Genomic DNA, 55,231 nt, shown 5'->3' with positions numbered 1-55,231 from the left:
CTTGCGGCGGCTGCGCCGCCGTTGCAGCGCAAGACGCCAGACCTGCGCGCTTATCCCTATTTCTCCCAGCCGAGCGCCTTGCGGATGATGTTGTAGATCACGTTCTGCTCGATCACCCCGCGCGCACGCTCTGCTCCCGGGCCGGTGGCGAACAGGGCGACATCCTCGCCCGCGTGGGTCTCCGCGCCGGTCGGCACCACCGCCTGCTGGGTCGCGGCCACGCCGGTCTCGGGCACCGGGCGCTCGCCCTTCACTGCGCCGGGGCCGTTGGCATAGCCGAGCGTCGTGTAGGGCTTGCCGTCCGCCGCCAGCACCGGGCTCTTGCCGTCGCCGCCATCCTCGCCGCGGCCCGGAGGCGCGACCACCAGCCCGAGGATGTCGTTCCCGCGCTGCGGATAGCCGGCGATGGTGAAGACGTGGCTGTGATCGGCGGTGACGAGGATCAGCGTCTCTTCGGGATCGGTGTTCTCGACCGCCCACTGCACCGCGCGGGCGAACTCGACCGCCTCCTCGAGCGCAAAGCCTGCCTTGCCGGCGTGGTGCGCATGGTCGATCCGCCCGCCCTCGACCATCAGGTAGAAGCCGTCGGGATCGGCCTTGAGCCGCGCGATGGCGGCGGCGGTCATGTCGGTGAGGGTGGGCTCGGGCGAGTCTGCCTTCCGCTCGGCCATGAAGGTCATGTGATCGGCGTTGAACAGCCCGAGCACCGGCTTGCCGACGGGGGCCGCGGCGAGGGCGGCTGCATCCTTCACCACCACGCCGCCGTTCTTCGCGGCCCATGCGGCGGGGAGATCGGCCCCCGGATCGCTCCTGCGCCCGCCGCCGCTCTTGCCGTAGAAGCTGCGCGCTCCGCCGCCCAGCGCGACATCGAACTGCGCCTCGGCAAGCTGGAGCGCGATGTCCTTGCACCCGACCTGCTGGTCGGCCGGGATGCTGGTGTCGGCCTCCCAGTCGCGGTCGGCCGAGCGGGCATAGACGCTCGCCGGGGTCGCGTGGGTGATGCGGGTGGTGGTGACGATCCCGAGCGCCAGCCCGCGCTGCTTCACTTCCTCGCCCAGCAAGGGCAGCGGGTGAGCGAGCGCATCGCGGCACACGCCCTTTTCCGCCGCGGGCCCGATCCCGAGCACCCCGATGCGGGTCTTGAGCCCCGAATGCATCGCGGTCGCCGTCCCCGCGCTGTCGGGCACCTGCGCGTTGGTGTTGTAGGTCTTGACCAGCGCCACGTTCGGGAATTTCTCGAAGCTGAGCTGGTTCTCCTCGCCGGTTTGCCCACGCTTCTGCCCGTCATAGATGCGCGCGGCGGTGATGGTGGAGATGCCCATGCCGTCGCCGATGAACAGGATGACGTTCTTCGCGCGCGGCTCCTCCGGCGGCTTGGCGCGGCGCTCCTTGGCTAGCACCGGGGTCGCGGCGGCGGAGGCGAGGAGCAGGGCGGCAAGCAGGGTGCGGGTGATCATGGCGGGTCTCCGGTCAGGTGCCCCGCCCTATCGCGCCGCCGTTTGACGATAAAGTGAAAGCTAGAACTTTCGCTCGCGGACAACTAAGTCCGCCCCATGCTGACCGTCGCGACCTGGAACATCAACTCCGCACGCCTGCGCGTCGGCCTGATCGAGAAGCTGCTCACCGAGGCCGCGCCCGACATCCTGTGCCTGCAGGAGATCAAGTGCGAGAGCCACCTCTTCCCCGCCGAGGCATTGGCGGCGCTGGGCTACACCCACCAGGCGGTGAGCGGGCAGAAGGGCTATCACGGGGTCGCGACGGTCTCCCGCGTGCCGATCCGCGAGGTCACCCGCCACGACTGGCAGGACAATGGCGAGGCGCGGCATATCGGGGTCGAGGTACTGGGCAAGGATCTCCTCGTCGAGAACGTCTACATCCCGGCGGGCGGCGACATTCCCGACCGCGAATTGAACCCCAAGTTCGGCCAGAAGCTCGATTTTCTCGGGCGGATGACCAAGTGGGCCGACACGCTCGACAAGCCGACGCTGATCGTCGGCGATTTCAACATCGCCCCGCTCGAAAGCGACGTGTGGAGCCACAAGCAGCTCTTGAAGGTCGTCAGCCACACGCCGATCGAGGTGGAGACGCTGGGCCGGTTCCGGGACGCCCACGGCTGGGTCGATCTTGGCCGCCAGCACATCCCCGCCCCGCAGCGCTATTACTCGTGGTGGAGCTACCGCAATCCCGGCTGGCAGGAGAACGACAAGGGCCGCCGCCTCGATCACATGTGGGCCTCGCCCGAGGTCGCGCGGCAATCGCGGGCGCACCGGGTGCTGGAAGGCGCGCGGGCGTGGGAGCAGCCGTCGGATCACGTGCCGCTGATCACGGAGTTCGACCTCTGACGCTCGGGCCATCGCCTGAACGCCGCGCGGCGCAGGCCGTCGACGCGCTGCGCCACGGCTGGCCGCTGGCGTTCGAGGGCGGGCCGGTTCTGCTCCCGGTCGAAACCGCCACCGCGCCCGATGCCCGCGCGCCGCAAATGCTGATCTCCGCCGCGCGTGCTGCGACATTGAAGCTCGCCAACCAGAAAGAGGCCGCCGTGCCCCACGCGCCGGTGCTGATCGCGGGGGGCGAGGATTTCAGCTTGCGCGATGCGCTCCCCATCGCCGATCCGGCATTGGACCTCGGCAACCCCCTCAAGGGCCCGTTCAAGGCGGTGAGCCTCGACTGGGCCGAGACCGCCACGGCCGCGCTCGAACTGGCGCGGATCGCGGGCATTCTCCCTGCCTTCATGGTCGACGCCGAAGCCGCAGGCGAGGCGCTCCCCGTCAGCCTCGGCGATCTGGCCGCCTATGCCGACGCGGGCGCGCTCAAGATCGTCACCCGCGCGCGCCTGCCGGTCAGCGCCTGCGAGGATGCCGAGATCGTCGCCTTTCGCTCCAATGCCGACCTGCGCGAACACGTCGCCCTGATCATCGGCCGGCAGACCGGCGACCGCCAGCCGCTCGTCCGCCTCCACTCCGAGTGCCTGACAGGCGACATCCTCGGCAGCCTCAAATGCGACTGCGGCCCGCAGCTCGACGCCGCGCTCCACGCCATGGCGCACGAGGCGAGCGCGTCGGGCGGGTGGGGCGTGCTGCTCTACATGCGGCAGGAGGGGCGCGGGATCGGCCTCATCAACAAGCTGCGCGCCTATCGCCTGCAGGATCAGGGGTTCGACACGGTCGAGGCCAACCAGCGCCTTGGCCTCCCCGACGAAGCACGCGATTTCCCCGTGGCGGCGCGGATGCTCGAGCTGCTGGGGGCGACCACCATTCGCTTGCTCACCAACAACCCGGCAAAAGTCCGCGCGCTCGAGGCGGCGGGGATCACGGTGAGCGAGCGGGTGCCGCACCAGCTGCCCGAAAACCCCCACAACGCGCGCTATCTGGCGACCAAGCGGGACCGGTCAGGGCATCTGCTCACCTAACGCCTTGCGCCCGCGCGCCTTTTGGCCGACCATCGCGGCCCTGCAACCGGGGAGACCCCACGATGCGCGCGCTGATTCTCGCCCTGGCTTTCGTTTTCGGCACCGCCAACACCCTGCCGACCCTCGACGAGGAGGTCGAAGCGCTGGTCACTCAGGGCAAGGTCGCGGAGGCCTATGACCTCGCCCGCGCCGCCGCCAGGCGCGGCGATGCCGACGCGGAGGACTGGCTCGGCTGGTTCCACGAAACCGGCAAGGGCCGCAAGGTCGATCTCGGCAAGGCCGCCGAGCACTACCGCAAGGCCGCAGCCGGTGGCGACAACCATGCCGCGTGGCGCTTGGGCGTGCTGATCGACCGGGGCGCGGTGAAGGGCAGCCCCGAGGAAGCCGTCGCCCTGTTCCGCGATGCGGCGGGCCGCAATTTCCCCGCCGCGCTGGTCAGCCTCGCGGTGATGCAGGCGACCGGGCGCGGCACGCCGAAAGACCACACCGCGGCGATGGCCAACTATCTCGCCGCAGCCAAGCTCGGCCATGCCCACGGCGTGCGCGGGGTGGGGATCATGTTCTACCTCGGCGAGGGCGTCACGCAGAACGTGGAGGAGGCCTCAGCCTGGTTCCTCGCCTCTGCCGCGATGGGCAACGAGGAGGCGCAGCAGAGCCTCGAAGCGGTCGCCGACGAGGTGCCTCCCGGTCGCGGGCGCGCGATTGTCGAACGCGCGAAGGCGATTGCGGCGGAACTCGGCGTCGAGGTGGACATCACCTTCGAGGAAGACGCCCCCGCCAGCTGACGGCGCGCCCGGGCCGTACGCCTCAGCGCTGCTCGTACTGCTTGATACCGGCGGCGATCCTGTTGCCCTGCATCACCACGCGGCTGCCGGTCCAGTCGGCGAGGAACACCGAGTTGCGGCTCAGGCCGGGGACAAAGCGCGCCTCGTTGTTCTCGACCCTGAGGCCGCCCGAATCGTGGAGCAGGTCCTCCGCCCCCAGCGCGATGAAGGCGGAGTAGTTCTCCTTGTCGCGCCCCTGGACGAACCAGTTGTCGGCGATCCGCCCGACGCTGCCGGCGGGCAGATCGATCATGTAATTGGTCGCCGTGCCGTTCGCGTCGTCGAAGCTGTTGTTCTCGATCACCACCTCGGCGCTGCGGGCCTTGACGTAGTGCCCGCCCATGCCGCGCTCGAAGCGGCTTTCGCGCACGGTGAGCGAGCCGTAATTGCCGATGTAGATCGAGTGCGCGCAGCCGGCCGCGTTCTCGCAGGTGCCGAGCCCGGTGAAGGTCGAGCGGGTGATGTAGATCCGTCCAGAGGGATCGTCGGCGGTAAGGATGCCCTGCTGGCTGTTCTCGAAGCGGGCGTAGGCGACGTTCAATGCGCCCTTCTCGAGCCGGATGCCCGCCCCGTTGCCGTCGGCGACGCGCAGGTTGGAGAAGGTGATGCCCCTGATCTCCGCGCCGATGCCGCGCAGCACGAAGGCGGCCTTGCCCTCGCACGAGCGGGCGGTGAAGGTGACGCTGCCGGGCTCGGGCGCTTCGTAGACGATCACGCCCGCCTCCTGCACCGCGCACTGGCGGTAGGTGCCGGGTGCGATGCGGATCGTGCCGCGGCCCTGGCCGATCGCATTGACCGCTTCCTGAAGCGTCGCGAAACGCTGGCCGCTCTCGACCACGGTGAAGGCATCGGGCACGGGCTGCGCGCTGGCACCGGAGGACAGCAGGGCGGCGGCGCAGAGCAGCGCGAGGGCACCGAGGGGCGGGCGGATGGCTTCCTTGATCATGTGCGGGGGAATATCACGGCGGCCGGGCCTTCCCCACCGCTTGCGGGCGGGGTGTGCCCATTTGGCACTTGGCGGGCGGGGCAAGGCACGGCTAAACCGCTCCCGCAATCGCGGCCGGGTCCGGTGACCTGCGCCCGCGCGAGAGGAGAGAACCCGAGCCATGCGCAAGCTTTTGAGCCTTACCGCCCTGACCGCCGCCCTCAGCCTCGCCGGGTGCGGCAGCGCCGACGATGCCTCGACCGAGGCGAGCGCCGACACGGTCGAGATGCCCGCCGACAGCGCGCTCGAGCCGATCGCCGATGCGCCGGTCGCCGATCCGTCCGCCACGGCCACCGACGCGCCCGAGCCTGCCGTTCCCGAGCCGGGCGCGACTGCGGCGGGCGATGCCGCGGCTGCGGTCGCGGGCAAGGCGCTCGAGGCCGCTGGCGAAGGCGAAGACGCGCCCCGCTAGGGCCGGCCCGCGATGTCTCGCGCCCCGATACTCGCCGCCGCTCTGGCCCTCGTCCTCGCCGCCTGCGGGAGCGAGCAGGCGCGCGATCCCGGCGCGGTCAGCCCGGGCGAGGCCAAGGCGCTAGACGATGCCGCGAGCATGCTCGACGAGCGCCGCCTCCCGCCCGAGGCCCTGCCCACCGATGCGCCCACCGCTCCCCCTGCCGAAATGACAGGCGACGCCGCCGAGGCCCGCCGCTAGGCGGGCGAGGCGCCCCCTCACAAGGATGCCGACACCATGAACGCCCCCGCCACTCTCTCCGCCCCCGTCAATCCGGGCATGGACGAGGAGACCTTCGAGCAGTTCGCCGAGCAGCTCGCGCGCTATGTCCGCGAACGCCTGATCCCGGCCGAGCCGCAGGTGATCGCCGAGGATCGCATCCCCGAAGCGATCGTCAACGAGATGCGCGAGATGGGCCTGTTCGGCCTCTCGGTGCCCGAGGAATACGGCGGCGCGGGGCTCAACATGACGCAATATGCCCGCGTCGTGAACATCATGGCCTATGCCGCACCCGCGTACCGTTCGATCTTCTCGATCAATGTCGGAATGTTCGCGAGCGCGCTGAAGAACGGCGCCACGGAGGCGCAGAAGGCCGAGTGGTATCCGCAGATCGCGGAAGGCAAGATCGCCTGCTTCGGCCTGACCGAGCCCGGCTCGGGCAGCGACAGCGCGGCGATGGCGACCACCGCCACCCCCGACCCCGACGGCAACGGCTGGATCCTCAACGGCACCAAGCGCTACATCACCAACGCCCCCCACGCCGACGTCGCGCTGATCATGGCGCGCACCAGCAAGGAGGCTCTGCCCAAGAACGCGCATGTCAGCGCCTTTCTGGTGCCGATGAACGCGCCGGGGGTTTCGACCGGCTCGCCCGACAGGAAGATGGGCCAGTCGGGCTCGCACATTTCCGACATCATGCTCGACGATGTGCGCGTGCCCGGCGACGCGCTGCTCGGCGGGGAGACCGGCAAGGGCTTCGTCTTCGCGATGAAGAGCCTCGACAACGGGCGCATTTCCGTGGGCGCGGCGGCGACCGGCTATGCCCGCCGCGCGCTGGATTCGGCGCTGCGCTACGCCAACGAGCGCAAGGCCTTCGGCGAGCCGATCGCCAATTTCCAGCTGATCCAGCAGATGCTCGCCGACAGCGAGATCGAGATCTACGCCGCCGAAGCGATGATGAAGGACGTCACCGCGCGGGCCGACCGTGGCGAGAACATTCTGGTGAAGGCCGCCGCCTTCAAGGTCTTCGCCTCCGAGATGTGCGGCCGGGTGGTCGACCGCGTGGTGCAGATCTACGGCGGGGCGGGCTACCTCGCCGAATACGACGCCGAGCGCTTCTTCCGCGATGCGCGCATCTACCGCATCTACGAGGGCACGACGCAGATCCTCCAGCTCCAGATCGCCAAGCACATGCTGCGCGAGTGGAAAGAGAATGCGTGAACCCTTGTCATTCCCGCGAAAGCGGGAACCCAGAGCGGCAAGGTCCCGCGGGTGGCCCTGGGTCCCCGCTTTCGCGGGGATGACATGTGTATAATCTGCTGAACGACCTCTCGATCGTCGAAGTTTCAAGCTTCGTCGCCTCGCCGACCGCCGGGCTCTACTGCGCGCAGCTGGGCGCGGAGGTGATCCGGGTCGACCACAAGGCGGGGGGGCTCGATTACAACCGCTACATGCTCACGCGGGAGGGTCGGTCCCTGTCGTGGGAGAACCTCAACCGCGCCAAGAAGTCGGTCGCGCTCGATCTGCAATCGCCGCAAGGGCGCGAGCTGCTGGTGGAGCTGGCGGCGAAGGTCGGCCAGTGCATCACCAACCTGCCGGAGCAGTCCTTCCTCAGCCACGCCGCCATGCAGGCCAAGCGCGCGGACATGATCTCCTTGCGCATCATGGGCTGGCACGACGGGCGCCAGGCGATGGACTTCACGGTCAACGCCGCCTCGGGCTACCCGCTGATGTGCGGGCCGGAGGAGTGGGACCCGGCGACCGCGCCCCCTGTGAATCAGGTGCTCCCGGCGTGGGACTTCATCACCGGTGCCTATGGCGCCTTCGCCCTGCTCGCCGCGCTGCGCCACCGCGACCGCACCGGCGAGGGCAGCGAGGTGCGCCTGCCGCTGGGCGACGTCGCGATCGGCACCATGGCGAACGCCGGGCTGATGGCCGAGGTGCTCTACCGCGTTGGCGACCGCGAGCGGCTCGGCAATGCGATCTGGGGCGCGTTCGGGCGCGATTTCCGCAGCCGTGACGGCGTGCGCTTCATGGTCGCCGCGCTGACTCCCAAGCAGTGGAGCGGGCTGGTGCGCGCCTTCGGACTCGAGGCCGGGATCGCCGCGCTCGAGGCCGAGCATGGCGTCCGCTTCGCCGACGGGGACACCCCGCGCTTCCAGCACCGCCACGCCCTGTTCGACCTGTTCCAGCAGACCGCGGACGGGATGGATTACGCGACCCTCGCATCGCGAATGGCCGCCGAGGGCTGCACCTTCGAACGCTACCGCACCGCCCACGAGGCCGCCAACGACCCGGTGCTGGTGGCGGACAACCCGCTGTTCGGCCCCTCGCCCGCCAACCCGAGCGGCTTCGAATACCCCGCCACCCGCAGCTTCGCGAACCTTCCGGGCCGCGCAGCAGGCGACCCTGCGCCCGCGCCCTATCTCGGCCAGCATTCCGAGGAAGTGCTGGCCGAGAAGCTGGGCCTCTCCTCCGGCGCCATCGGCAAGCTGGTCGATGCGGGCACCGTGGCTCTTTCTGACAAGGACAAGCAATGACCAGACGCGCCGCCATCGTTTCGCCCCTGCGCACCCCGGTGGGCAAGTTCCTCGGCGGGCTTTCCAGCATGAACGCGGGCGAGCTCGGCGCGGTGATCCTCAAGGCGCTGATCGAGCGTTCCGGCATCGACCCGGAGCGCGTCGACGATGTCGTGTTCTCGCAGGGCTACGGCAATGGCGAGGCCCCCGCGATCGGCCACTGGAGCTGGCTTGCGGCGGGGCTCCCCATCGAGGTGCCCGGTTTCCAGCTTGACCGCCGCTGCGGCTCGGGCGTGCAGGCGGTGGCGACGGCGGCGATGATGGTCGAGACCGGGATGGCCGACGTGGTGGTCGCGGGCGGCGTGGAGAGCATGTCGAATGTCGAGCACTACACCCTCGCCGCGCGCGGGGGCGTCAGGATGGGCGACATGGTGCTGCATGATCGCCTCAGCCGGGGCCGGGTGATGAGCCAGCCGATCGAACGCTTCGGGGTGATCACCGGGATGATCGAGACGGCGGAGAACCTCGCCAAGGATTACGGCATCACCCGCGAGGAGGCCGACGCCTTCGCGGTCCGCTCCCACCAGAATGCCGCCCGCGCCTGGACCGAGGGCAAGTTCGCCGAGCAACTCGTCCCGGTGGCGATCCCGCAGCGCAAGGGCGACGCGGTCATCTTCGACCATGACGAGGGTTATCGCGCCGACGCGAGCATGGAGACCTTGGGCAAGCTCGCCCCGATCGACCTGCGCCGCGATCCCGAAGCCATCGTCACCGCGGGCAACGCCAGCCAGCAGAACGATGCGGCCGCCGCCTGTCTGGTGGTAGCGGAGGACAAGCTCGAGGAACTCGGCCTCACCCCGATGCTGTGGTTTGGCGGCTGGGCCGCGGCGGGCTGTGACCCCTCGCGCATGGGCATCGGCCCGGTGCCGGCGGTGGAGCGCCTGTTCGCGCGGCGCGGTTACTCATGGGACGACATCGGCCTTGTCGAACTCAACGAGGCCTTCGCCCCGCAGGTGCTCGCCGTGCTCAAGGGCTGGGGCTGGTCGGACGACGACTCCCGCCGCGAGATCCTCAACGTCAACGGATCGGGCATCAGCCTCGGCCACCCCATCGGCGCAACCGGGGGCCGCATCCTCGCCGACATGGCGCACGAGATGCACAGAAGGGGCGTGCGCTACGGGCTCGAGACCATGTGCATCGGCGGCGGGCAGGGGATCGCGGCGGTGTTCGAGCGGGCGGCGTGAGCTTCGACGCATGGATCGGGCGCGAGACCCGCGCCGCCGACCGTCTCGACGAGGGGCTGGCGGCGCGCTGGCTCGCCACCTTCGACCTGCCGCGCCCCGATCCGGCGATCATGCCGCAGGGCATCCACTTCGCCCTGTGCACCCCCGATGCGCCCACCGCGCTGCTGGGCGAGGACGGGCATCCGGCGCGCGATGACAGCGCCGCGAGCTTCCTCCCCCCCTTCCCCATGCCGCGCCGGATGTGGGCTTCGAGCAAGATCGCCTTCCACGCCCCCATCGCTATCGGCGCGGTGATCGAGCGGAGCAGCCGAGTTGCGGCAATAAGCGAGAAGGCGGGCGGCTCGGGCCGCCTCGCCTTCGTCGATGTCGAGCATGTCACTCAGGCGAACGGCACCGTGGCAGTCGTCGAAACGCAGACGCTCGTCTACCGCGAGGCCGCCGCGCCCGATGCGCCGCTCTCGCCCCCGCCACCGGGTGAGGCCGCGTTCGATCCCTCGGGATGGGAGGCGCACCGCAACCTCACCCCGGACCCGCGGCTGCTGTTCCGCTATTCGGCGCTGACCTTCAACACCCACCGTATCCACTATGACGCGCCCTATGCCGAACAGGTCGAGCGCTATCGGGGCCTCGTGGTCCACGGGCCGCTCAACGCCAGCCTGCTGCTGCAACTCGCGGCGCGCGAACTGGGCGAGAACCGCCTGCGAAGGTTCCAATTCCGCGGCCTCTCCCCCGCCATCGCGGGCGAGCCGCTGCATCTGGTGATGCGCAAGGACGAGACGGGATACGAGCTGGCGGCGTTTGCGCGCGACGGTCGGCAAGTGACGGCGGCGAGCGCGGGCGTCTAGCTCCCCTCCCAATCCGCGATCGGCTTCAGCACCTTGTATTTCTCCTTCGCGGGCTTCCGCCCCAGCTCGGGAAAGTCGATCGCCTCGGGCTCCGCGTGGGTATCGGGAATGCGCGAGAGCAGGTCGCGCACCAGTGTCAGCCGCCCGCGCCGCTGGTCGTTGAAATCGACGATGGTCCAAGGCGCATGCTCCGTGTGCGTCGCCTTGAGCATCGCCTCGCGCGCCTTGGTGTAATCATCGTATTTCTCGCGTGCGGCGAGGTCGATGGGTGAGAGCTTCCAGCGCTTCAGCGGATCCTCGAGCCGCTCGCGCAGGCGCTCTTCCTGCTTTTCCTGGTCGGCGGCGAGCCAGTATTTGAACAACAGGATGCCGTCGTCGACCAGCAGTTTTTCAAAGGCGGGCACCGCCTTGAGGAAGGCGTCCACTTGCTCTGGCGAGGCATAACCCATCACCTTCTCGACGCCCGCGCGGTTGTACCACGAGCGGTCGAACAGAACGATCTCGCCCGCGGTCGGCAGGTGGGCGACGTAGCGCTGGAAGTACCATTGCCCCAGCTCCGCCTCGGTCGGCTTGCCGAGCGCCACGGTGCGGCACTGGCGCGGGTTGAGGCTGTCGCGCACCGCGGTGATCGCGCCGCCCTTGCCCGCGGTGTCGCGCCCTTCGAACAGCACCACCACGCGGGCGCCGCTCGCCTTGACCCAGCGCGCCATGCTGACCAGTTCGAGCGTCAGCGGTTCGAGCGCCGCCTCGTAATCCTTGCGCTTCATGCCCATCGGCAACTCCCCGTGTTTGTCCTGCGCCCGCGAAAGTAGTATCGCCTGAAACCATGGCGACTCTCGCAGACCCCGAGCCCGATTTTGTCACCCTGCCGCAAATGGCGGCGGAAGTCTTCACCGCGCCGCTCGCGCGCCCGGCCCATGTCGGCGAGGACTGGCTCGAGCCCGCCCAGACCGCCTACACGGGCGAGGACCACCGCGTGTGGGACGATCTCTTCGCCCGCCAGATGGAGGTGCTGCCGGGCCGCGCGTGCAGCGCGTTCATGGCTGGCCTCGAAAAACTCGACCTGGGGCGCGGGGGCGTGCCGGAATTCCGCAAGCTGTCGGAGGAGCTCGGCGCGCTCACCGGGTGGAGCGTCGTGCCCGTGCCGATGCTCATCCCCGATCACGTGTTCTTCTGGCACCTCGCCAACCGGCGCTTCCCGGCGGGCAATTTCATCCGCACCCGCGAGACCTTCGACTACATCGAGGAGCCCGACGTCTTCCACGACGTGTTCGGCCACGTGCCGATGCTCACCGATCCCGTCTATGCCGATTACATGCAGGAATATGGCCGCGCCGGGTGGAAGGCGATGCGCTACAACCGGCTGAAGGCCCTGGGCGCGCTCTACTGGTACACGGTGGAGTTCGGCCTGATCGAGGAGGCGGGCGCGGTGCGGGCCTATGGCGCAGGCATCCTGTCAGGCCCGACCGAGGCGAGGTTCGCCGTGGAGGCCGAAAGCCCCAACCGCATCATGCTCAATGTCGACCGGGTGATGCGCACCGATTACGTCATCAGCGATCTGCAGCCGACCTATTTCGTGATCGAGAGCTTCCAGGACCTCTACCGCCAGACGGTGGAACGCGATTTCGACCGGCTGTACCGCAGCCTTCCGGCGGGGTTCACCTATGCCAATTCGGCGGTGATCGATGTCGACAATGTGCTGCACCGAGGCACGCAGGAGTATCACCTGCGCGGCGGGCGGGGCAGCGGGGCGGTGCCGGTCTAGGGAATCGAGGCCGCAGGCCTCGCAAGGCCGCCAAGAGGATTGGGCGCCCGCCCGAGCTTATGCGAGGAAAGCCAAGGTGGACGGATGTCCACCGCCCGGCGCCTCGGGGCGGAACAGATTACGCCTTTACCCGCCGCCGCGATGCAATCGCGTGATACAGCACCAGTACCGCCGCACAGGCCGCAAGTGCCACGCCGAGGCTCAGGAAGGAGAGGCTGCCGATCATGGTGCCGTCATTGGCGATCTCGCCCGCCACGACCGAGGCGATCATGCCCAGCATCACCTGACGCAGGATCGCGCCCGGCGCCTCGGTGCGCGCCAGGATCGAGGCCAGCCAGCCCAGAGTTGCGCCCAACACGATCAGCACCAGCAACGCCATTGTGTCTCAAGTCTCCGAGAGGGGGTCCGCCTGGCATTTCCGTCAGCGCGGGTTCGCCTTCCTAACCAGCGGCAGGGCGGACGGTTCCAGAAAAGTGCTCTATCCGAGCGTCAGCCAGGCCAAACCCGCCGCGCCGAGCACGATCCGGTACCAGGCGAAGGGCGCAAAGCCGATCTTCGTCACCACCGCGACGAACAGCTTGACCACCACCAGCGCGGTCACGAAGCCCACCGCCGAGCCGATCCCGATCAGCTGGAAATCGTCGCCGGTGAGGCCGCCGCCATGCTTGTAGAGCTGGTAGACGGTCGCGCCCGACAGGGTCGGCACGGCGAGGAAGAAGCTGAACTCGGCCGCGGTCTTGCGGTCCACCCCGAAGGCCATCGCGCCGAGGATCGTCGCGCCCGAACGGCTGACGCCGGGGATCATCGCGAGGCACTGCACGATCCCGATCAGGATCGCAGTGCGCAACGGGACGCCCGCAACCCCGGGCCCCTCGGCGGGTGGGTGCGCCCAGCGCTCGATCGCGAGGATCGCGATGCCGCCGATAATCAGCGACCAGCACACCAGCACCGCATTGCCGAGCATCGTCTCGATGATGTCGCCGAAGGCAAGGCCGAGGATCACCGCCGGGAAGAACGCCACCAAGAGGTTGCGCACGAAGGCGAGCGCGCCCTTCTCGAAACCGAACAGGCCCTTGGCCACGTCCCAGAAGGTGCGCCAGTAAAGCACAACGATGGCAAGGATCGCGGCGGGCTGGATCGCGATGTTGAACACCTCCCACTCGGCCTGGTCGAAGCCCAGGAACTCGGTCGCGAGGATCAGGTGCCCGGTCGAGGAGACGGGCAGGAACTCGGTCAGCCCCTCGAGGATGCCGAGCAGGATTGCGGCTAAGGTGTCGGTCATGGGCGCAGCGCTTCGACGAGGGCCGCGGCCAAGTCAAACCAAAAGGCCGACGCGGATCACAGGCCGACTTGTGCGGCGCACGCTGCACGGCCCGCCGCAGGACGGGCCGCGAGCGCACGCGCGCGAGCCGCAGGTGCTCAAGCCCGCAGGGCTTGAAACAGCACCGAGGACGTGCCCGCGGAGGCGGGCACGTCCACAAGAAGGCTTACCAGATCCGCACGCGCTTTTCGGGCGGCAGGTACATCGCGTCGCCCGGCTTGACGCCGAAGGCCTCGTACCATTCGTCGAGCTGGCGCACGACGCCGTTGACGCGGTACTCCTCGGGGCTGTGCGGGTCGGTGAGCAGGCGGTTGCGGTAATTCGCCTCGCGCTGGGTCGAGCGCCACACCTGCGCCCAGGCGAGGAAGAAGCGCTGGTCGCCGGTGAGCCCGTCGATCACCGGCACCTCCTTGCCCTTGGTCGCGATCTTGTAGGCGCGGTAGGCCATCGAGAGCCCGCCGACATCGCCGATGTTCTCGCCCAGCGTGAAGCGGCCGTTGACGCAGGTCTTGCCCTCATCGAGCGGGCAGAAGGCGTTGTACTGCGCCACCAGCGCATCGCCAAGCTTGTCGAAGGCGGCGCGGTCGGCATCGGTCCACCAGTTGCGCAGGGCTCCGCTCGCATCGGACTTGGAGCCCTGGTCGTCGAAGCCGTGGCCGATCTCGTGCCCGATCACGCCCCCGATCGCGCCGTAGTTGACCGCGATGTCGTTGGTCAGCGCGAAGAACGGCTGCTGGAGGATGCCGGCGGGGAAGACGATCTCGTTCTTCACCGAGTTGTAATAGGCGTTCACCGTCTGCGGCAGCATCGCCCACTCGGTGCGGTCGACAGGCTGGCCGAGCTTGGCCACATTGTCGGCCCGCGCCCAGGCCGCGGTCGCCATGCGGTTGCCGATCGGATCGCCCGCCGTGATCGTGAGACCGTCATAGGTCTCGAGGTTGGAGCGGTAGCCGATCTTGGGATCGAAGCTGGCGAGCTTGGCGCGCGCTTCCTTCTTGGTCGCATCGCCCATCCAGGTGATCTCGTCGATCGACTGGGAGAGCGCGAGGCGCAGGTTCGCCACCAGTTCGTCCATCGCCGCCTTGCTCTGCGGCGGGAAATAGCGCGCGACATATTCCTTGCCGACCAGTTCGCCGATCAGCCCTTCCATCTCGGCAATCGCGCGCTTCCAGCGCGGACGCTGCTCCGGGGTGCCCTGCAGGGTCCGGTTGTAGAAGGCGAAGCGCGCGTCATCGAAGCGCTTGGGGAGAACGGGGGCGTTGCCCGAGAGGAACTCCTTGGCCATCCACGCCTGCAAGGTCGCAGGCGGCGTTTCGCCGAGCAGCGTCAGCATGCCGGGCAGCCCGCTCCCGATCTTGGCGAGGGTGGCTGCGTCGAGCTTGCCCGCGGCGATTTCCTCGGCCGTGGGCGGCATCAGGCTGACGAGGAAGCCGGGGCTCTTCTCGATCCCGATCTGGGCGAGCATCGCGGCAACCGGAACCTTGCCGCTGATCGCGGCCAGATCATCCGCCGAGAGCAGGTTGTAGGTGAGATCGCGGTTGCGCCGCACGGTGCGATCCCACGCGATCTCGCGGGCGATGGTCTCCTCGAAGGCATAGACCGATTCCGCCGCTGCGGCCGGGTCCTGATAGCCCGCCTCGCCGAGCAGGAAGGTGAGATAGGCCTTGTACTTGGCCTGGATCTCGCGGCCCTTGTCGGTGGTGTCGAGATAGTAGTCGCGATCGGGCATGCCGAGCCCGCCGAAGCCAACGCTGGCGATCTGGCGATCGGGCTGCTTGGCATCGATGGTCACAAAGGCGTTGACCGGGCTGGCGAAGCCGGGCGTCGCCCACAGGTCGGCGAGCTTTTCGAGCGAGGTCGCGCCGTAGATGCGCTGAAGCCAGGGCTGCGCCGGGGCAAGTCCCGCAGCCTCGATCGCCTCGGTATCGAGGAACGAGCGGTAGGCATCGAGGATGCGCTTCTGATCGGCCGAGAGGCTGGCCGGATCCTTGGCGGCGAACTCGTCGACCAGCGCCTTGACGTCGGCGGTGCTCTTCTCACCGAGCAGGGTGAAGGCCCCGATGCGGCTGAATTCGGGCGGCAGCGGGTTGGCGTCGATCCACTTCTTGTTGGCATAGGCGTTGAAGTCGTCGCCCGGCTTGATGTCGGTGGAGAGGTAGGCGGGATCGAAGCCCCATTCGCCGAAGCTGATGGTCGGCAGCGCAGAACCGGTATCGGTGCTCTGGAGCGTCTCGGTTGCGTCATCATGCGCGTGGTCATCGGCCAGCGCGGGGGTTGCCAGAGCGAGCAGGCTCGCGCCGAGGAGGGCGGCGGTCTTGTGGATCATGTGAAACTCGAGTCCCTGTGAAGCTGCGACAGGATGTCGGCTCGACGTCACAATAACGTCGCGAAGGGCAAAGGGTTGCCTTTCGTCCGGTCGTGGCGGGTATTCGTCGAATTGTGCCGCGACGTTGCTGTGTCCCGCCCCCTCAACGGAACCGCAAGCTCACGCCGCGTCGGCGGCGAATTGCAGCCGCGCCAGCCGCGCATAGAGCCCGCCCGCCTTGGTCAGTGCGTCATGCGTCCCCTGCTCGACGATCCGGCCCTCGTCGAGCACCACGATCCGGTCGGCCGCGCGCACCGTGGCGAGGCGGTGGGCGATCACCAGCGTGGTGCGGTTCGCCATCAGGCCTTCGAGGGCCTGCTGGACGAGCTGCTCGCTCTCGGCATCCAATGCACTGGTCGCCTCGTCGAGGAGCAGGATCGGCGCATCGCGCAGCAGCGCGCGGGCGATGGCGACGCGTTGCTGCTGCCCGCCCGATAGCTGCGTCCCGCCTTCGCCGAGATGCGTGTCGAGCCCCAACGGCAGCGCGCGCAGGAAGCTTTCGGCATTGGCCGCGCGGGCGGCCTGCCAGATTTCGGCGTCGGTGGCGTCCCACTTGCCGTAGCGCAGGTTGTCGCGCGCATTGGCGCTGAACAGCACGCCGACCTGCGGCACCAGCGCGATGCGGGCGCGGATGTCGGCCGGGTCGGCGCTGGTGAGCGGCACGCCGTCGATGCGGATCGTGCCCGCTTGCGGATCGTAGAACCGCTCGACCAGCTGGAAGATGGTCGATTTGCCTGCCCCGGAAGGCCCGACGATGGCGACTGTCTCGCCCGGCTCGATCTCGAGCGTGAAGTCGCGCAAGGCCGCCGCCTCGGGCCGCGCGGGGTAGCGGAAGGTGACGTTGCGAAAGGAGAGGCTGCCGCGCGCCGGCTCGGGCAGGCGTTCGGGGCGCGCAGGCGGCGCGATCTCCGGCCGGGCGTCGAGCAGTTCGGCGAGCCGGCTCGCCGCGCCCGCGCCGCGCAACAGGTCGCCATAGACTTCGGTGAGCGCGCCCAGGGCGCCCGCGACCAGCCCGCCGGTGAGCACGAAGGCGGCGATGGTGCCGCCGCTGATCTCGCCCGCGGCCACGGCGAGCGCGCCGCGCCACATCACCAGCACCACCCCGCCGAACACTAGCAGGATCACCACCGTCGTCATCGCCGCGCGCAGCAGGATGCGCCGCCGCGCCGTCTCGAAGGTGCCCTCGACCACGCTGGCGAAACGCTCGTTCTCGCGCCCCTCCTGCCCGAAGCTCTGGACGATCTTCATCGCCGAGAGCACTTCGGTGACATAGGCACCGACATCGGCGATGCGGTCCTGGCTGGAGCGCGAGACCGCGCGGATCTTGCGCCCGAAGAACACGATCGGGATGACGATCAGCGGAATGCCGATCAGCAGACCCAATGTCAGCGAGGGCGCGAGGTAGACGAGGAACCCGATCCCGCCGATGCCCGTCAGCGTGTTCCGCAGCGCCACCGAGACGGTGGTGCCCACCACGTTCTCGATCACCGCGGTGTCGCTCGTCATCCGGCTCGAGATTTCCTTGGGGCTGTTGACCTCGTAGAAGCCGGGCGAGAGACGCAGCAGGTTCTCCTGCACGCGCAGGCGGATGTCGGCGACCACGCGCTCGCCGATCCAGCTGACGAAATAGAACCGCAGCGCCGTGCCGAGGCCGAGGATCGCGACGATCATCAGCAGGTACTGGAAGGCATGGCCGATCTGCTCCGGGTCGGCCCCGCCGGAGAAGGCCTCGTCGATGATCACCTTGAAGCGGTAGGGGATCGCCAGCGTCGCCGCCGAGGTGATGAACAGCGCAACCAGCGCCAGCGCGATCTGGCGCGGGTAGCGCAGCGCGGTGCCGAACACCATCCGCAGGGGCGCAAGGCTGCGCGACCTGGGCGCGGGCTGGGCCTCGGCCGGGGCGGACAGCACCGCGGCCGCTGGCTGTGACAGGTCTTCGGGGGTCTCGGACGCGGTGTGCGGAGGGTGATCGCCGTGCATGGTCGCATGCCTCTAGACCCGCTGGCGGCCAAGATCACGTGCAAAAAGCGGCGGGGCCGCGCGCATCCCGGGGAAGACAGTGGCTATTGTGCATTGCACAATCCCTGACGAGCGGCCATCTTGCCCGCAAGCGGCATCCGCCCAAGAGACGCCGCACCCGTTCGTTTCGCACCACGAGGTCCCCCATGCTCTACTTCGCCTACGAGATGCAGCGCAGCTGGATGAACAGCGCGAGCGCCCTTGTCTCCATCGGGTCGGAGCTTTTGTCGAACCCGGTCAACCCCTTGGGCTACACCGGCTTCGGCCCGATGGCGGCGAGCGCGCTCGATGTCTTCGCCCATGCGACCGCGAGCTACGACAAGCCCGAATTCGGCATCCGCGAGATCTCGGTCGGCGGCCACTGCTACCCCGTCAGCGAATCGACCGTGCTGCGGCGTCCCTTCGGCGACCTCAAGCGCTTCCGGGTCGAAGGCCTCGGCAAGGATCGCCCGCGCCTGTTGATCGTCGCCCCGATGAGCGGCCACTATGCCACGCTGCTGCGCGGCACGGTCGAACGCATGCTCGAAAGCTGCGAGGTGTTCATCACCGACTGGGCCGATGCCAAGATGGTGCCGATGGACCGCGGCGAGTTCGATCTCGACGACTACATCGACTACCTGATCGCGTTCCTCGAGCACATCACCCGCAAGAACGAGGGCCGCCGCGCGCACATGATGGCGGTGTGCCAGCCGAGCGTGCCCGCCTTCGCCGCAACCGCGCTCCTCAACCTGCGCCAGTCCCCCGCCGCACCGCTGACGCTGACCATGATGGGCGGCCCGATCGATACCCGCGAATGCCCGACGGTCGTCAACAACGTGGCGATGCAGCGCCCGATCGAATGGTTCCGCCAGAGCGTGATCGCCACGGTGCCCTTCAAGTACCCGGGCGCGGGGCGGCGGGTCTATCCGGGCTTCATGCAGCTCTCGGCCTTCATGAGCATGAACCTCAGAAGCCACATGATGAGCCACTACGAGATGTTCAAGCATCTCACCGCCGGCGACGAGGCCTCCGCGCAGGCCACCAAGGACTTCTACGACGAATACCGCAGCGTGTGCGACATGACCGCCGAGTTCTACCTCCAGACGGTGGAGGAGGTGTTCCAGAAGCACTCGATCCCCAAGGGCGAGTTCCGCCACAAGGGCGAGCTCGTGGACATCAAGCAGATCACCGACACCGCACTGCTGGCGATCGAGGGCGAGCGCGACGATATCTCGGGCCTCGGCCAGACCCGCGCCGCATTGAAGCTGACCCCGAACCTGCCCGAGGCGAAGAAGCGTTACTACATGGCCGAGGGCGCTGGGCACTACGGCATCTTCAACGGCTCGCGCTGGCGGACCAAGGTCGCCCCGGTGGTCGAGGAATGGATCGCCGCCCACGGCGAATGACGCGTCGGGAAGGTGACAAAGGTTACACCGTGTCACTTTCCCAACTTGTCCTATTCTGCAAATATCGCAGGGACTTGTTTCGGATTTTCCGGGCGGACGGACAGGGAGTCCGCGCGATAGATCGCGTCTCGCGCCTGCGCGCTTGCGGCCCCGATGCCGCGCCGATCACGATTCCGAAAGAGCCGGCTGTTCGATTAACAGGCCGCGCGGGAGTAGGAAAACGCCCCCGGATCGGACCTGCGGGTGCTGAGCTCGGGAAAGTCTTCCGCAGATGCGCCGGCAACCTGACTGAAGCGTTCTTGCACATCAGCCACATCTCCAAGTCCAAGATACACCTCAACTGGGGCCTATTGGTTCAAGGGCGTTAACCCAGTTTGGGGGAAGTGCGGCAGGGACGGCCGATACGGAAGCAACAACACTCCTCAGGGTTGGCGCCGCTTGCTGACGGCGGAGCTTGGGAGTGGGGCCGATCGGCAAGCGGCTACCATGGAAGGCTTGCCCCGCATCACCGCGTAGCGGCGCCCCACAACCGATTGAAAGCGGACGGCCTAACGTCAGGTGATCAAAGAAAGCTAGTTAGTGGAAAACGCCAAGTCACGGCAAAGCAGAGCAATTTCAGCTGAGGGTGTTCGGTTAAACGGGGTCGATATCTGCCGCTCGATCGCCATTATCCTGGCGATGCTCAGCCACTCCATGGCCGAGTTCGGAATAGCCAACTTTTACGGCGAAGCTGTAATTCCTGTTCGGTTTGCCATGCAGATGGCACCGCCAATATTCATATGCCTTTTTGGCGCAATGCTGGAGCTGGCGTACTGCCGAAAAGTACGCGCGGGCCATACCTTGGCCGCCACCAACAGGCTCCTTTCGCGATCACTTCAGTGTTATGTGCTGTATGCAATCACTATCTTTGCACATGTAGTGATGGGTGACTTCTCCATCGGCTTCGCACTGCGATGCTCGCTCTTGATTGGCGGCACTCCCTACACGGACATTCTCAAGTTTTATTGTCTTGTACTCGCTTTGGCACCCCTCTTGATCGCCTTCCGGATACGGTTCGGATTGTGGGCAATTGTCGCAATTGCCGTGACCATTCACCTGCTTTATCCCGCAATTCTCAGTATACCACCGCCAGCCTTGTTCGATGGCAAAGACGTCATCGGAATGGGCACCCGGTTCCTGATTGGTGTAGGCGACACCGTCGTTGGCGGCCCATCGCTTGTACATGGATTGTCGCTGGTCTTGTTTGGCATGGTCATCGGCCGTGCGATGACCGACATCCAGAAATCATCGGAGATGGCAGCGCAGAAGGGTTGGACGCTGCTTGCTGGTATGGCTGCAGCTTTCTTTGTCGCCTCCGCGACACTGTGGGAATGGGGGCAATCCTCAGCGATGGTAGCGCAAATCGCAAATATGAGCCTACGGAATGCCAACCATCCATTGTACACAGCCTTGGGGATGAGCGCGACAGTTTCAGGGGTGATGGCATGCACCTACCTGTTTGACGTTCGTCGCATCCGCGCACTCGACAGATGGAAGTTCATCGGCACGGTCAGCCTGTTTACGTTTGCGTTCGGCAACGTCCTCTTGATCATTCAACCCTTCACTTCCGATAACGGCCTTGAGGCTCTTGCTCTATCTTCGGCGTTCGGGATCTTGATCGTGGCTCAGAGCTATCTGTACTTCACGTTGATGAAGATCGATCAGGTTGGTGGGCCGTGGCACTACCGTTCCCTGGCCAGATTAGCCCAAGGCGTTACCAAAATCAGCACTGATGCGATTACGCGGGCAGTCAAACCGCTATCAATCTCGTACAGTCAACTGGTGGACTTCCTCCTCCGGCCCCGCCCCCGTCCGCGCGTCGCCGCTTGACAGGTGTCTTAGATACACAATACACTCCGCCCGCAATCGAGGGGTGAGAGAAATGCGCAATATCGTGACGATGACCGGCCATGCCTCGGCCGCAGTGGCTCTTCTGACCTTGGCCGTACCCGCTGCGGCCGAGACCGCCGCGCCTGCAACCACCGCAGCAACCCCCTCGGCGCAAGACCTGCGGACGCTGGCCGATGCGGTGCTCGCGGAAAGCTATGCCGCCGACGGGCCGGGCGCGGCGGTGGTTGTTATGCGAGGCGGCAAGATCGTCTATCAGGGCGCGCGCGGGATGGCCGATATCGGCGCGGCGCGCGCTATCACCCCCGAAACGGTGTTCCGCCTCGGCTCGATCACCAAGCAGTTCACCGCCGCGGTGATCGTCCAGCTGGCGCAGGAGGGCAAGCTCTCGCTCGACGATCCGCTGGCGAAGTTCATCCCCGATTACCCGCAGCCGGGCGCATCGGCCACCGTGCGCCAGCTGCTCCAGCACACCAGCGGCATCCAGTCCTACACCGAAATGCCCGGGATCATGGCCCCGGTCAGCACCGCCCGCGCTCTGGACACGGCCGGGATGATCGCCCTGTTCCGCGATTCCCCCTCGCCCAGCAAGCCGGGCGAGGTCTGGAACTACAACAACTCGGGCTACATCCTGCTCGGTGCGATTATCGAGACAGTGACCGGCATGCCGTGGCACCAGGCGGTCGAGGCGCGGATCTCCCGCCCGCTCGGGCTCGCCACGATCCGCTACGGCGTGGGCGGCGAGGACACGCCGGCCATGGCCCGCGGCTATACCGGCGAGGCCACCGCCGCCGCCATGCAGTCGCAATACATCCACATGGGCTTTCCCCATGCGGCGGGCGCGCTGATCGGGACGGTCGGCGATCTGGCGAAATGGGGGCAGGCGCTGCATCACGGCAAGGTGGTCGATGCCGCGCACTATGCGCTGATGATCGCGCCGACGACGATGCCCGACGGCTCTACCCAGCCCTATGGCTTCGGGCTGGGGCTCGATCCGCTGCGCGGCCATCCGGCGATCGGGCACAGCGGGGGGATCTTCGGGTTCAACACCGACAGCATCTACATCCCCGAGGCCGATCTGTTCGTCGCGGTGCTGGCCAACAGCGACAGCCCGCAGACCTCGCCCGGCGTGGTGATGCGCCGCATCGCCGCCGCCGCGGTGGGCGATCCCTACCCCGCCTTCACCCGCGCCGCCGCCGACATGGCCGCGCTCGAGCCCTTCTTCGGCGTCTACGCGATCCCCGGCGGCGGCGAGCGGCGGTTCTTTGCGAAGGACGGCAAACTCTACACCCAGCGCTCGGGCGGAGCCACGCTCGAGGTTTTCGCGGGCGGCGACAACCGCTTCTTCTACGGGCCCGAGACGCTGAGCTGGTTCGCCCTCACCCGCAATGCCGACAGCACGCCGGTGATGGAATTCGCCGCCAACGGCGAGACTCCGCCGCAGATCACCCTGCGCACCGGCCCGATCCCGCCCGAGGCGGCCGCCGTTACGGTGCCGCGCGAAGTGCTCGAGCGCTATGTCGGACGCTATGCGCTGGGCCCGGCGGTGCTGACGATCGCGCTCACCGATGCCGGCACGCTGACCGCGCAGGCGACCGGGCAGCCGGTGATCCCGCTGACCGCGACCGGCCCGGCGACCTTCCGCACCCAGGGGATCGACGCGACCTTGACCTTCGAGGGCGGCGAGGGCCCGGCCCCGGCGGTGACACTCGATCAGGGCGGGGACCAGACCCGTGCCCCGCGCACCGGGGACTGAGGCCTAGCCGAATACCCGCCGCCCGTAGGTCACGCGGTCAGCCATCGCCATCGTCGTCAGCTGCGCGTTCACCCGGATGCAGCTCGGCATCACGCTCGCGTCGCACACCAGCACGTTGGCGGTGCCGTGGACGCGCTGGTCGAGATCGACCACGCCCTTGGCCGGATCGGCGTTGATCGCGTTGCCGCCGTGCGGGTGGCTCGATGACAGCACCACATCGTCGGGCTCGCGGATCGCGCGCTCGAAATAGGCATCGATCTCGCCGTGGCTCATGCCCGCATGGAGCGTCTCGCCCTTGAGCAGCGCGGGATAGGCCTCCTCGGCGCCGCCTGCGAAGTGGATCTTGGTCAGCAGCGCCAGCGCGCGGCGCAGCACGGCAAGGTCGGCCTCCTTCAATTTGAAAGAGAGCTGGCCGCCCTTGATCTCGCCCCGCCGGTCCGCCGGGAACAGCACCCCCGCCGAGGCGAGGCGGTTGTAGTGGTGCATTCGCCGGAAATGCTCGTCGAACCAGCCCGGCACCAGCGAGGACATGCTCATCGGCGGCTGGAAATGGCTCTCGATCAGGAAGTCGCCGCGGTCGATGAAGGTCGCCATCTGGTCCTCGTCCCAGGCGATGACATCGCCCGGCATCAGCGCCGGCACGGGGCAGGCGATGTTGAGCGAGATGTTCTTGCCCGTGCCCCGGATCCCGCTCGCGGACAGGATATTGCTCGAGGCGATGGTGCCTGCCGCGACCACCACGCCCTTGGTCACCCGCACCGTCTTGCCGCGGTGATCGGGCAGCACCAGCTTGACCGCGTTCGCCACCCGCCGCCCGTCGCCGTCGCGCGGGCCCCAGCCGATCTCTGACACCTCGGCCTCGGCGAGGATGCGCGCCGGGCGCGGGGCGGTGACGGCGCGGTGGAGGAAGCTTTCGGGCATCGCGCGCTTGCGGCCATAGGGGCAGCCGGTGTTGCAATAGCCGCAGGAGATGCAGGCGTTGGGCTCGGTTTTCGATCCCCAGTTCTTGCGAAACCACCCGGCGACGGCGCGCTGGTCGAGCGGCTCGGTGGAGCCCACCTTGTAGGCGTCCCACCCCGCCAGCAGCCGCGTCCCGTTGTTGCGCCCCAGCCGCCGGTCGATCTCGTGCACGCCGAGCACCGCCTCGACCCGCTCGTAGGCGTGCTCCAGCGCGTCCTCGGCGATCGGCGCGCCGAGCGCGGACCAGGTGGCGAGCACGTCATTGGCGTCCGGATGCGTCTCGCCCTCGGCCGCGAGGCGCAGGCAGATGCCGTTGTTGATGACGGTCGATCCGCCCACCGTCCGCCCCTGGAAGACGATGATGTCGCGGTCGCGCGTGGTCTGGATCGCGCCGTCCTTGAACAGGCTCGAGGACATCCATTTCTCGTGCGTGGTGATCTGCGAGCTCGAGAGATAGGGCCCGGCCTCCACCACCAGCACTTCGTAGCCCTGCGCCGCGAGGTTCGCCGCCGCGACCGCTCCGCCTGCGCCCGATCCGATCACCACCACCTCGACTTCATCGGGGATGGCATCGGGGTGGACGAAGGCGGAGGCCGGAAGGTCGTTGCCGGTGAATTCGGCGATCGCCGGATCGTCGGGCGTGCCCGCGCGGGTCCGGTGATGCGGGAGCGTGTAGCCGATCGCGCTGAGCACCGGGTTGTCGCGGTTGGCGTCTTCCTCGGCCTGCTGATCGGGGTTCGGGCCGGGGGCGGGCAGCCAGTGGCCGTAGTAACCCGCGTAGACGATGCCGCGGATGCGGGCCATGTCCTGAAACAGGTCGACGCGGCTGTTCTTGAGCCGCCGCTTCACGCGCCACACCCGGAAGCTGCGCGGCGCGAGGTGCCAGACCGGCCCGCCGAGCACCACCCATGCCGCGAACACCGAAAGCCCGGTGTTGAACGGGGTCTTGCCGCGGATATTGCCGAACATCGCCTGCAGATTGTCGACCACCTGCTGCGGCGTGATCGCCATGCGCGACGGCTCGACCAGCATGGTCTCGGCGAGCCTGCGCCAGATGGCGGCGATGAACGGATTGAACGGCTTTTCCTGCATGTGCGACCCCCTGTTGCCGTCCCCTGCTACCCCGTTGGAACGGCGAAGAATTGTATGCCTGCGCCGGGTTGCGGCGACAATGGGGGGAAAGGCGAAGGGAGCGGGGATTGGCGGTGAGACCACGCCACCGGTCAGCGCCGCGAAAAGCGGACAAAGCGGACACAGTGTCCGCCTTGCTTCATGGGATATTTCTCAAGAATATAAGATACTTAATCCGTTCCGCGCAAAGCGGACGGACAGGGGGAGAGGGCTTGATCTGCCCCGGCGGTCCTGCGACCACCCTGCCAGCGATGGGAAAGAGCGGCGCAGATGATAGCGGCCGGGATGCGTGTAGGAAATGTCCGCTTTGGCTGGCTGCCAGCCTAAAGCTGACGTTCAGCTATCGACCCCGTTGCGGACAGCGGCGAACGTTCGTAAACTATTGGCATGGAAGAATTGCACATTGCCGAGATACCGTTCGAAAGCGGCGGCATCCAATTCCGCTACGCAAGAAAACTGTCAGCTGACGGGACGCGATGGGTCCGACATGGGCTTTTCCAAGCGTTTCATCCTAGCGGTGCGATTGCGTCGGAAGGCAATTATGTCGATGGTCATGAAGACGGGCTCTGGCGTGACTATCATTACAACGGCCAGATCGCTGCCGAGGGCACATACGCACAAGGTGAAGTGACTGGCGAATGGCGCTATTGGGACGAAGACGGAGCGTTGAGCGACGGTCAATAGCCGCCATTCCGGTTTCCACCCACTTGCAGTCATTCGCGTGGTCATTCGGCCTTCCCGAAAGCAGACGTTACCCCTGCCCGCGCCCCCGCTCCTGCACGGCCATGCGGCGGGCTTCGACTTCCTCGGGGGCGACCGCGCTGTTGGCGGCGCTGGAGCGCCGGGCTTCCATGGCGAGCCCCTCGCCGAAGCTGGCCGCATAGCCATCGTCGATCAGGCGCTTGTAGCCCGCAAGGAAGGCGGGATCGATGCTCGCCATGTCGGCGGCCAGCTTGCGCGCGAGCGGCAGCAGTTCGTCGGGTGCCACCACGTGATTGACGAGGCCCCAGGCCCGCGCCGTCTCGGCGTCGAGGAAATTGCCGGTGAAGGCGAGTTCCTTCGCGCGGCTGATTCCGATCATGCGGCTGAGCTTCTGCGACAGACCCCAGCCCGGCACGATCCCGACCCGCGCGTGGGTGTCGGCGAAGCGGGCGTTGGTGCTGGCGACCAGCACGTCGCAGGCGAGCGCAACTTCAAAACCGCCGGTGATCGCCACCCCGTTGATCGCGCCGATCACCGGCTTGCGGCACAGCTCGATGGCCTTGACCGGATTGTCGGCGGGGTCGGTGGCATTGGCGCTCCCCAATGCTCCTTCCTCGCTGCCCAGTTCCTTGAGGTCGAGACCCGCCGTAAAGGCCCGCTCCCCCGCGCCGGTGAGGATCACCGCGCGCACGTTCGCGTCGGCATCGACCGCGCGCATCACCTCGGCGAGGCGTTTGCGCAGCGCGCGGTTCAGTGCGTTCATCGCCTGCGGGCGGTTGAGGGTGACGGTCGCCACCGCGCCGTCCACTTCAATCAGGATGACGTCATCGCTCATCAAATCCTCCAGTCGATGCTCCCGCGCCCATTCGCCTCCAAAAACTCATTGGTCTGGCTGAAGGGGCGCGAGCCGAAGAAGCCGTTGTGGGCCGATAGCGGGCTGGGGTGGGCCGAGGCGACTATCAGATGATGGGAATTGCGCGCGAGGGCGGGGACGCGGCTCGCCTTCTTGCGGGCGTGGCTGCCCCACAGGATGAACACGGTCGGTGCCTCGCGCGCCGCGACCGCAGCGACGCAGGCGTCGGTGATCGCATCCCACCCGCGCCCGGCATGGCTCCCCGCCAGTCCCGCCTCGACCGTCAGCGTGTTGTTGAGCAGCAGCACCCCCTGCCGCGCCCAATGGGTCAGATCGCCCGTCGCAGGGCGCGGCAAGCCGAGGTCGGATTCCAGCTCCTTGTAGATGTTGACGAGGCTCGGCGGTGGCTTCACGCCCGCCTGCACCGAGAAGGCCAGCCCATGCGCCTGCCCCGGCCCGTGATAGGGATCCTGCCCGAGGATCACGCAGCGCACGTCCTCGAGCGGGGTCAGCGCCAGCGCGGCGAGGCGTTGCCCCCGCGGGGGATAGACCTGCTTGCCCGCGGCTTCCTCCGCCTTGAGCCACCCGCCGAGCTTCCGCGCCTCGGGGGCGCTCAGCACCGGCTCCAGCACGGGCCGCCAGCTTTCGGGGAGGGTTTCGGACATGCGCGGCAGGCTAGGCCAGCCGCTGCTCCCGCGCCACTCGCCCCTTCCCCTCTTTCCCCAATGCGCGTAGGGCACGGCCCATGGCTGTGCATTTCCACGAAGAAGACCTGCCCGCAGGCGTGCTGACCGGCACCGCGTCGCTCGCGGTCGATACCGAGACCATGGGCCTCGTCACCCACCGCGACCGTTTGTGCGTGGTGCAGATCTCCGACGGCAGCGGCGACGAGCATCTGGTGCGCTTCAATCCGGGCAGTTCCTACGACGCGCCCAATCTGAAGGCCGTTCTGGGCGATCCGTCGCGCGAAAAAATCTACCACTTCGCGCGCTTCGATCTCGCTGCGATCCAATATTATCTGGGCGTGACGGCGGGGCCGGTGTTCTGCACCAAGATCGCCAGCAAGCTGACCCGCACCTATACCGACCGGCATGGCCTCAAGAACCTCGTCGAGGAGCTGCTCGGCGAATCGATCTCCAAGCAGCAGCAATCCAGCGACTGGGGCGGGCCGGTGATCACCGATCCGCAGCGCGATTACGCCGCCTCCGACGTGCGCTACTTGCACCGCCTGCGCGCCGAGCTTGCCACCCGGCTCGAGCGTGAGGGGCGCACGGGCCTTGCGCAGGCGTGCTTCGATTTCCTCCCCACCCGCGCGGCTCTCGACATCGCCGGCTGGGCCGAGAACGACATCTTCAGCCACATGTAAGGACGCCTCAGGCACTCTCCCCCCATGGCCCCCGAGCAAGCGATCGAAACCAGTGAGGCGCGCGCGCTGCGCAGCCGGCGGCAGCATTTTGCCGCGCCCGGCGGCTCGCACGACCGGCTGGTGCGCATGCTCGCGCGGGTGCTGCCGATGGGAGTGGGGGTGCTCGCCGCGCTGATGGTGATCACGCCCCTCTCGCCCCGCGGCGAGGTCAGCTTCCTGCTCGATCGCAACAAGGTCGCGCTGATCGACGAGCGCCTGTCGGTCGACAACGCCATGTATCGCGGGCGCGACAACCAGGGGCGGCCGTTCTCGGTGCTGGCGGGCGAGGCGGTGCAGCGTTCGAGCGCCGAGGGGCTGGTGCGGATGCAGGATCTCGTCGCGCAGCTGCTGCTCACCGAGGGGCCGGCGCGCCTGAGTGCCGACGGCGGCATCTACAATATTGCCCGAGAAACCGTCGCGGTGAACGGGCCGATCCGCCTGACCACCTCCGACGGTTACCGGATGACGGCGAGCGGCGTGTCGGTCGATCTCAAATCGCGCACCCTGCGCGGCGATGCCGGGGTGGAGGGCGAGATTCCGGCCGGGACCTTTTCCGCCAACACGATGCGCGCGGATCTGGGCGCGCGCACGATCACGCTCGAGGGCAATGCCCGCTTCACCATGATTCCCGGCCAGCTGAGGATGCCGTGATGCCTGACACCAACAACACCCGCACCCCGCTCGGCCGCCTCGCCCTCGTCTGGGGGATCGGCGGCTTCGCGCTCACCGCGGCGCTCGCGGGGGGGATGAACCTCGCCGCGCAGGGCATCGCCCGTCACGATTCGCGCGCGCCGGTGACCTATGACGCGGGCAAATTCCTGCTCGACGATCGCGCCAACCAGGCGATCGCCAGCGGCGGGGTGATCGTCACCCAGGCGGGCCTCACCGTCCGCTCGGACCGGATGCTGGTGAACTTCACCGATGCCGGCGGCCAGCTCGAGATCCAGCGCATCACCGCCACCGGCGGCGTCGTCATCACCCGCGGCGACGAGCGCGCGAGCGGCGACAATGCGGTCTATGACTTCAATCGCCGGATCATCACCATGGCGGGCAATGTCGCCCTGCGCCGGGGGAGCGACACGCTCAACGGCGGGCGGCTGGTGATCGACCTCGACAGCGGCCTCTCGACCGTCGACGGCAGCGCCGCGGGCGGGGCGGCGACGACGCCGGGTGCACCGTCGGGCCGGGGCCGCGTCACGGGTACCTTCGCGGTGCCGCAGAGCGGCGACAAGAAGAACTAGAACGCGTTCTTGTGCCGCAGCACCATCGCGGTGCGAAGCACGATGCCCATGTCGCCCCTGAGCGACCAGGCCGCGATATATTCGAGGTCCGACTGCAAGCGGTCGGTGAGGTCCTTCTCGTGCTCGGTCGCGCCGCGGTGGCCGCGCACCTGCGCGAGGCCGGTGAGGCCCGGCTTGAGGCAGTGGCGCTGCCAGTACTGGCGGTCGATGTCCCAGAAATACTTGTTGTTCGCGCGGCTGCCGAGCGCGTGCGGGCGCGGGCCGACGATCGACATGTCGCCCTTCAGCACGTTGAAGAGCTGCGGCAGCTCGTCGATGCTGGTGCGGCGGATGAAGGCACCGATGCGGGTGATCCGGTCATCATCGCGCGAGGCCGAGCGGGCGCCCTCGTGATCGAGCTTCTCCTCGCGCATCGAGCGGAACTTGAACATGTCGAAGAACTGGTTGCCGCGGCCGAGGCGGCGCTGGATGAACAGCACCGGACCGCCGTCCTCGAGCTTGATCAGCAGCGCGATCACCAGCAGCAGCGGGGAAAGCGCGATCAGCCCGCCGAGCGCCACGACGACGTCGAAAGCGCGCTTCAGGATGCGCGCGCGCAGGCCGAGCGGGCCGGTCGAGACCACCAGCGTGGTGCGATCCAGCGCATCGTAGCGGTGCACGCCGACCGCGCCCAGCACATGCGCGGGCTCGCTCACGATCTCGCCATAGACCCCGGCGCACTTGAGCAGGAAGGCCCAGTCCTGCCGCCGCTCCTGCGGACAGCTCACCACCACCTGGTCCTGATTGCGCAGCAGCTTGCCCAGCCGGTCGAGCATGAAGGGATCGTGGCTGCCCGGATCGAGGTTGTAATCGGCGGCCGAAATGCGGTCGGCGCCGTCGAAGGCAAAGCTCGGGCCCGCGTCGTCGATCACCAGCCGGTTGCTCACCCGCCCGCCCCAGCGCGCGGCGATGAGGGTCGCCAGCACCCGGCGGATCGAGACCAGCAGCACCGCGACAAGCAGCAGGCCGAGCGTCGTCACCCCTCGCGAGAACTCGTCGTTGGATTTGGTGTAGAAGCCGACGAAATTGACCAGCGCTGCCGAGATCGCCAGCGCGATCAGCGCCTTGCGTGCGGCGAATGTCCAGCTGCCGAGTGCCCTGAGGCCATAGGTGCCGTTGTAGAGCGCGATCGTGAAATAGACCGGCAGCATCACCTGCGCGGTGATCATCGCGCGGTGCTGGGCCCACACCCCTTCCCAGATCAGCGCGGCCAGCGCGAAGCAGAAGTGGAACAGCGCGCCATCGGCCAGCAGCATCATCGCATAGGCGCGAAGCCGCCGCCGCTCGAGCGAAGGGGCAACCTTGCTCTCGACCGACTCGTGTCGGATCGCATCCAGCAGTTTCGGCGTAGCGCGGTTCATGAAAGCCGTTTCCCCTGAGGCGCGACCCTCGCGGAACTTGGTTTAGATCAGGTTTATTACATATAGAAAGATGGATTGTGCGACTGCGAAGGCAGCTTGGCACATTTTGCTACCGCTTCGCAGCAAATCGGCCAATTTCTGCCAGTTCCTGCGCCAGCAGCAGCTCGGCAGCCTGGCTGTTGGCGATCAGGTTGCGATGCAAGGCGACAAGGCGCGGGATCAGCCGGTCAAGCCGCGTCTCGCGCCCCCCGCGCGCGGCGGGCTGGGTCCAGCGCTTGTATTGCTGCGCGATGTCGCGCTTTTCGCGGAAGAAGATGCCGAGCCGCATCTCGGCGCCCTTGTCGATCTGCTCGAAGCTCCCGCGCGGGCCGAGGAAGGCCGCGATCTGCGCCAGCTGGCCCGCCCGCCGCTCGAGCGCCAGTGCCACGCCCACCGGGTTGAGGCCGAGTTCGCGCATGCGCCGGATCTCGCCCGCGATCTTCGTGGTCTCGCCGCCGAGCACGGCGTTGACCAGCGGAGCGAAGCCATCCTCTTCCGTGGCCGCGCCGATCGCGGCGTGATCCTCGGGGGTGGCGGGGCGCGGGGCCTGCGGATCGGCGCCCACGTAGAGCGCGAGCTTGTCGATCTCGGACTGGGCGAGGCGCACGTCGAGCCCGGCGGCGCGCGCGATGCGTTCGGCGAGGTCGCCGCCGAGCCTGAGGCCCGCAGCATCGGCCATCCCCCGCACCGCCTGCGCAGCATCCTTCAATTCCGGCGGGTGGAACATCGCGACCAGCGCATCCTTGCGCTTTTCCAGCAGCTTGGCGGTGCGCGACTTGTCGGTGGCCGAAGTCGCGACGACGATCACCGGCGCGGCCGCGCCTGCGCCGGCTTCGGAGGTCTCGATCAGGATCTGCAAGGCATCGTGCGCCTCCTCGCCGCTGGCGCGCACCCAGATGTGGCGGCTGCCGCCGAACAGCGAGGTCGAGCGCGCCTCGTCGCCGAGCAGCGCGGGGTCGCGCTTGAGGTCGGCGCCCGTCAGCTCGATCCGCTCGCCCGGGTCGGGGAGCGCCGCAGCGATGCGCTGCGCGGCGGCGTTGGCGCCGGCCTCGTCGGGGCCGCAGAAGAAGAAGATGCGGCAGGAGGTCAAACCCGCCGGAACGCCGCGCAGAAAATCCTTCTGGGTCGCCTTCACGGCTGACGCGAGGCTTGCGCCCTGAGCGTCAGCGCGACCTGCGTCGCCACGCGGTCGGCGACCTCGAGCGCGAGGTTCTCGAGCGCCTTCTGCTCGGCGGCGATGGTGGCATATTCGCTGGAGACCACGTCGATCCCCGCGTCCGAGCCCGCGGTCGCATCGAGCAGCACCGCCCCGCTCGCCAGGTCGACCAGCTGGTAGCGCGCGCGCAGCACGCGGCGTTCGCGGCTGATGGTGTCGTCGTTGAGGACGCCGAGGGCCTCGAGCGAATCGTCGAGCCGCACGTCGAGCCGGTAGCGCGGCGTCGCCTCTCCGGCGACGCCGAGCCGGGCGTCGAGCGCGTTCTTGACCAGCCAGCCGCCGCGGCCCTGGATCGCCGGAACCTCGACCGCCGCCAGCCCCTGCGCCGAGGCCGACTGCGCCCCGCCCGCATACATCGGCGAGAGGCCGCAGGCGGCAAGGGCCAGCGAGGCCGCGAGGAGGACGAGCATCCGCATCAGGTGACGATATTCACCAATCGGTCGGGCACGACAATGACCTTGCGCACCGCCGCGCCATCAATCGAGCGTTGCAGGTTGGCCGAGGCGAGCGCCAGCGCCTCGAGGTCTTCCTTGGAAGCCCCCTTCGGCGCGGTGACGGTGTCGCGCAGCTTGCCCATGTGCTGGATCGCGATGGTGACCTCGTCATCGACCAGCAGCGCGGGGTCGACCTCGGGCCAGGGCGCATCGGCGATGAGGGTGGTGTTGCCCATGGCCGCCCAGGCCTCTTCCGCGAGGTGCGGCATCATCGGCGCGGCGAGGTGGACGAGGGCGCGGATTGCGGCTGAGCGGCTAGCCGAGGGGGCCGCTTTCTCGGTCGCGCCGGTCAGCTCGTAGATGCGCGCGACCGCCTTGTTGAACCCCAGCGCCTCGATGTCGGCGGCGACCGCGGCGATGGTCTGGTGGGTCTTGCGGTCGAGCGCCTTGTCCTCGCCCTCGGCCGAGGCATCGTAGGCCTGGAACAGCCGCCACAAGCGCTGGACGAAGCGCGCGCAGCCCTCGATCCCGGCGTCGGACCACGGCAGGTCGCGCTCGGGCGGGGAGTCCGAAAGCATGAACCAGCGCACCGCATCCGCGCCGTGGCGGGCGATGATCGCATCGGGGTCGACGACGTTCTTCTTCGACTTCGACATCTTGATGACGCGGCCGACATCGACCGGGGCGCTGTCGGCGAGCAGCGTCGCGCCTTCCGAGGTGCGGTCTACTTCCTCGGGGCCGAAGAACACCGGCACCCCGCGCGCGGGATCGATCCGGCTATAGGTCTCGTGCGTCACCATGCCCTGCGTGAACAGCGCCGCGAAGGGCTCCTTCACCTCGGTCTGCCCGATCTGCGCCAGCGCCCGCGTCCAGAAGCGGGCGTAGAGCAGGTGCAGGATCGCGTGCTCGATGCCGCCGATATAGTGCTGCACCGGCATCCACTTGGCGACCTCCTCGGGGTCGAAGGGTCGGTCGGCGGGCTGGCTGGCGAAGCGCAGGAAATACCACGAGCTGTCGACGAAGGTGTCGAGCGTATCGGTCTCGCGCCGCGCCGCTTTGCCGCACTTGGGGCAATCGACGTGCTTCCAGGTCGGGTGGCGTTCGAGCGGGTTGCCGGGGATCTCGAAGCTGACGTCCTCGGGCAGCGTGACGGGCAGCTGGTCCTTGGGGACCGGCACCACGCCGCAGGCATCGCAGTGGATGAAGGGGATCGGCGTGCCCCAATAGCGCTGGCGCGACACGCCCCAGTCGCGCAGGCGCCACACGGTGCGGCCTTCGCCCCATCCGCCGGCCTCGGCGCGCGCGATGACGGCGGCCTTGGCCTCCTCCACCGTCATGCCGTCGAGGAAATCGGAGTTGACGATCACCCCGTCCCCCGCCTCGGCCTCGCCCATGAAGGGCTCGTCGGCGCGCGCCGGATCGCTGGCGACCACGCGCGCGATCGGCAGGCCGTACTTGGTGGCGAATTCGAAGTCGCGCTGGTCATGCCCCGGCACGCCCATGACGGCGCCGGTGCCGTATTCCATCAGCACGAAGTTGGCGATGAAGACCGGGAGCGGCTCGCCGGTGAAGGGATGGCGCGCGGTGATCGCCGTGCGGTAGCCCAGCTTTTCGGCGGTTTCGACTTCCGCCGCCTTGGTCCCGCCGCGCTTGCACGCCTCGATGAACGCGGCGACCTCCGGATCGCCCGCCAGCGACTGCGCAATCGGATGGTCTGCCGCCACGGCAACGAAGCTCGCGCCGAAGATCGTGTCCGGGCGGGTGGTGTAGACGGGCAAGCGCTGAAGGCTCCCCTCCCCTTGGGGAGGGGTTGGGGGTGGGGGTACGGCATCCGCGGGCGTCGCACACCCATCCCCAACCCCTTCCCTCAAGGGAAGGGGCTCGGAAAGGTCGAAGCTGAATTCCAACCCCTGCGACTTCCCGATCCAGTTCTCCTGCATCAGGCGAACCTTCTCGGGCCAGTCCTCGAGGCTCCCGAGGCCTTCCAGCAGATCATCGGCAAATTCGGTGATCTTGAGGAACCACTGGTTCAGCTTGCGCTTCTCGACCTCCGCGCCAGAACGCCAGCCCTTGCCGTCGATCACCTGCTCGTTCGCCAGAACCGTCATGTCGACCGGGTCCCAGTTGACCGTGCTCTCCTTGCGATAGACCAGCCCCGCCTCGTAGAGGTCGAGGAACAGCGCCTGTTCGTGGCCGTAATACTCAGGATCGCAGGTGGCGAATTCGCGCGTCCAGTCGAGCGCGAAGCCGATGCGCTGCAACTGCGCCTTCATCTGCGCGATGTTCTGGCGCGTCCAGCCGCCGGGGTGCACGCCCTTTTCCATCGCGGCGTTTTCGGCCGGCATCCCGAAGGCGTCCCAGCCCATCGGGTGGAGCACCTCGAACCCGCGCATCTTCTGATAGCGCGCCAGCACGTCGCCCATCGTGTAGTTGCGCACATGCCCCATGTGGATGCGCCCCGAAGGATAGGGGAACATCTCGAGGATGTAGCTCTTGGGCTTGGGGCTGGCCGAATCCGCAGTGAAGGTGCCCGCGTCCGTCCAGGCACGCTGCCAGCGTTCATCGGCGACCGAAGGGTCGAAGCGGGAGTCACTCATGTAGGTCGGTCCGGTGGAGCAGTATTACGAAGCGAGGGCCTGGCGACGCAGGTCGCGGGCCTTGGTGAGGATGATGTCCTCGAGCTTCTGCACCGTCGCCGCCTGCACCGGGGCTTCGACCCAGTTGCCGCCCTCGTTGACCTGGCGGCTCGCCGCGACCCGCAGCGCATCGGCGCGCAGGTCCTGGTCGAGGATCGTGATGGTCAGCTTCACCCGCTCGCCGGGGTTGGCCGGGTTGGCATACCAGTCGGTCACGATCACCCCGCCCGCGCTGTCGGTCTGGAGCAGCGGCGCGAAGCTCACCGTCTCGAGCGCGGCGCGCCACAGATAGGCGTTGACGCCGATCGTGTTGAGCTGCGCCGCGGCCAGTTCGGTGCGCGGACGGTCACGCCCGCCGCAGGCCGCAAGGCCGACCAGCGCGGTGCCGAGCAGGGCATAGCCCAAGGTGCGGCGAAGAAGGGCGGAAGGGGCGCGTGTCACTGCCGGATCATCCTTGAGCAAAAGTCTAGAGCAAACGTCTCGGGCCCGCTCTATAGTGGCAAGCCCCCTTGCGGCAAGCACGAAGGCGCTTTCGCCCGGGGCACGACCGCCCTTCGGCAAGAGCGCCGCACGTGCTTTACCGGGGCTGAATTGCACGGGGATGCAAGGCTTTCTGTGTGCATGGTGCCACAGGTGAGCGGGGAAACCGGGCTGCTTGCGGCAAGATCGTTGCAAGCCCTTGCCGGTCACTCCACATATTTGTGGAAAGGCGCGCGACTCATCACGTGTTAATGTCGTGTCCGCTTGGGCTCTTAATCGCGAAGGGCCCGCGCATGGGAACAGGAACGAAGGCGGAATGGCACGCAAGGCGAACAGGATGGCGAAGGAGGGGATGCGGGCACGGCGCTCGCGGACGCTCGTCGCGCTCTGCGGCGCGCTTGCGCTGGCCGTGCCCAGCGCCGGACTCGCGCTGGCCGGGCAGTTCGCCCCGGTGCAGGCAGCCGCAATCTCGGCCGCGATCACCGGTGCCGGGCGCGATGCGCTGAGCCTGGGGAGCTTCACCCCCGCCTCGGTCGATCCCGAACTCGCTGCCCGCGTCGCCGGCAAGGCCCGGGCGCGCGGCGTGCATTTCACCCCCGCCAGTGCCCCGCCGATCAGCGGCAAGCGCACGGTGACGGTCGCGGTGCGGGTCGATGACGACACGGTCCGCGCGATCTCGGTGCGGCAGACGCTCGATGCCGTTCCGGGCCGCGGCAGCTCCGCGCTCGCCGGGCTCGATGCCAGCAAGTTCCAGCTCGGCGCGGCGCGCGGCTACAAGAGCTTCGCGCGCACGGTCGACCTGTCGGCCAACGTCCAGAAGCTCGCCCTGCCCGATCTCGCGCAGTTCGAACCCTCGCGCCCCAAGGCCGCGGACAAGCCCTCGCGCCTCCAGCCGCGGATCGAGCTCGAGGATCGCCAGATCGCGGGCCGCTCGCCCAACACCCTCGATTCGACCGCAGCGCAGACCGTGGGCGTGGGCGGCAGCTTCCGCCTCTCGCCCAACCTCAACGTGACCGCAGGCGTGCGCTACTCGCAGGAGCGCGAACGGCTCGATCCGCTGACCAATTCGGTGCAGGACAGCCAGGCGGTTTACGTGGGCACGCAGATCAAGTTCTGATTCGCCTTCCACGGGTGGCAGCAGGCCGCCGAACCGCATCACATCATTGCCCGGTTATTGCGCGGTTATTGCGCCCTCATATCCGCGCCATACGCATAGCTATTCCCCGCTTTCCCTAAGGGAATGCGCCCGCTAGGCTATCCTCGCAAGCATAACGCCAAGGGGAGAATGCCATGGGCCGTGTAGCCATCGTCACCGGGGGAACGCGCGGGATCGGGGAGGCGATCTGCAAGCGGCTCCAGCGCCAGGGCCACACCGTCATCGCCAACTATGCCGGCAACGAGGAGAAGGCCCGGCTGTTCACCGCGCAAACCGGCATCCCCGCCTACAAGTGGGACGTGGGCGATCATCATGCAACGATGAGCGGCGTGGCGCAGGTCGAGGCGGAGCACGGCCCCGTCGACATCGTGATCAACAACGCCGGGATCACCCGCGACGGCACGCTCCACAAGATGAGCTTCGACGACTGGAACGAGGTGCTGCGCATCAACCTCGGCGGGTGCTTCAACATGGCCAAGGCGACCTTCCCCGGCATGCGCGAGCGCGGGTGGGGGCGGATCGTCAATATCGGCTCGATCAACGGGCAGGCCGGGCAATACGGCCAGGTCAACTATGCCGCCGCGAAGAGCGGAATTCACGGCTTTACCAAGGCCTTGGCGCAGGAAGGCGCGAAGTTCGGGGTGACGGTGAACGCCATCGCGCCGGGCTATATCGACACCGACATGGTCGCCGCGGTGCCCGCGCCGGTGCTCGAAAAGATCGTCGCGAAAATCCCCGTCGGCCGCCTCGGCATGGCGGAGGAAATCGCCCGCGGGGTGGCGTTCCTCACCAGCGAGAACGGCGGCGCGGGGGTGCTGGTCTCAGGCATTGCGTGGCTCGCCGCCACGTTCGCATTCCTCACTGCAGGCCCCAAGACCGCCTTCTTCACCCTGTTCGTGTGCGGCCTCGCGATCGCGCCGGTGGCGCAGCTGGTGACGAAATACGGCTTCAAGGCGCCCGCAGCAGGCCCCGGCAAGCGGCTCGAATGGATCGGAGCCGCGACCGTGCCGGTGCTGCTCGCGGGGTTCTATGTCGGCTGGCTGCGCCTCGAAGCGGAGCCCTTTGCCGCCATCCCGATCGTCGCCATCGGAGTGGGGCTGCGCTACCTCGTGTTTCCGGTGATGTATGGGGGCCGGGTGTTCCACGGGCTGGGCGCGGCGTTCATCGCGGGCGGCGCGGCGGGGCTGGCCGCGCCGGAGAGCTGGGCCCTGCTGATGACGCTGTTCCTTGCGATGGCGGAATTCGGGATCGGCTCCCGGCTGGTGCGCCAATGGCGCGCGGCAGGGCACGCCGGGTGATGCGCCTCGCTCACGCCCTCGCCGCTGCCGCGCTGGTCTTCGCGATGCCCGCCGCCGCGCAGGACTATGTGCTGGCGATGACCTACGAAACCAGCACCGAGGGCGGCGAATACGACAGCAGCAGTTCGTCCAGCGGGAGGCAGGCAATCGCCGAGCGGGTGATCGCGGCGAGGCCCGAGGGCAACGAGTTCGAATATGCCCTCCCCTTCGATCCCGAGGAGATTCGCGGCAACGAGCGCTGGATGTTCCCAGCCCGGATGCGGGTCGCGGCGGACGGGCGCATGACCCTGCTCAACGCCGACGAACTCGCCGCCCGCAACACTGCATGGCTAGCCGAGGCGGAATGGACGACCGAGGTATGCTCGCGCTGGGGCTTTACCTGGACAGCATTTCAGGTCCGCTGCGACCCCGAGGCGGCGATCGAGGCGGTGGAAGGTTTCGGCATGCAGCCGGGCCGGATCGCCGAGGGGCAGGCCTTCGCGCTCAAGGGCGCGCTCGGGCCTGTGGTGCTGGCGCGCACGGGCGAGCGGGAGGGGCGGGTCATCCTCACCGGCTCCGGCCCGGTCGACGTCGGCTTCCTGCGCGAAGAGGATGCCCGCGCCGCGCTGGTGGTCGCCGAGATCAGCCGCGAGGCGCTGACCCCCGAGGAGGCCACCGCCGCCTCTGCCGCGATCACCGCCACCGGCACCGTCTCGGTCACCTTCGAGGTCGATGCGGCGGGCTTGCTGTGGCGGCGCGAGGACGCGTCGGAATACACCATGACCGGCAGCCGCTTCCGCGACGGCATCACCCGCGCCCGCACCACCGTCACCCGCCTGTCCCGTGCCGAATGGGAGCGGCAGCAGGCGGAAGCCGAGGCGGAGGCGGACGCGGCCGACCCGCTGGCCGACCCGAACCCGGAGGCCGAGGCGGCAGAGGCCGAATAGCGCCCCCGCACGCGGCCACCCCGAATTATTTCATAGGGCCGCGCGCACCGCACGGACCAACCAGAATCGACAAGCCAGCGCGTCGCCACCCCGCTAGCCTGCCGCGCTGACGGAGACTTGCCATGGCCGACCGCATCCTCGTGTTCTACGGCTCCTACCGCCGCGACCGGCAGGGGATCCGCCTCGCCGACTACTGTGTGCGGCAGCTGCGCGCGCGCGGGGCGGATGTCGAGCTTATCGACGCGGCTGCGACAGGCCTGCCGATGCTCGACCGCATGTACAAGGAATACCCCAAGGGCGAGGCGCCCGAGGGTCTGGAAACGCTGGCGGGGAAGATCCGCAGCGCCGACGCCTTCCTGTTCGTGGTCGGTGAATACAATTGGAGCGTGCAGCCGGGGCTGAAGAACCTCACCGACCACTTTCTCGAGGAATGGTTCTGGCGCCCCGCCGCCATCGCCAGCTACTCCGCCGGACGCTTCGGCGGGGTGCGCGCGGCGCTGGCGTGGCGCGACATTCTGGGCGAGATGGGGATGGTGGTGGTCTCCAGCACGATCGCGGTGGGGCCGGTGGTCGATACCTTGGACGAGGCAGGCCAGCCGACCGGCAGCGGTGGCCCGGCGCTCGAACGCCAGTTCCCGCGCTTCGCCGATGATCTGGCGTGGTGGACTGCGGCGGCGAAGGCGCAGCGGAAAAAGGCGAAGCCGCCCTATTGATCCGCCTGAGTGCTGGACCGGTGGCCCCGGCGCGGCCACCCGTGGCCGAACCGCCGAGGGTAAGTGTAGATGCAGATGCAGATAACCGAATCGTTTTTGCTCGCCGCTGTATTGCTGGCCGCGGGAGCGCTCCTCCATGTCGCTGTGCTGATCGCGGGGCCGGACTGGATTGCCTTTGTAGGTGCTCCGCCCGAAGTCGTCGCCTCGGCGCGTGCTGGGACCTGCCTGGCTCCGGTCAGCACGCTCGCCATTGCCCTGCTGCTGACGGGACTTGCGCTCTATGCCCTGTCGGCCGGAGGGCTGATCCGCCGCCTACCTTTCGCCCGCGCAATCCTGCTTCTCTTCACCGTTATCTTCGTGTTGCGCGGCCTGATCATCGTGCCGTCACTGCTGCAGGGACGGGTCAACTGGCGCGCTGCGAGCGATCTGTTCATCGTCGGCAGTTCCGGGGCGATCCTCGTCATCGGGCTCGCACTGGCGTTCGGGCTGGCTGCGCTCAGGCGCCGCGGACCCCATTCCGCCTTATGACGGATCGTTGCTGTCCTAGCCCCGATAAAGCCCGTCGATCCGCTCCTGATACCGCTCGCGGATCTTGTGGCGGCGGATCTTCATCGAGGGTGTCATTTCCTCGTTCTCGATGGTGAAGGCCTCGTCGGCGAAGGCGAACTGGCGGACCTTCTCGATCACCGAGAGATCGGCGTTGGTGCGGTCGACCGCCGCGCGCACCGCGTTCTTGAAGGCGGGGAGCTGCTGGAGCGCGGCGAGATCGAACTTCTCGCCGTTCTCGCGCGCCCATTCGAGCGCCCATTCCGCATCGGGAACGACCAGGCCGACCACGTAGGGCCGCTTGTCGCCGCTCACCATCGCCTGCGCGATCTCGGGCTGCAGGGTCAGCATGCCCTCGACCTTCTGCGGGGCGATGTTGTCGCCCTTGTCGTTGACGATCATGTCCTTCTTGCGGTCGGTGATGACGATCCGGCCCTTGTGGTCGAGGTGCCCGATGTCGCCGGTGTGGAGCCAGCCGTCCTTCAATGTGCGCGCGGTCTCGGCGTCGTTGCGCCAGTAGCCGTGCATGACGAGCTCGCCGCGCACCAGGATCTCGCCATCCTCGGCGATCCTGACCTCGACCCCGCGCATCGGCGGGCCGACGGTGTCCATCTTGAGGCCCACGCTCGGCCGGTTGCAGCTGATCACCGGCCCGGCCTCGGTTTGGCCGTAGCCCTGGAGCATGGTGAGGCCCATCGCCTCGAAGAAATTGCCGACCTCGGGATTGAGCGGCGCGCCGCCGGAGACCATCGCCTTGATCCGCCCGCCGAATTTCTGCCGGATCTTGGGCCGCAGCGTCTTCTCGACGAGGAAGTCCATCGGCCGGTCGCGCAGGCGCTTCTTGCCGTCGCGGCTGTTGCCCGCGATCTTGAGTGCGTTGTCCATCATGAAGCCCGCGAGCTTGCCCTGCTTCTCGACCTGCTTCATGATCCGGCTGCGCAGCACTTCGAACAGGCGCGGGACGACGACCATGATCGTCGGGCGCGTCTCCTCGATGTTGCTGGCGAGCTTCTCGAGCCCCTCGGAATAGAAGATCTCCGCGCCCACCCCGATCGGGAGATATTGCCCGCCGGTATGCTCGTAGGCGTGGGAGAGTGGCAGGAAGGAGAGGAAGCGCTCGTCCTTGATCCCGAAGTCGGTGAGCAGCACCTCGGCCGCGCCCGCGACGTTGCACAGGATCGCGCCGTGGTGCTGCATCACGCCGCGCGGGGCGCCGCCGGTGCCGCTGGTGTAGATGAGGCAGGCGGTTTCCTCGCGCGCGATCCCGGCGATGCGCGCATCGACCGCGGCGCGCGCGGCGGCAGCGTCTCCGGTGAGGAGCGCGGCCCAATCGTGATATTCGAAGCTGCCCGATTGCTGGCGCTTCAGGTTCTCGAAGCCGATCACGTGCTCGACGAGGCCGGTTTGGCTGATCGCGCCCACCAGTGGGGCGAGCAGCTTCTCGTTCGAGACGAACACCGCCCGCGCGCCCGAATTGTCGAGGATGTGGGCATGATCGCGGCGGGTGTTGGTGGTGTAGGTCGGCACGGTGATGCACCCCGCCGCCATCACCGCGAGATCGGCGATGCACCACTCGGGCCGGTTCTCGGAGACCAGCGCGACGCGGTCACCATCCTCGAGGCCCATCGCCCGCAGCGCTTCGGCCATCAGGCACACCTGCTCGGCCGCCGAGCGCCAGGTCTGCGTCACCCACTGCCCGCCGCTCTTGTGGCCGAGGAAGGGCGCGTCGCCCTTCTCGTCCGCGCGCTTCAGAAACAACTCCACGAGGTTCTGCGCGTTGTCGATATCCTGCAAGACCTGCGGGTCCGCAGGGTTGGCAACCGCGCGGGCAGAATGGGGCAGCGTGGGGGAATGCACTGGCAAAGGCTCCTGATCCCTTCGAGACATTGTCCGGGGTTCAGGCGCGACCCCGCTTGGGGCCCTGATTAGAGGGTGTGAGCCGTAGCGGCAAGCACCTGCGGCGGGCTTGTCAGGGTGTAACCACGCTGACGAGGCGCGGCTCGGTCGCCACTTCCCAGTTGCCGTCGGCGCGGCGGCCCAGCGCGTTGGCCTTGATGGGCGCGGGCGCAATGCGGATTCCCTTGTGGCCGAGCGCGGCGAGCTGCTCCTGCATGGCGACGAGCGCGGTGCCCTCCTCGATCAGCAGGGTATCGCCGAAGGCCATCGCGAAGGGCAGCGCGAGCGCGTCCTGCGCCCCGAGCTTGAAGTCGAGCACGCCGATGATGCCGCGCGCGACGCTGACCGGGATCGTCGGCCCGCCGGCCGCGCCGATCACCAGCACCACCTCGCCCCGCTCGTCATAGACGATGGTCGGCGCCATCGACGAGCGCGGGCGCTTGCCGCCCTCGACCCGGTTGGCGACCGGCTTGCCATCGGCCTCGGGGGTGAGGGTGAAGTCGGTGAGTTCGTTGTTGAGGTAGAAGCCGTTGAAATGCAGCCCCGATCCGAAGGCGCCCTCGATGGTCGAGGTGTAGCTGACCGCGTTGCCCTCGGCATCGACCACGGCGAAGTGGGTGGTGCCGTTCTCGGGCTCCTCGGGCCCGTCCCCGCGGGCGAGCGGCGCGCCGGGGGGCATCCCGGCCTCGGGCCTCGCGATGGTCGTGGCCGGATCGATCAGCGCCGAGCGGGTCGCGATATAGGCGCGGTCGACGAGACCCTCGGTCGGCACATCAACGAAATCGCTGTCGCCCGAATAGAGCTCGCGGTCGGCATAGGCGAGGCGCTGGCTCTCGATGAAGAGGTGCCAGAAGACCGGGCTCTCGGGGCCGAGCGCGGCGAGATCGAAGCGCTCGAGCTGGCCGAGCATCTGCGCCACCGCGATCCCGCCCGAGGACGGCGGCCCCATGCCGCAGATCTTGTAGACGCGGTAGACCGTGCAGACGGGCGGGCGCGCCTTGGCGGTGTAGCCGGTGACATCGGCGGCGGTCATCTTGCCGTCCTGCGGGGTCGCGGCAGCGACGTGCTCGGCAAGCGCGGCGGCGGGCGCGGGGCCGTAGAACGCCGCGGGGCCCTTGGCGGCGAGCGTGCGGAAGGTTTCGGCCAGCGCGGGCACGCGCACAGTGCTGCCAACCGGCAGCGGCTCGCCATTGGTGCCGAAGAACACAGAGCGCGCATAGTCCGACTTGTCGGCGCGGCCCTTGTTGCCCTTGAGCGATTCGTAAAGCCGCCGGTTCATCACGAAGCCGTTCTCGGCGAGCGCGATCGCGGGCTCGAACAGCTTGGCCCAGGGCAGCTTGCCGTGCGCCGCGTGCGCCTTGGCGGCGAGCGCGATGTTGCCCGGCACCCCGACGCTGAGGCCCGAGAAGACGCGGGCATCGCGCGGGAGGAGCTTGCCCGAAGCATCGAGGAAGCGGGCAGGCGTGGCGGCGGCCGGCGCAGTCTCGCGCCCGTCATAGGTGACGAGCGCGCCGCTTTCCGCATCGGCGCGCACCATGAAGCCGCCCCCGCCGATGCCGGAGCTCTGCGGCTCGACCACGGTCAGCGCCAGCATCACTGCGATGGCCGCATCGACCGCCGATCCGCCCTGCGCAAGGATCATCTCGCCAGCCACCGTGGCGCGCGGATCGGCGCTGCTGACTGCGGCGGGCTGGAACGGCGTTTCCGAGGCCGCCGGGTTCTCGTCGGCCCCGGTCGTGGCACAACCGCTCAGAACAAGGGCGAAGGGGGCGGCGAGGCTGAGGAAAATGCGCATGGCCCCGTGCTATTCGCTTCCCACCGCTTCGGCAATGCTGGCGAAGCCGTCGCGCCGCATCAGGCCCTCCAGCCCCCGCGCGATCCGCGCGCCGAGGCCGGGGCCTTCGTAGACCATCGCCGAATAGAGCTGCACCAGGCTGGCGCCCGCGCGGATGCGCTCCCAGGCGTGTTCGGCGGTGGCGATGCCGCCGACGCCGACCAGCGGAATTGCGCCGCCGGTCGCCTTGCGGAAGTCGCGCAGGCGCTGGGTGGCGAGGCTCCGCAGGGGCGCGCCCGACAGCCCGCCGGTCTCGCCCGCGTGATGCGAACGCAGGGCGGGGCGGCTGATCGTGGTGTTCGACACCACCAAAGCGCCGAGCTGTTTGTCGATGGCGATGCGCGCGATCGCGTCGATATCGGCAGGCTCAAGATCGGGGGCGACCTTGAGGAAGATCGGAGGCGTGCTGCCCGTCTCTGCGCGCGCCGTGATCACCGCATCGATGAGGCCGGTCAGCGCGCTCTCGTCCTGCAGCGCGCGCAGGCCGGGGGTGTTGGGGCTGGAGATGTTGACGCACAGATAGCTGGCAACCGGGGCCATCATCCGCGCCATAACCGCATAGTCGGCGATGCGGTCGGCGGAGTCCTTGTTGGCCCCGATATTGACCCCGAGGATCCCCGGCCGCCCCGCACGCGCGCGCAGCCGCGCCAGCGCCGCCTCGCCCCCGCCATTGTTGAAGCCCATGCGGTTGATCACCGCCTGATCCTCGACCAGCCGGAACAAGCGCGGCTTCGGGTTGCCCGCCTGCGGCAGCGGCGTGATCGAGCCCACTTCGGTGAAGCCGAAGCCCAATCCGAGCAGCGCATCGGGCACCTCGGCATCCTTGTCGAACCCGGCGGCCACGCCCACCGGATTGGGAAAGGCGAGCCCCGCCACCTCCACTGCGAGCGGTCCGGAGAGCGCAGGGGCAGGCGCCCGGGCGGGGGCCGGCAGCGCCGCCAGCGCCCGCAGCGCGAGGCGGTGCCCGGTTTCGGAATCGAGCGCGAAGATCGCGGGTCGGATCAGGCGGAACAGCATGGCCGATCGCCTATGCGAGGCCGGCGCGCGTGTCGAGCCTGCCTGCTGCCCGCCGCCCGATGCAGATTGACGCAGACTTACAAGTCTCCGGGCCGTCCGGCACCGCTGTGTGTCGCTTGCATACAATCCCCCCGCCGAATCCGTGGCTATTTCCCCCCTCGCGACCCGAAGGGCTCGGAGCAGCAATGCAAAGAGTTCCTCAACTCAATGGGCGGCCTTCCGATCGCGGAGGGTCGCCCTTTTTTCGATCCGGCCGTTCGCCTGCCGCTCCCCGGCGTGGCGCGGCGATGCTTGTGCGCCCTGCCGGGTCGGGACAATCGGAGACCGCACGGCCGAGCGGCGCTGATTGTGACACTCTTGCGACTGGACAAGCGGCCAGCGGTTGCGCATCAGGACTGCCTCGGGGCCAGCAACCCCGCGGGGTCGCGCGAAACCAGATCAGGGGGGCTCCCGGCTGCCGGGGGTGTTGTGGGTTGCCGTCTCGCACGAAAATGATCGCACCTGCGACCGAGGCTGAGGCGCTGGTGCACACCTTCTACACCATCGCGACCGAAGCCGGCGAGATCGAGGAGGCGATCCCGGCCTATTCGGCGCAGCTGCTGGTGATGGTGCGCGGCCGGGTGCACTTCACTTTCGCCGACGGCACCACCGGCACCTCCGCGCCCGTCTTCATCAACGCACCCCAGTTGCGCAGCGCCCGCGCGGTGCTCGAAGGCCCCGTCTTGCAGATCGGCGCGTCGCTCACCCACATGGCGTGGCAGCGACTCGCCGGGCTTCCGGCCGACGAGGTCCACGACCGGCTGCTCCCGGCCGAGGCGGTGCTCACGCCCGAACAGATCGCCGCGCTCGAAGCCGCCGCTGCCGATTGCCGCGAGGGGCGGATCGCGCCCGAAGCTGTATGTGCCGTTCTGACCGAGGTGATCGCGGCCGCGCCCCACAGCCTCAGGCCCGATCACGAAGCGGTGGTCGAGGCGATCGGGCGCTGGCTGGCGAGCGGTTTCGACCCGGCGCTCGCCGATCTCTATGCCAGCCTCAGCATCTCGCCGCGCCAGGTCCAGCGCATCTGCCGGCGCTTCTTCGGCGTGGCCCCGGCGCAGGTGCTCAAGCGCTTCCGCGCCTTGCGGGCGGCGATGCTGCTGTCGCAGCCGGGGTTCAGCCGGGAGACGCACGACCAGCTGATGGCGACCTTCTTCGATCAGGCGCATCTGATCCGCGACATCCGCCGCTACACCGGGCGCACGCCCTCGCAGTTCCGGCGCGAGACGCTGGCGGACGAATTGCTCGATCCGGCCGCGCATGGCGATGCGGGCGTGCCGCTCAAGTCCGCCGCCGAATGAGACGCTGCCCGCCGCATTGGCGGCTTGTAATGCGAACGAAGTGCTCCTAATTCCAATTCGGACTGATTCCGTCGGAATTGAGAACCGCTCGCAATGCGCCTGTCGAACCTTGCCGATTATGCCGTCATCACGATGTGCCAGGCCGCGCTCCATTGCGGCAACGGGCGGGTGAGCGCCGCGGAGCTTGCGACCGAGACCGGGCTGCCGGTGCCGACGGTGCAGAAGCTCGTCTCGAAGCTCACCGCCGCGGGCCTGCTGCGCTCGGTGCGCGGGGCCCATGGCGGCCTCCAGCTCGGACGGCCCGCGGCGGCGATCACTGTCGCGGACATCGTCGAGGCGATCGAGGGGCGCATCGCGCTCACCGCCTGCATCGACCACAGCCCCTGCGATTTCGAGAGCGGCTGCAACATGAAGCCGCACTGGCCGATCATCAACAACGCGCTGCGCGGCGCGCTGGCCGGCATCACCCTTGCCCAGCTGCGCGGCCCGGTCGCACCGGCGCCGACCCCCATCACCGAGGATCATCTGGCATGACCGACAATATCGAAGTGCAGGACCGCGAGGCGCGCGAGGCGGCGGCCAAGGTCGCCGATTACGAGCATGGCTGGTCGGCCGAAATCGACACCGAGTTCGCGCCCAAGGGCCTCAACGAGGACACCGTCCGCTTCATCAGCGCCAAGAAGAACGAGCCCCAGTGGATGCTCGACTGGCGCCTCAAGGCCTTCCGCCTGTGGCAGACCATGGAGGAGCCCGACTGGGCCAAGGTCGGCTATCCCAAGATCGACTATCAGGACGCCTATTACTACGCCGCGCCCAAGAAGAAGATCGAGCTGGGCAGCCTCGACGAGCTCGATCCCGAGATCAAGCGTGTCTACGACAAGCTCGGCATTCCGCTGGGCGAGCAGGAAGTGCTCGCCGGGGTGAAGGGCGCCAAGAAGGTCGCGGTGGACGCGGTGTTCGATTCGGTCAGCGTCGCCACCAGCTTCCGCGAGGAGCTGCTGCGCGCAGGGGTGATCTTCCTCTCGATCTCCGAGGCGATCCGCGAATATCCCGAACTCGTGAAGCAGTGGCTGGGCCGCGTCGTCCCCACCCGCGACAACTACTTCGCCTGCCTCAATTCGGCGGTCTTCTCCGACGGCACCTTCGTCTATGTGCCCGAAGGCGTGCGCTGCCCGATGGAGCTTTCGACCTATTTCCGCATCAATGCCGAGAACACCGGCCAGTTCGAACGCACGCTGATCATCGCCGACAAGGGCGCCTATGTCAGCTACCTCGAAGGCTGCACCGCGCCGATGCGTGACGAGAACCAGCTCCATGCCGCGGTGGTGGAACTGGTTGCGCTCGACGATGCCGAGATCAAGTATTCGACCGTCCAGAACTGGTATCCCGGCAATGCCGAGGGCGTGGGCGGCATCTACAACTTCGTCACCAAGCGCGCGCTGTGCCAGGGGGACCGCTCCAAGGTCAGCTGGACGCAGGTCGAAACCGGCTCTGCGGTGACGTGGAAGTACCCCTCCTGCGTGCTCAACGGCGAGGATAGCGTCGGCGAGTTCTACTCGGTCGCGGTCACCAACAATTACCAGCAGGCCGACACCGGCACCAAGATGATCCACAACGGCAAGAACAGCCGCTCGACGATCATCTCCAAGGGGATTTCGGCAGGCAAGTCGAACAACACCTATCGCGGCTTGGTGCGCGTGGGCCCGACCGCGAGCGGCGTGCGCAACTTCACCCAGTGCGACAGCCTCCTGCTCGGCGATCAATGCGGCGCGCACACCGTGCCCTATATCGAGGTCAAGAACCCCAGCGCGCAGATCGAGCACGAGGCGACCACCTCCAAGATCAGCGACGAACAGCTGTTCTACGCGATGCAGCGCGGCCTCGGCGAAGAGGAAGCCGTGGCGCTGATCGTCAACGGCTTTGCCAAGGACGTGCTGAAAGAGCTGCCGATGGAGTTCGCGGTCGAAGCGCAGAAGCTGCTGGCGATTTCGCTTGAGGGGAGTGTGGGATGAATTGGATTGCTTTCAGCGCCGTGGCCATGCTTTCTGGCCAGCCCCAGATAGATGATGCCGAGGAGGGTAAGTCGCCCGTTATTGTCAGTGAGGGTCCGGTTATTGGGAACTCACTTACAATACCGAGCGAGTTCGCCTTTGCCATCGTGCCCTATGTTCGCTGTCTCTCAGCAGAATTGATGGGTCGCCAAACACTATTGCGAGGCATGGGGGACCCCTCGCTTACAGCGGAGGTGAAAGGAGCCTGCTTCTTTCAACGGGACGAGGCAATTTTTCTGGCTGCAACCGCTCTCGCTCAGAAGGGCGAAGGTGACGTCGCCGCGCGCATGGAAACAGTGTTTCAGACTTTGGAGGACGTCGAGAGCGTGATGCTCATACCCGTTGAACTCGATGAGGATGGAAAGCCCATCGGCCCGAACGCTCGCATCGTGGAAGAATGAATTGACCACCCGTAAGACCCTCGCCCTCAACCCCGAGGCTGCCTCCTCCGCCGAAGCCCCCGCGCTCAAGAAGAAGGGGCGCGGGTGGGAGATTTCGGAGAAGCGGCTCGATGCGCTGCACGAACAGGCGCGTGAACTCCGCCGCCATTCGTCCGAGGCGCACAAGGCGCTCGCCGCCAAGTTCGCTGCCGCCGACATGGGCCGCTACACCTTCAAGCGCCACGCCGTGGTCGGCAGCGCGATCGTCGATTTCAACTGCCACAACCTCGGCCTCGCGCTGGCGATCGACGAGGAGGGGCAGAACGACACCCTCGCCAAGCGCCGCGACAAGAGCCTCGAGGCGGTCGGCATCCGGGTGATGCGCATCGCCGCCAAGGACATCCTCGAAGACATTGACGCCGTGCTCCAGCGCCTCACCATCGCCATGCGTGAACGCATCGCCGAGAAGAAGGAAGCCGCCCGCGCGCACAAAGCGGCCAACCCCAAGCAGACCTATTCGCGCCCCAAGCCGCGCACGGAAAGGCAACCCCGATGACCCCCAATCAGCGCAATGCCGCCATCGCATTCGCTCTCGGCGTGATCACCGTCATCCTCGCCGTTCTGATCCTGAGGTAAGCATGCTCGAAATCACCAACCTCCACGCCTCCGTCGGCGACAAGCCGATCCTCAAGGGCCTCACCCTCTCCGTCCCCGCGGGCGAGATCCATGCGATCATGGGGCCCAACGGCGCGGGCAAATCGACCCTGTCGAACGTGCTCGGCGGCAAACCCGGCTACGAGGTGACCGAGGGCAGCGTGACCTTCCGCGGCGAGGACCTGCTGGCGCTGGAGCCTCACGAACGTGCCGCCAAGGGCCTGTTCCTCGGCTTCCAGTATCCGGTCGAGATCCCCGGCGTCTCCAACGTCCAGTTCCTGCGCGAGGCGCTGAACGCCCAGCGCAAGGCGCGCGGGGAGGAGCCCCTCAGCGGCGGCGAGTTCCTGAAGCTCGCCAAGGACAAGGCGGGCCTGCTCAGGATGGACATGGAAATGCTGAAAAGGCAGGTCAATGTCGGCTTCTCGGGCGGCGAGAAGAAGCGCGCCGAGATGGTGCAGATGGGCATCCTCGACCCCGCCTTCGCGGTGCTGGACGAGACGGACTCGGGCCTCGATATCGACGCGCTCAGGATCGTCGGCGCGGGGATCAACGCGATCATGCGCGCGCCCGACAAGGCCGTGCTCCTCATCACCCACTACCAGCGCCTGCTCGACGTCGTGAAGCCCGACAAGGTGAGCATCCTCGCCGGTGGCCGCATCGTCGAGACCGGCGGGCCGGAACTCGCGCTGCGGCTCGAGGCCGAGGGCTATGACGCGGTGATGGCGTGACAGTAGCGACCCTCCCCACCTCCCGTCTGCCGACGCGGCGTGACGAGGCCTGGCGCTATGCCGACATGGACGGCGTGGCGCGGCTTGGCGTTGCGGCGCTCGACCAGTGGCAGGGGGTCGACGTCGCCGCCGGAGAGAGCCTGACGCGCTGTCTCGTCGTCGGCTCCGACGCGCCCGAACTCCACCGCTTCCGCGTGACGCTGGGCGAGGGCGCGCGCGCCGCGTTCTTCGTGACCAATGCAGGCGGCGATTACACCCGGGTCGAGATCGAGGTGCATCTAGCGCGAGGCGCCCATTTCGAATTCGGCGGCGTCACCATCGGCGGTGCTGGCGTCACCCGCGAATTCGTGACGCAGGTCGTCCATGCCGAGCCCGAGGCAACCTCCAACCAGACCATCCGCGCAGTCCACTGGTCCGGGGCGACGGGCAATTTCCTCGGCGAGATCAAGGTCGCGCGCCATGCGCAGAAGACCGACGCCGCGCAGGACTTCAAGGGCCTGCTGCTCGAAGCCGGGGCGAGCGCCAATGCCGTCCCGCAGCTCGAAATCTTCGCCGATGACGTCAAGTGCGCCCACGGTGCCACGGTGGGTGCACTGGACGAGGCCGCACGCTACTACATGATGGCGCGCGGGGTCGATCCGGCCACAGCACAGCGGCTACTGGTGCAGGCCTTCATCGGTGACGCCTTCGTCGCGCTGGAGGACGAGGGCGAGCGCGAGCGGTTGCTCGAAGCGGCGCTCGCCGCGCTGGAGGGGGCCAAGCTGTGAGCGACGTTTCCACCCTCCCCCCTCTGGCAGACCTCCGCGCCGATTTCCCCGGCATGGTCACGGCGGACGGCAAGCCGTGGCACTACCTCGACACCGCCGCCACAGCGCAGAAGCCGCGCGCGGTGATCGACGCCATGGCGCGCGCTTTGGGCGAGGATTACGCGACCGTCCACCGCGGGGTCTACACTCGCTCGGCCGAGATGACGCTCGCTTACGAAGCCGCGCGGCGCACCGTGGCGCGCTTCATCGGCGGGCACGAGGAAGAGCTGGTCTTTACCCGCGGCGCCACGGAAGCAATCAACCTGATCGCCCAGACCTGGGGCCGCGCGAACCTCAATGCAGGCGACCGCATCCTCCTCTCGCAGGCCGAGCATCACTCGAACATAGTGCCCTGGCAGATGGTGGCGGAAGAGGCGGGCGCGATCATTGACGTCTGCCCGCTGACGGACGATCACCGCATCGACCTCGATGCCGCCGAGGCGATGCTGACGGAACAGCACAAGCTGGCCGCCTTCGGCCATGTCTCGAACGTCACCGGCGCGCTGCTCGATGCCCCGCGCGCTGCCGCCATGGCGCACAAGGTCGGTGCGAAGCTGCTGCTCGACGGATGCCAGAGCGCGCCGCACATGGGGGTCGATGTCGCCGCACTGGGCTGCGACTTCTACGTCTTCTCCGCGCACAAGCTCTACGGTCCGACCGGGATCGGGGCGCTGTGGGCGCGCAGGGAACTGCTCGCCGAAATGCCCCCCTATCAGGGCGGCGGGGCGATGATCGACCGGGTGACCTTCGCGAAGACCACCTACGCCAGCGGGCCGCAGCGCTTCGAGGCCGGAACCCCCGCGATCACCGAGGCAATCGCCTTCGCCGCCGCCGCCGATTACGTCGCCGCAATCGGTCCGGAGCGCATTCACGCGCACGAGCAGGCGCTGGTCGCCCGCTTGCGCCGCGAACTCGGCGCGATGAATGACGTCACGCTGTTCGGCCCCGCCGACAGCGCCGGGATCGTCAGCTTCGCGCTTGACGATATCCACCCCCACGACCTCGGCACGATCCTCGACGAGAGCAATGTCGCGATCCGCGCCGGGCACCACTGCGCCCAGCCGCTGATGGACTACCTCGGCGTCCCCGCCACCGCCCGCGCCAGCTTCGGCCTCTATTCGACCGAGGCCGATGTCGACGCGCTGCTCGCCGGGATCGCCCGCACCCGCAAGATTTTTGGAAGAGGATGAGAGCGATGGACAGCTCAGCCGAAAAGCCCCCCCGCGCCCGTGTCGAGGATGCGATCGACACCGAAGGCCCTCGCACCCGCGACTATCTCGACGGCTTCCTCGCCGCCAAGCCCGCGCCCGATGCGGTCGGCGGAGAAGGCAGCGACCTGCAGGCCGCGGTGATCGAGGCGCTACGCGAGATCTTCGACCCGGAAATTCCGGTCAACATCTACGATCTCGGCCTGATCTACGGGGTCGAGGTCGACGACAATGCCGACGCCACCGTCACCATGACGCTCACCACCCCGCATTGCCCGGTCGCGGAATCGATGCCGGGCGAGGTCGAGCTGCGCGTCTCGAGCGTGCCGGGAATCCGCGATGCCGAGGTCAATCTCGTCTGGGACCCGCCCTGGGGCCCGCACAAGATGAGCGACGAGGCGCGGCTCGAACTGGGGATGCTGTGAGCGACACCGCGACCCTCTCGATTACCCTCGCGGATTACCGCCATCCCCGGGATGCGGCCGACGTCGTGGCGCTGCTCGATGCCTATGCGCGCGACCCGATGGGCGGGGGTGAACCGCTGCGCGATGGCGTCAAGGCGCGGCTGACCGATGATCTGGCGGCGAACCCGCAGGCCTTCTCGCTGCTGGCGCGGCTTGAGGACAAGGCGGTCGGGCTCGCCAATTGCTTCATGGGCTATTCGACCTTCGCCGCCGCGCCGCTGGTCAATCTCCACGATCTCGCCGTGCTCCCGGAGGCGCGCGGGCGCGGGATCGGCAAGGCGCTCCTGCAAGCTGTCGAGGCCGAGGCCTTGAAGCGCGGGGCCTGCAAGATCACATTGGAAGTGCTGAGCGGCAATCCGGCGCGGCAGCTCTACGCCCGCGAAGGCTATGGCGACTACCAGCTCGATCCCGCCACCGGGCACGCGCTGTTCTGGCAGAAGAGGCTGACATGACCGACACCACCACGACGCCTCGCCCCGCCCCGAAGGCCGCCGTCACCCTGACGCCGAGCGCCGAGGCGCGCATCGCCGAGCTGATGAGCAAGGCCCCGGCGGACGCCATCGGCGTCAAGCTTTCGACCCCGCGCCGCGGCTGTTCGGGCCTCGCCTATTCGGTCGACTACGTCACCACCGAGGCAAAATTCGACGAGAAGATCGTCACCCCCGGCGGCGTGTTCTACATCGACGGCGCCTCCGTGCTCTACCTTGTCGGCAGCGTGATGGACTGGCGCGAGGACGATTTCACTGCGGGCTTCGTGTTCGAAAACCCCAACGCCAAGGGCGCCTGTGGCTGCGGCGAAAGTTTCATGGTATAATCGGGGCCATGCCCACCAAGGATTCAGGACCGCGCGACATCCTCGACGCTCTCGCAGGCATCATTGTCGGGGTCGGAATGGTTGCCTTGGCGGCCCGCGAGACATTTGCATCGCGCCGTCGTGGCCCACGAGCCGACGACCGGCCCGGTGCCGGATCGCTTGCCGACATCATGCGCAGCACGCCGCGGCCTCGCCGCAAACCGCCGGAGGCGGGCCTCCCGGCGCCTGCGGTCCCGCCGCGCGGGCCAGCTCCCCTGCTGGGCGGTGCCGCTGCTGCTCTGGACGCGCCGGGCGAGTGACCGCCGCCCGCATCTCCGCCGGTTGATATTGCCCCCGAATGGCCGGATCCGGGACAGGTCTTCCGCCTGAGCGGCTCGCCGAAATGCACGCGCAGCGCGGGCGCGAGGTGCAGGCGATCATCGCGCGGATGGAGGGCGAGCGTGCCGCGCTCGAGGCACAGCTGGCCGCCGGGGTCGCTCCAGACGATCAGCCCCGGATCGAGACCGAGATTATCCACCTCGCGCTGGCGCTCAGCGAGCTGCGCGGCGGGCACTACGGCGGCGGTTAGTCCGCTTGCGCGAGCCGCGCGATCAGACGGGTTTCGAGCTCGTCGACCTCGCCGTCGGCCTCGATCATGCGGTCCAGCCACTCGCTTTCATAGGTGGTGACCTTCTCGCCCTCGGCAGCCAGCGCGTCGTAATCGGGGCCGGCCGGCTTCTTCTTGCCGAACACCAGGCCGAAGTGGTTAGCGACATTGGGCACCTCGCGCGCGACGCGGCCCATGAAGCGGCCGAGATTGACCTGGTTGTCGGCGACAAACGCTTCCAGCTCGCGCTTGCGCTCGTGGCTGAGCTGCGCGCTGGGGAGCGCGAAGCCCTTCATGAAATTGGCGACGCCGTCGAGGAACAGGTCGTCCCACTCGGCCGCGTTCTCGTCGGCAAGGGTCGCGTCCTTGATGCGGAACAGCATCTCGGCATCGTGGCGGGTGACCGCGGCGGGGCCATGGCCGCCGCTCGCGAAGATCACGCGGCGCAGGATGCGGCATTCGGCGGCGGTGATGTGGGTGGCGCTGAGGTCGCCCCCGTGGCGGGTCGGCCCTTCGCCGTGGAGCACCGCATGCTCGACCTTGGCGAGCACATAGTCCTTGAGCCGGTCGGGGGTGTTCTCGGCGCGCTCGAGGATGCGCACCAGCGCCTCGAGCTCGGCCATGCTGTCGACCTTGCCATCGGCATCGACCTGCGCGATCAGCCACTCGGCTTCCTCGAGGTTGCACTGGAGGCGCGGCGGGGTGCCGTTGAGGACGTGCTCGCCGATCGCCTCGACGAAGAAGTCGACCCATTCGGGGCTGCGGTGGTGCAGCGCCTGATTGAGCGTGAACAGCGCCTCGGCTTCCTCGCGGGTGATGATGCCGTCACCCCAGCCTTCGCGGCGCAGGGCGAGGAGCTCGTCGGCGGTGATCTGGCCATCGGCGGCAGCCGCCCGCGCGACTTGGAGGAATTGGGTGGTCACGGTGGTTACGTCCCCTGTGGTCTTCGGGGCCGGTCATGCCACGGACAGGCTTAAGACCGGGTTACCTCTGCTCTATCTCGCGCAGGCAGGCGCCCGGATCGGCGGGCGCGCCGCCTTGCCGGAGGCGCGCAGCGACGTGGGTCGCCGTCGGCTCGGCCGCGGCGGCGACCGGGTAGAGGTAGATGTCGAGCACGCAGGTCGGGCCGGCGAACTGGAGCTTCCTCGCGTCGCCCTCGGCGAGGTCGATCCGGGGGCTGCCGAAGCGGGAGGTGAGCGCAGCGGCAGGCGCGCCGATCACCCCGGAGAGCCCGGCGGGCGCCATTACCTCGGGCACCACGACGATGGTGCTGCGCGGGGTCGCGGCGGCGGCGGGGCGGAAGCCGGGGCGCGGAGCGGCGGCGGC

54 protein-coding genes are annotated in these 55,231 nt (G+C 68.1%); 34 read left to right on the top strand and 20 right to left on the bottom strand.

The annotated features are described in order from the left end of the window. Positions 1–56 precede the first annotated feature (56 nt). Positions 57–1,457, bottom strand: coding sequence for an alkaline phosphatase (locus AX692_RS16645; RefSeq protein WP_073974597.1), 1,401 nt, complete (start codon positions 1,455–1,457; stop codon positions 57–59). 96 nt (positions 1,458–1,553) lie between these two features. Between AX692_RS16645 and AX692_RS16640 the strand changes: the two genes are divergently transcribed. From AX692_RS16640 to AX692_RS16630, 3 genes are all read left to right on the top strand, one after another. Further along, positions 1,554–2,342 (top strand): exodeoxyribonuclease III, encoded by a 789-nt coding sequence (locus AX692_RS16640; RefSeq protein ID WP_073974598.1) that lies wholly within the window; start codon positions 1,554–1,556, stop codon positions 2,340–2,342. Next, positions 2,339–3,409, top strand: coding sequence for a GTP cyclohydrolase II (gene ribA, locus AX692_RS16635; protein WP_073974617.1), 1,071 nt, complete (start codon positions 2,339–2,341; stop codon positions 3,407–3,409). Before AX692_RS16640 ends, ribA begins: the two co-directional genes overlap by 4 nt. Positions 3,410–3,471: 62 nt before the next feature. Next, positions 3,472–4,194 carry a tetratricopeptide repeat protein gene (locus AX692_RS16630; RefSeq protein WP_073974599.1) on the top strand — a complete coding sequence of 241 codons (723 nt, stop codon included), beginning with the start codon at positions 3,472–3,474 and terminating at the stop codon, positions 4,192–4,194. Positions 4,195–4,216: 22 nt separating this feature from the next. Here AX692_RS16630 and AX692_RS16625 read toward each other — a convergent pair whose 3' ends face one another. Beyond that, positions 4,217–5,179: a right-handed parallel beta-helix repeat-containing protein gene (locus AX692_RS16625; protein ID WP_073974600.1), complete on the bottom strand. Its 963-nt coding sequence runs from the start codon at positions 5,177–5,179 to the stop codon at positions 4,217–4,219. Positions 5,180–5,339: 160 nt separating this feature from the next. Here AX692_RS16625 and AX692_RS16620 point away from each other — a divergent pair, with 160 nt between their 5' ends. The 6 genes from AX692_RS16620 (at position 5,340) to AX692_RS16595 (ending at position 10,496) form a co-directional block, all read left to right on the top strand. Then, positions 5,340–5,630: a hypothetical protein gene (locus AX692_RS16620; RefSeq protein ID WP_073974601.1), complete on the top strand. Its 291-nt coding sequence runs from the start codon at positions 5,340–5,342 to the stop codon at positions 5,628–5,630. A gap of 12 nt (positions 5,631–5,642) precedes the next feature. Continuing rightward, positions 5,643–5,870, top strand: a complete 228-nt coding sequence (locus tag AX692_RS16615) for a hypothetical protein (RefSeq protein ID WP_073974602.1) — start codon at positions 5,643–5,645, stop codon at positions 5,868–5,870. A gap of 36 nt (positions 5,871–5,906) precedes the next feature. Then, a complete protein-coding gene (locus tag AX692_RS16610) occupies positions 5,907–7,109 on the top strand; it encodes an acyl-CoA dehydrogenase family protein (protein WP_073974603.1) in 1,203 nt (400 codons plus the stop codon). An 86-nt stretch (positions 7,110–7,195) separates the two neighbouring features. Further along, a complete protein-coding gene (locus AX692_RS16605) occupies positions 7,196–8,428 on the top strand; it encodes a CoA transferase (protein WP_073974604.1) in 1,233 nt (410 codons plus the stop codon). Next, a complete protein-coding gene (locus AX692_RS16600) occupies positions 8,425–9,651 on the top strand; it encodes an acetyl-CoA C-acetyltransferase (protein ID WP_073974605.1) in 1,227 nt (408 codons plus the stop codon). Before AX692_RS16605 ends, AX692_RS16600 begins: the two co-directional genes overlap by 4 nt. Beyond that, positions 9,648–10,496 carry an FAS1-like dehydratase domain-containing protein gene (locus AX692_RS16595; RefSeq protein ID WP_073974606.1) on the top strand — a complete coding sequence of 283 codons (849 nt, stop codon included), beginning with the start codon at positions 9,648–9,650 and terminating at the stop codon, positions 10,494–10,496. The genes AX692_RS16600 and AX692_RS16595 overlap by 4 nt, the downstream gene beginning before the upstream one ends. On the opposite strand, the gene ppk2 is transcribed toward AX692_RS16595, so the two are convergent. After that, complete coding sequence (gene ppk2, locus AX692_RS16590) at positions 10,493–11,269, bottom strand: polyphosphate kinase 2 (RefSeq protein WP_073974607.1); 777 nt, start codon at positions 11,267–11,269, stop codon at positions 10,493–10,495. The two genes, AX692_RS16595 and ppk2, sit on opposite strands and share 4 nt — an antisense overlap. A 53-nt stretch (positions 11,270–11,322) precedes the next feature. On the opposite strand from ppk2, the gene phhA reads away from it, so the two are divergent. Then, on the top strand, positions 11,323–12,261 hold the full coding sequence (gene phhA, locus AX692_RS16585) for a phenylalanine 4-monooxygenase (RefSeq protein WP_073974608.1): 939 nt from the start codon (positions 11,323–11,325) through the stop codon (positions 12,259–12,261). Positions 12,262–12,379: 118 nt separating this feature from the next. On the opposite strand, the gene AX692_RS16580 is transcribed toward phhA, so the two are convergent. The 4 genes from AX692_RS16580 to AX692_RS16565 all read right to left on the bottom strand — a co-directional run bounded on the left by AX692_RS16580 (position 12,380) and on the right by AX692_RS16565 (position 17,927). Beyond that, on the bottom strand, positions 12,380–12,640 hold the full coding sequence (locus AX692_RS16580) for a hypothetical protein (protein WP_073974609.1): 261 nt from the start codon (positions 12,638–12,640) through the stop codon (positions 12,380–12,382). 99 nt (positions 12,641–12,739) lie between these two features. Continuing rightward, complete coding sequence (locus tag AX692_RS16575) at positions 12,740–13,543, bottom strand: undecaprenyl-diphosphate phosphatase (RefSeq protein ID WP_073974610.1); 804 nt, start codon at positions 13,541–13,543, stop codon at positions 12,740–12,742. Positions 13,544–13,748: 205 nt separating this feature from the next. Further along, positions 13,749–15,908, bottom strand: coding sequence for a M13 family metallopeptidase (locus AX692_RS16570; protein ID WP_073974611.1), 2,160 nt, complete (start codon positions 15,906–15,908; stop codon positions 13,749–13,751). Between the two features lie 159 nt (positions 15,909–16,067). After that, the gene (locus tag AX692_RS16565) at positions 16,068–17,927 is read right to left on the bottom strand and encodes an ABC transporter transmembrane domain-containing protein (RefSeq protein WP_269135507.1); all 1,860 of its coding nucleotides are present in this window, start codon (positions 17,925–17,927) and stop codon (positions 16,068–16,070) included. Between the two features lie 185 nt (positions 17,928–18,112). On the opposite strand from AX692_RS16565, the gene AX692_RS16560 reads away from it, so the two are divergent. The 3 genes from AX692_RS16560 (at position 18,113) to AX692_RS16550 (ending at position 22,994) form a co-directional block, all read left to right on the top strand. Next, positions 18,113–19,351 carry a polyhydroxyalkanoate depolymerase gene (locus tag AX692_RS16560; protein ID WP_073974612.1) on the top strand — a complete coding sequence of 413 codons (1,239 nt, stop codon included), beginning with the start codon at positions 18,113–18,115 and terminating at the stop codon, positions 19,349–19,351. 579 nt (positions 19,352–19,930) lie between these two features. Next, positions 19,931–21,220, top strand: coding sequence for an OpgC domain-containing protein (gene opgC, locus AX692_RS16555; RefSeq protein ID WP_155644964.1), 1,290 nt, complete (start codon positions 19,931–19,933; stop codon positions 21,218–21,220). Between the two features lie 52 nt (positions 21,221–21,272). Continuing rightward, positions 21,273–22,994, top strand: a complete 1,722-nt coding sequence (locus AX692_RS16550) for a serine hydrolase domain-containing protein (RefSeq protein ID WP_073974614.1) — start codon at positions 21,273–21,275, stop codon at positions 22,992–22,994. A gap of 3 nt (positions 22,995–22,997) precedes the next feature. Here the strand turns inward: AX692_RS16550 and AX692_RS16545 are convergent, their stop codons facing one another. After that, the gene (locus AX692_RS16545) at positions 22,998–25,046 is read right to left on the bottom strand and encodes a GMC family oxidoreductase N-terminal domain-containing protein (protein ID WP_073976973.1); all 2,049 of its coding nucleotides are present in this window, start codon (positions 25,044–25,046) and stop codon (positions 22,998–23,000) included. Positions 25,047–25,472: 426 nt separating this feature from the next. Here AX692_RS16545 and AX692_RS19275 point away from each other — a divergent pair, with 426 nt between their 5' ends. Next, positions 25,473–25,769 carry a toxin-antitoxin system YwqK family antitoxin gene (locus AX692_RS19275; protein ID WP_081095407.1) on the top strand — a complete coding sequence of 99 codons (297 nt, stop codon included), beginning with the start codon at positions 25,473–25,475 and terminating at the stop codon, positions 25,767–25,769. A 67-nt stretch (positions 25,770–25,836) separates the two neighbouring features. On the opposite strand, the gene AX692_RS16540 is transcribed toward AX692_RS19275, so the two are convergent. Beyond that, a complete protein-coding gene (locus AX692_RS16540; RefSeq protein ID WP_073975855.1) occupies positions 25,837–26,622 on the bottom strand; it encodes an enoyl-CoA hydratase in 786 nt (261 codons plus the stop codon). Then, positions 26,622–27,305, bottom strand: a complete 684-nt coding sequence (gene ung / locus AX692_RS16535; RefSeq protein WP_073977195.1) for a uracil-DNA glycosylase — start codon at positions 27,303–27,305, stop codon at positions 26,622–26,624. Before ung ends, AX692_RS16540 begins: the two co-directional genes overlap by 1 nt. 80 nt (positions 27,306–27,385) lie before the next feature. On the opposite strand from ung, the gene AX692_RS16530 reads away from it, so the two are divergent. The 3 genes from AX692_RS16530 to AX692_RS16520 are packed head-to-tail and all read left to right on the top strand — an operon-like array spanning position 27,386 to position 29,286. Further along, the gene (locus tag AX692_RS16530; protein WP_073973571.1) at positions 27,386–28,006 is read left to right on the top strand and encodes a ribonuclease D; all 621 of its coding nucleotides are present in this window, start codon (positions 27,386–27,388) and stop codon (positions 28,004–28,006) included. 24 nt (positions 28,007–28,030) lie between these two features. Next, complete coding sequence (lptC, locus tag AX692_RS16525; RefSeq protein ID WP_073973570.1) at positions 28,031–28,696, top strand: LPS export ABC transporter periplasmic protein LptC; 666 nt, start codon at positions 28,031–28,033, stop codon at positions 28,694–28,696. After that, positions 28,696–29,286 carry an LptA/OstA family protein gene (locus AX692_RS16520; RefSeq protein ID WP_073973569.1) on the top strand — a complete coding sequence of 197 codons (591 nt, stop codon included), beginning with the start codon at positions 28,696–28,698 and terminating at the stop codon, positions 29,284–29,286. The genes lptC and AX692_RS16520 overlap by 1 nt, the downstream gene beginning before the upstream one ends. Here AX692_RS16520 and AX692_RS20610 read toward each other — a convergent pair. The 5 genes from AX692_RS20610 to AX692_RS16495 all read right to left on the bottom strand — a co-directional run bounded on the left by AX692_RS20610 (position 29,283) and on the right by AX692_RS16495 (position 35,452). Beyond that, positions 29,283–30,686 carry a sugar transferase gene (locus AX692_RS20610; protein WP_073973568.1) on the bottom strand — a complete coding sequence of 468 codons (1,404 nt, stop codon included), beginning with the start codon at positions 30,684–30,686 and terminating at the stop codon, positions 29,283–29,285. The two genes, AX692_RS16520 and AX692_RS20610, sit on opposite strands and share 4 nt — an antisense overlap. A 109-nt stretch (positions 30,687–30,795) precedes the next feature. Beyond that, positions 30,796–31,860 (bottom strand): DNA polymerase III subunit delta, encoded by a 1,065-nt coding sequence (gene holA / locus AX692_RS16510; RefSeq protein WP_073973567.1) that lies wholly within the window; start codon positions 31,858–31,860, stop codon positions 30,796–30,798. Further along, positions 31,857–32,357: an LPS assembly lipoprotein LptE gene (gene lptE / locus AX692_RS16505; protein WP_073973566.1), complete on the bottom strand. Its 501-nt coding sequence runs from the start codon at positions 32,355–32,357 to the stop codon at positions 31,857–31,859. Before lptE ends, holA begins: the two co-directional genes overlap by 4 nt. Beyond that, entirely contained in the window at positions 32,357–34,972 is a 2,616-nt protein-coding gene (gene leuS / locus AX692_RS16500) for a leucine--tRNA ligase (protein ID WP_073977782.1), read from the bottom strand. The genes lptE and leuS overlap by 1 nt, the downstream gene beginning before the upstream one ends. 24 nt (positions 34,973–34,996) lie before the next feature. Further along, positions 34,997–35,452, bottom strand: coding sequence for a DUF3576 domain-containing protein (locus tag AX692_RS16495; RefSeq protein WP_073975679.1), 456 nt, complete (start codon positions 35,450–35,452; stop codon positions 34,997–34,999). Between the two features lie 355 nt (positions 35,453–35,807). On the opposite strand from AX692_RS16495, the gene AX692_RS16490 reads away from it, so the two are divergent. From AX692_RS16490 to AX692_RS16470, 5 genes are all read left to right on the top strand, one after another. Then, positions 35,808–36,608 carry a hypothetical protein gene (locus AX692_RS16490; RefSeq protein WP_230959493.1) on the top strand — a complete coding sequence of 267 codons (801 nt, stop codon included), beginning with the start codon at positions 35,808–35,810 and terminating at the stop codon, positions 36,606–36,608. Between the two features lie 173 nt (positions 36,609–36,781). Then, entirely contained in the window at positions 36,782–37,945 is a 1,164-nt protein-coding gene (gene phbB, locus AX692_RS20830) for an acetoacetyl-CoA reductase (RefSeq protein WP_419470477.1), read from the top strand. Then, entirely contained in the window at positions 37,945–38,871 is a 927-nt protein-coding gene (locus AX692_RS16480; protein WP_155644858.1) for a hypothetical protein, read from the top strand. The genes phbB and AX692_RS16480 overlap by 1 nt, the downstream gene beginning before the upstream one ends. A 122-nt stretch (positions 38,872–38,993) precedes the next feature. Continuing rightward, on the top strand, positions 38,994–39,584 hold the full coding sequence (locus AX692_RS16475; protein WP_073974546.1) for an NADPH-dependent FMN reductase: 591 nt from the start codon (positions 38,994–38,996) through the stop codon (positions 39,582–39,584). 69 nt (positions 39,585–39,653) lie between these two features. Further along, positions 39,654–40,112 carry a hypothetical protein gene (locus AX692_RS16470; protein ID WP_073974545.1) on the top strand — a complete coding sequence of 153 codons (459 nt, stop codon included), beginning with the start codon at positions 39,654–39,656 and terminating at the stop codon, positions 40,110–40,112. A gap of 15 nt (positions 40,113–40,127) precedes the next feature. On the opposite strand, the gene AX692_RS16465 is transcribed toward AX692_RS16470, so the two are convergent. From AX692_RS16465 to AX692_RS16455, 3 genes are all read right to left on the bottom strand, one after another. After that, a complete protein-coding gene (locus tag AX692_RS16465) occupies positions 40,128–41,924 on the bottom strand; it encodes an AMP-dependent synthetase/ligase (RefSeq protein WP_073977205.1) in 1,797 nt (598 codons plus the stop codon). A gap of 175 nt (positions 41,925–42,099) precedes the next feature. Beyond that, positions 42,100–43,821, bottom strand: a complete 1,722-nt coding sequence (gene ggt / locus AX692_RS16460) for a gamma-glutamyltransferase (RefSeq protein WP_073974139.1) — start codon at positions 43,819–43,821, stop codon at positions 42,100–42,102. Positions 43,822–43,830: 9 nt separating this feature from the next. Next, entirely contained in the window at positions 43,831–44,877 is a 1,047-nt protein-coding gene (locus tag AX692_RS16455; RefSeq protein WP_073974140.1) for a quinone-dependent dihydroorotate dehydrogenase, read from the bottom strand. A 491-nt stretch (positions 44,878–45,368) separates the two neighbouring features. Here AX692_RS16455 and AX692_RS20325 point away from each other — a divergent pair, with 491 nt between their 5' ends. The 12 genes from AX692_RS20325 (at position 45,369) to AX692_RS16395 (ending at position 53,887) form a co-directional block, all read left to right on the top strand. After that, complete coding sequence (locus tag AX692_RS20325) at positions 45,369–46,214, top strand: helix-turn-helix transcriptional regulator (RefSeq protein WP_073974141.1); 846 nt, start codon at positions 45,369–45,371, stop codon at positions 46,212–46,214. A 93-nt stretch (positions 46,215–46,307) separates the two neighbouring features. After that, the gene (locus AX692_RS16445) at positions 46,308–46,748 is read left to right on the top strand and encodes an SUF system Fe-S cluster assembly regulator (protein ID WP_073974142.1); all 441 of its coding nucleotides are present in this window, start codon (positions 46,308–46,310) and stop codon (positions 46,746–46,748) included. Next, positions 46,745–48,226, top strand: a complete 1,482-nt coding sequence (sufB, locus tag AX692_RS16440; protein WP_073974143.1) for a Fe-S cluster assembly protein SufB — start codon at positions 46,745–46,747, stop codon at positions 48,224–48,226. The genes AX692_RS16445 and sufB overlap by 4 nt, the downstream gene beginning before the upstream one ends. Then, complete coding sequence (locus tag AX692_RS16435) at positions 48,223–48,666, top strand: hypothetical protein (protein WP_073974144.1); 444 nt, start codon at positions 48,223–48,225, stop codon at positions 48,664–48,666. Before sufB ends, AX692_RS16435 begins: the two co-directional genes overlap by 4 nt. Before the next feature lies 1 nt (position 48,667). Further along, entirely contained in the window at positions 48,668–49,201 is a 534-nt protein-coding gene (locus AX692_RS16430) for a DUF559 domain-containing protein (RefSeq protein WP_073974145.1), read from the top strand. A gap of 82 nt (positions 49,202–49,283) precedes the next feature. Then, positions 49,284–50,027, top strand: a complete 744-nt coding sequence (sufC, locus tag AX692_RS16425) for a Fe-S cluster assembly ATPase SufC (protein WP_073974146.1) — start codon at positions 49,284–49,286, stop codon at positions 50,025–50,027. A gap of 65 nt (positions 50,028–50,092) precedes the next feature. Next, positions 50,093–50,794 carry a SufD family Fe-S cluster assembly protein gene (locus tag AX692_RS16420; protein WP_419470478.1) on the top strand — a complete coding sequence of 234 codons (702 nt, stop codon included), beginning with the start codon at positions 50,093–50,095 and terminating at the stop codon, positions 50,792–50,794. Between the two features lie 53 nt (positions 50,795–50,847). Beyond that, complete coding sequence (locus tag AX692_RS16415) at positions 50,848–52,023, top strand: aminotransferase class V-fold PLP-dependent enzyme (protein WP_419470479.1); 1,176 nt, start codon at positions 50,848–50,850, stop codon at positions 52,021–52,023. A gap of 5 nt (positions 52,024–52,028) precedes the next feature. Next, positions 52,029–52,466, top strand: coding sequence for an SUF system Fe-S cluster assembly protein (locus tag AX692_RS16410; RefSeq protein ID WP_196489993.1), 438 nt, complete (start codon positions 52,029–52,031; stop codon positions 52,464–52,466). Then, a complete protein-coding gene (locus AX692_RS16405; protein ID WP_073974150.1) occupies positions 52,463–52,957 on the top strand; it encodes a GNAT family N-acetyltransferase in 495 nt (164 codons plus the stop codon). The genes AX692_RS16410 and AX692_RS16405 overlap by 4 nt, the downstream gene beginning before the upstream one ends. Beyond that, positions 52,954–53,319, top strand: a complete 366-nt coding sequence (locus AX692_RS16400; RefSeq protein ID WP_073974151.1) for a HesB/IscA family protein — start codon at positions 52,954–52,956, stop codon at positions 53,317–53,319. Before AX692_RS16405 ends, AX692_RS16400 begins: the two co-directional genes overlap by 4 nt. A 337-nt stretch (positions 53,320–53,656) precedes the next feature. After that, positions 53,657–53,887, top strand: coding sequence for a hypothetical protein (locus AX692_RS16395; RefSeq protein ID WP_073974152.1), 231 nt, complete (start codon positions 53,657–53,659; stop codon positions 53,885–53,887). Here AX692_RS16395 and AX692_RS16390 read toward each other — a convergent pair. Together AX692_RS16390 and AX692_RS20320 are read right to left on the bottom strand one after the other, a co-directional pair. Then, complete coding sequence (locus tag AX692_RS16390) at positions 53,884–54,828, bottom strand: hypothetical protein (protein WP_073974153.1); 945 nt, start codon at positions 54,826–54,828, stop codon at positions 53,884–53,886. The two genes, AX692_RS16395 and AX692_RS16390, sit on opposite strands and share 4 nt — an antisense overlap. Before the next feature lie 61 nt (positions 54,829–54,889). Beyond that, positions 54,890–55,231: hypothetical protein (locus AX692_RS20320; protein WP_073977780.1), on the bottom strand; the 342-nt coding region annotated here is incomplete at its 5' end.

Source organism: Erythrobacter donghaensis, from assembly GCF_001557325.1.
Taxonomy (GTDB): domain Bacteria; phylum Pseudomonadota; class Alphaproteobacteria; order Sphingomonadales; family Sphingomonadaceae; genus Erythrobacter; species Erythrobacter donghaensis_B.
Note: the sequence above shows the minus strand (reverse complement) of the source record. Positions and strands in the feature narration are given on the sequence as shown.

Excerpts from the sequence above, each read along its gene's own strand:
- AX692_RS16645 (WP_073974597.1), bottom strand. The coding sequence starts at position 1,457 with ATGATCACCCGCACCCTGCTTGCCGCCCTGCTCCTCGCCTCCGCCGCC.
- AX692_RS16640 (WP_073974598.1), top strand. The coding sequence starts at position 1,554 with ATGCTGACCGTCGCGACCTGGAACATCAACTCCGCACGCCTGCGCGTC.
- AX692_RS16630 (WP_073974599.1), top strand. The coding sequence starts at position 3,472 with ATGCGCGCGCTGATTCTCGCCCTGGCTTTCGTTTTCGGCACCGCCAAC.
- AX692_RS16625 (WP_073974600.1), bottom strand. The coding sequence starts at position 5,179 with ATGATCAAGGAAGCCATCCGCCCGCCCCTCGGTGCCCTCGCGCTGCTC.
- AX692_RS16620 (WP_073974601.1), top strand. The coding sequence starts at position 5,340 with ATGCGCAAGCTTTTGAGCCTTACCGCCCTGACCGCCGCCCTCAGCCTC.
- AX692_RS16615 (WP_073974602.1), top strand. The coding sequence starts at position 5,643 with ATGTCTCGCGCCCCGATACTCGCCGCCGCTCTGGCCCTCGTCCTCGCC.
- AX692_RS16610 (WP_073974603.1), top strand. The coding sequence starts at position 5,907 with ATGAACGCCCCCGCCACTCTCTCCGCCCCCGTCAATCCGGGCATGGAC.
- AX692_RS16600 (WP_073974605.1), top strand. The coding sequence starts at position 8,425 with ATGACCAGACGCGCCGCCATCGTTTCGCCCCTGCGCACCCCGGTGGGC.
- ppk2 (WP_073974607.1), bottom strand. The coding sequence starts at position 11,269 with ATGGGCATGAAGCGCAAGGATTACGAGGCGGCGCTCGAACCGCTGACG.
- phhA (WP_073974608.1), top strand. The coding sequence starts at position 11,323 with ATGGCGACTCTCGCAGACCCCGAGCCCGATTTTGTCACCCTGCCGCAA.
- AX692_RS16580 (WP_073974609.1), bottom strand. The coding sequence starts at position 12,640 with ATGGCGTTGCTGGTGCTGATCGTGTTGGGCGCAACTCTGGGCTGGCTG.
- AX692_RS16575 (WP_073974610.1), bottom strand. The coding sequence starts at position 13,543 with ATGACCGACACCTTAGCCGCAATCCTGCTCGGCATCCTCGAGGGGCTG.
- AX692_RS16570 (WP_073974611.1), bottom strand. The coding sequence starts at position 15,908 with ATGATCCACAAGACCGCCGCCCTCCTCGGCGCGAGCCTGCTCGCTCTG.
- AX692_RS16565 (WP_269135507.1), bottom strand. The coding sequence starts at position 17,927 with ATGCACGGCGATCACCCTCCGCACACCGCGTCCGAGACCCCCGAAGAC.
- AX692_RS16560 (WP_073974612.1), top strand. The coding sequence starts at position 18,113 with ATGCTCTACTTCGCCTACGAGATGCAGCGCAGCTGGATGAACAGCGCG.
- AX692_RS16550 (WP_073974614.1), top strand. The coding sequence starts at position 21,273 with ATGCGCAATATCGTGACGATGACCGGCCATGCCTCGGCCGCAGTGGCT.
- AX692_RS16545 (WP_073976973.1), bottom strand. The coding sequence starts at position 25,046 with ATGCAGGAAAAGCCGTTCAATCCGTTCATCGCCGCCATCTGGCGCAGG.
- AX692_RS19275 (WP_081095407.1), top strand. The coding sequence starts at position 25,473 with ATGGAAGAATTGCACATTGCCGAGATACCGTTCGAAAGCGGCGGCATC.
- AX692_RS16540 (WP_073975855.1), bottom strand. The coding sequence starts at position 26,622 with ATGAGCGATGACGTCATCCTGATTGAAGTGGACGGCGCGGTGGCGACC.
- ung (WP_073977195.1), bottom strand. The coding sequence starts at position 27,305 with ATGTCCGAAACCCTCCCCGAAAGCTGGCGGCCCGTGCTGGAGCCGGTG.
- AX692_RS16530 (WP_073973571.1), top strand. The coding sequence starts at position 27,386 with ATGGCTGTGCATTTCCACGAAGAAGACCTGCCCGCAGGCGTGCTGACC.
- lptC (WP_073973570.1), top strand. The coding sequence starts at position 28,031 with ATGGCCCCCGAGCAAGCGATCGAAACCAGTGAGGCGCGCGCGCTGCGC.
- AX692_RS16520 (WP_073973569.1), top strand. The coding sequence starts at position 28,696 with ATGCCTGACACCAACAACACCCGCACCCCGCTCGGCCGCCTCGCCCTC.
- AX692_RS20610 (WP_073973568.1), bottom strand. The coding sequence starts at position 30,686 with ATGAACCGCGCTACGCCGAAACTGCTGGATGCGATCCGACACGAGTCG.
- lptE (WP_073973566.1), bottom strand. The coding sequence starts at position 32,357 with ATGCGGATGCTCGTCCTCCTCGCGGCCTCGCTGGCCCTTGCCGCCTGC.
- leuS (WP_073977782.1), bottom strand. The coding sequence starts at position 34,972 with ATGAGTGACTCCCGCTTCGACCCTTCGGTCGCCGATGAACGCTGGCAG.
- AX692_RS16490 (WP_230959493.1), top strand. The coding sequence starts at position 35,808 with ATGGCACGCAAGGCGAACAGGATGGCGAAGGAGGGGATGCGGGCACGG.
- phbB (WP_419470477.1), top strand. The coding sequence starts at position 36,782 with ATGGGCCGTGTAGCCATCGTCACCGGGGGAACGCGCGGGATCGGGGAG.
- AX692_RS16480 (WP_155644858.1), top strand. The coding sequence starts at position 37,945 with ATGCGCCTCGCTCACGCCCTCGCCGCTGCCGCGCTGGTCTTCGCGATG.
- AX692_RS16475 (WP_073974546.1), top strand. The coding sequence starts at position 38,994 with ATGGCCGACCGCATCCTCGTGTTCTACGGCTCCTACCGCCGCGACCGG.
- AX692_RS16470 (WP_073974545.1), top strand. The coding sequence starts at position 39,654 with ATGCAGATGCAGATAACCGAATCGTTTTTGCTCGCCGCTGTATTGCTG.
- ggt (WP_073974139.1), bottom strand. The coding sequence starts at position 43,821 with ATGCGCATTTTCCTCAGCCTCGCCGCCCCCTTCGCCCTTGTTCTGAGC.
- AX692_RS16455 (WP_073974140.1), bottom strand. The coding sequence starts at position 44,877 with ATGCTGTTCCGCCTGATCCGACCCGCGATCTTCGCGCTCGATTCCGAA.
- AX692_RS20325 (WP_073974141.1), top strand. The coding sequence starts at position 45,369 with ATGATCGCACCTGCGACCGAGGCTGAGGCGCTGGTGCACACCTTCTAC.
- AX692_RS16445 (WP_073974142.1), top strand. The coding sequence starts at position 46,308 with ATGCGCCTGTCGAACCTTGCCGATTATGCCGTCATCACGATGTGCCAG.
- sufB (WP_073974143.1), top strand. The coding sequence starts at position 46,745 with ATGACCGACAATATCGAAGTGCAGGACCGCGAGGCGCGCGAGGCGGCG.
- AX692_RS16435 (WP_073974144.1), top strand. The coding sequence starts at position 48,223 with ATGAATTGGATTGCTTTCAGCGCCGTGGCCATGCTTTCTGGCCAGCCC.
- sufC (WP_073974146.1), top strand. The coding sequence starts at position 49,284 with ATGCTCGAAATCACCAACCTCCACGCCTCCGTCGGCGACAAGCCGATC.
- AX692_RS16420 (WP_419470478.1), top strand. The coding sequence starts at position 50,093 with ATGGACGGCGTGGCGCGGCTTGGCGTTGCGGCGCTCGACCAGTGGCAG.
- AX692_RS16415 (WP_419470479.1), top strand. The coding sequence starts at position 50,848 with ATGGTCACGGCGGACGGCAAGCCGTGGCACTACCTCGACACCGCCGCC.
- AX692_RS16410 (WP_196489993.1), top strand. The coding sequence starts at position 52,029 with ATGGACAGCTCAGCCGAAAAGCCCCCCCGCGCCCGTGTCGAGGATGCG.
- AX692_RS16400 (WP_073974151.1), top strand. The coding sequence starts at position 52,954 with ATGACCGACACCACCACGACGCCTCGCCCCGCCCCGAAGGCCGCCGTC.
- AX692_RS16395 (WP_073974152.1), top strand. The coding sequence starts at position 53,657 with ATGGCCGGATCCGGGACAGGTCTTCCGCCTGAGCGGCTCGCCGAAATG.